Here is a 57671-nt window from a genome sequence, read left to right on the forward strand (position 1 = left end):
ACCCCATCGTGGGTTGCGGTTTGTTTGGGGGTGTTGGCCGATCCAGTCGCAACCCGCGTTGGGGTTGTGAGAAAATAACGACTAACCCAGGGTAGGCGCTCCCGCTTCGCGCCAACCCTGGGCTTTGAGGCGGAATCCCTGCGGGATTCTAACATCTGGTCGAAGAACTTGTGGGTAATACTCAGAGACCTCTACCGCTTTGCCCCCCCAGCGCAGCTGGGGATCCCCCTCCCTCCTTGCCATCCGAGGAGAATGGACTACAAATGCAAGCCATGGGCACCCGTCCAGTGAAGCACTTATGATCTCCTTCCGTTGGAAGCTCCGTCTCGGGGCAGCCGCAGGCGCTCTTATGCTCCTCATCCTCAGCGCCGCCTGGATGGAGCGCCGTAAAGGTGAGCAACGTCTCGAACGAGTACGGCAGGAGCTCACTTCCAAAGGAGAGAAGTTAACCTGGCAGGAACTCGCGCCCGCCGCACCGCCGCCAGATCAAAATGGCTACCACCAGGTGGTGCAGGCGATGGCCGGCTTGAGCGGACTGCCCTGGGCCACCGAGCACATGCCGAGGTTTCCACTTTCCACCAATGGCAACGCTATCCGCTGGAAACACCTCCCCCATTGGAAGTTGTCCACCGGCGCATCCGACAGCGAAACCAACCGGGTGACCTGGGAGCAGTGGCGGGAACACCTTGCCCCGATGGCCGAACCGCTCGCGGCCGCCCGCGCCGCGATTCACAAACCCTACCTCGATGCCGCGTTGAATTATGATGCGGGGATGCGATTACCCCTGCGTCACTTGGCTCCGATGAAGCGGCTTGCCAACTGCCTCAGCGCTCATGCGGCTTCTGAGCTTATGGCCGGACATCCAACGAGCGCGGTAGACGACGCCGAGGCCTTGCTCCGCCTCGCGATGCATCTCCAACGTGAGCCCCTATTCATCTCGCAACTCGTCCAGATCTCCATTCAGGCTGTGGCACTACCGATCTCCTGGCAGCTGGTTCACTCAGGTTTGCTAAGTCCGAATGATCTCGAGCGCTTGCAGGAGGTCTGGACGAAAGTTCAAGCGCAGGCCCCAATGGCCCAAGGTTTGGCTGGAGAACGCGTTTTCGCCCTGAGCGGTTTCGAAGAGGCCAGGCTCTCGACCTCCAACTTTTTGGCGGTTTCGGAGAGCGCCCTATCGGGAGGCACCCCAGGCACTCCAGCCGACTTTTTCGAATTCCTAGCGTCGGCCGTGCCTCAAACCGGACGCGCATCCCGCTCCGTGATGTGGCGTCACCTCTTCTGGCCGACCGATCAAGCCGTGATGCTGGAACACGTCCAATCCATGATTGAATCGCTTCGCCGGGCGGCCTCAGGTGCTTCGGCTCGCGACCTCGCAACACAAATCCACACGACCACCAACGCGATCGCGCAACTCAGCGAGGGGAGCCCGTTTGCTGAGTTGCGCACCGCCCTGTCCCAGCTCCTGCTGCCGTCGCTGGCCAATTCTTTCAAACGGGCTCTACGCGCCGAAGCCCAGCAACGCCTGGTCATCGCGGCCATCGCGCTGCAACGCTACCACCTTCGACATGGGAGCTATCCTCCGACGCTCGACTCTCTGACGCCGGAATATTTGAAAACCCCGTTGCGGGATCCTTACGACGGCTTGCCGCTGCGCTACACTCGTGGAGAACCACGCCACGAGTTCAAATTGTATTCCGTGGGAGAGAATCTGGTGGACGATGGCGGCATGCTTGCCCAACCAACGGCGACGGCCGCCCGTGCATCGCTGTGGCAAGCCTTCACCGGATCGGCCGATGTCATCTGGCCAATGCCCGCCAGTGAAGCCGAAGCCCGATCACTCCTCAGACCGGCCGAGTAAGCTGCTCAGCGACAGGCGGCTTCTAGTGCGATCAGACGTAGGGGAGATGCGCAAAGGGTTTCTCAGGCACCCGAAGTCGGATGGAACCAATCATTTTGACTTCAAGACCCCGCGGGGTCCTAGAGATTAGCCGGGTGATCGAAGATCCCCGGAATCGATAAAAAAAACTGAGCATCGCGCAGCGATGCCACGTCTTCGAGCGGGGGGGTGACACCCTCATGCGGGCTACGGAACTTTTGGACCTTAAACCGGTGGTCTATGCGCGGCGTCGACCACCGGCTAATCCTTGAGAACCCTGCAGGTTCCTCACGGCTCGATCGCGAGCCTGTGTTTCTAGAGAACCCTCTCAAGTTCAAATCACCCGCCGGCTCCGGAACGCCGGCCGCTTTCCGGCTTGCCAGCGACGGCCCCAAGGCTCAGTTTTGCTCCCGAAAATTAACGAAAACCAATTTTAACTGTCACTATGCCTGCAGCGTTTCCCAAGATCCCGAAAATTCAGTTCGAAGGACCGAAGTCCCGAAATCCTTTTGCCTTTAAGCACTACAACGCGACCGAGTTGGTAGAAGGCAAACCGATGAAGGATCATTTCCGCTTTTCCGTCGTCTACTGGCATACGATGTGTGGAAATGGTTCCGACATGTTCGGATGGGGAACCTGGGACCGTCCTTGGGATCGCAACACCAAGGACAATTCCATCGAGCGCGCGAAGCGTCGTGTGCCGGTATTCTTCGAGTTCTGTGAGAAGCTGGGCGCCCCGTTCTATGCGTGGCATGACCGCGACGTCGCTCCTCACGGCAAGACCCTCCGCGAATCCAACAAGTATCTCGACACCATCGCCACCCTGCTGAAGGCACAGCAAAAAGCGACCGGCATCAAGCTGCTCTGGGGCACTGCTCAAAACTTTGTTCATCCGCGCTACATGCACGGCGCCGCCACCAGCTGCAACGCCGACGCATTCGCGTTCGCAGCCGCCCAGGTCAAGACTGCTCTCGACCTGACCCAGGAACTCAAGGGCGAAGGCTACGTGTTCTGGGGTGGTCGGGAAGGTTACAGCACGCTGCTCAACACCGATCTGAAGCGCGAGATGGAACACCTGGCGACCTTCATGCAGATGGCCGTCGATTATAAGAAGAAGATCGGGTTCAAAGGACAGTTCTACATCGAACCCAAGCCCAAGGAACCTACCAAGCATCAGTACGACTCCGACGCCGCGGCCTGCCTGAATTTCCTGCGGGAGTTTGATCTGCTCCCGCACTTCAAGCTGAACCTCGAAACCAATCACGCTACCCTGGCCGGCCACAGCATGCAGCACGAGCTGGAAGTTGCCGGCGCAGCCGGAGCCCTGGGTTCCATGGACGCCAACATGGGCGACCTGTTCCTCGGCTGGGACACCGATCAGTTCCCGACCGACCTCTACCTCACCACCCAGTGCATGCTCAGTATTCTCAAATACGGAGGATACACCACCGGCGGAACTAACTTCGATGCCAAGCTGCGTCGTGAGAGTGTGGATCCCGCCGATCTCTTCCACGCCCACATCGCCGGCATGGACACCTTCGCGCGCGGCCTGAAGATCGCGGCAGCCATCCGCAAAGACGGACGGCTCGCGGAATTCGTCAAACACCGCTACCGCTCCTGGGATTCCGGCATCGGGAAGCAGATCGAGAAACGCAAAGTCGGCTTCAAAGATCTGACCGCCTACGCCCTCAAGATGGGTGAGGTCAAGACCCAGGAAAGTGGCCGACAAGAATATCTCGAGAACCTCTTCAACGAGTTCATCTGAAGCAGACGCGGCCCGGCCCCTACCCCACCATCGCGCATAGCGGCGGCGAGTGGTCAGAGAGCTGGTCCGATTCCAGCGAGTTTAAATGCAAAGGTCACGAGTCCAACCAGGGCTCGTGACCTTTTGTTTGTGGTCTTGATCCAGAAGGCAGGGGTGAGATCACGCATGGGCAACAGAGATCTCAGTCTTCACCGACTGGGCGATAAAACACTGGTCATGGGCGACGTGATGCAACTGATCCTCGTCCTCACGGGTGGGCAGCCGGTCTCCGCTGTAGACGATCTTCGGATGAAGTGTCACCGCGCTAACCCAAGGCACACCTGAAGGCCCCTTTGCCATCACTCCCACCGCGTCATCCTCGTAGCTATCGATCTGGAACCCTTTCTTGGCGGCCAGGTAAAGATAGGTCAGCATATGACAGCTCGAGATGGACGCCACGAAAGCCTCCTCCGGATCCACCCCCGCGGGATTGGAATAAGGTAGCGGGACCACTGAGGGGGATGAAGAAGCGATCACGGTGGCACCCCCATCGAAAGCCCACGTGTGCTCCCGGGAGTATTTCCCCTTCAGGAAATCCGGGCTGGTGCACTTCCAAACAACCTTCGCATGATGATCAGACATAGAATTAGATTCAGAGTTCTTACCAATATTTTGGCCCACGGAACACGCGGATCACACAGACAACAGTAACGTCAGTCGGCCCGGCCCTCGCAGGTCACTTTTTAGATCCGTGTGGTCCGTGTGTTCCGCGGGCAATACGTCCCCGCGCTTATTTCCGACCGCCCGCCTGGCGACATTCTTCAATGAGCTTCAGATAAGTCTGCTCCGCGTGATCGTAGGTCTTCTTGAAATCGTCCTTCTCATCGGCATCCATGAACCGCTCCTTCTGCTGACGGCATTGGCGCAAGCTCGCCAGACACCACTCCGCGCTCTTGAGGGACGCACGGATCGGCTGCCCACCCACCTCGACAAAGATCGGATTGGTATGGGACGACGGGAGAATTCGCAGCGCTACCCAACTGCTCTTCTCAATCGGCACATCGAAGGAGACATCCTCCAGATGTCCGTCGGCTTCGATTTCCTTCCGGGCCACCGGATACCCGTTCACCAAGACTTCCACCGGCACGCGACGGGACTCTCCCAGCCGCGCCCACTCGATGCTCCAGAATGGCCTCACGCCGCTGCCGCCCCAGGGAGGAGACGCCTTAACCTTGTTCGCGAAGTAGGGATTGATGGCCTCAGGCAGCCGGGCAGCGACTTGAGCAGTCACTTTCACCGGACCGGCTTGGGACAGCCGCAAGGTGCTATCGCCTTCTCCCATCACCTGTCCGTTCGCGGAAAAGCCCATCAAGTGGCTCTTTCCGTCACCCACATAGTTGCGCCCCGCCCTGATTCCTTCGCACCAAGCATTGTAGTCCAGCTTGGGGCCGAGATGTACATAGCTCCGACCAAGACCTACCTTCTCCCCGTAAATGCAGGGGAAGTCGGTCTCGCCACTAATACGGGTTCGGTATCCGACATTCAGGGTGTGATACCAAATGTTGAGTTCCCAGACGAACGGCGTGTCGACGGTGGAGATAAAGTCCACAGCGGGCACCAACTTGCCATCCGGCCCTGGCACCACATGCGTGACATCGGCGATGTATTCGTTCGCTCCAATTCCATCGAACGGCGGCACCTCGTAGTTGGGTAGATCCGTCGATTTAGTCGCCAATCCCCATCCAGAGTGCGCCGGCCCGACGAGTGCTCCCTGAGCCTTGGCCCAGCGAAGGGTGTTCAAGCCCAGCTTCGGCCAGTGATGCTTCGAGTCTCCACCCGGGTACATCTGGTCCCGTAACCGAAGCAGGCACAGATGGCCGCTCTCGTGCGACCCGAATCCCGAAACCTCAATGTCATAGCGCAACAGATAAGGATAGCTGGAAACCCGATCGTCCTTGCCGGTGAAAAACTGCTTTTGATAGTCAAAGCAAGGTCCCCAAGTCAGGTTGGCCCCAACCTTGAGATCCTCTCCCACAATGTGGCGCTGCATGTCAGGTGCATGAACGCCTTCGGAGGGCTTAACATAGTGAGCACAGCCTGCGGCATGGATATGATGATCGCCCGACCACCAACCCTTCAGCGAGGGATCAATCCAGCGCCTGGACTGAAACTTCAACTCGCGAGTGTCGGCCGCGACCAGCACCGTTCTTCGCTCAGGGATAGACTCCGGACCGCGGTTGAAATCAATGGTGTAGGTTCCGGTTGGCAGCCGGATCTTCTCACCATCCGCTCGGTAGACCTGGGGATGAAAGCCAAAGTCGGGAGCCAGCCGCTTGGCCTGCGACGGATACACCCGTCCAGCCGCATCGCGGATCTCAAAGGATGCGGTGGTGGCGTGGCCGTTCTCGTCCTTGACCCGCAGAGTGATCGATTGCGCCGGCCGACAGTCAAACAGCAGATCCACCTCGTTGCGGAATCCGATGTCCTGGGTCCCCTGCCCCACATTAAAACTCATCTTGGCTTCGCGCTTTCCGGCATCGCGGCTATAGAGCTGGATGATTCGATACTCCAACTCCAGACCGCTCAACTTCTCGTTGAGCGGCTGGGTGTTGAACATCCGCAAGTCCAGCCACAGATCGTCCTGCGCGCCAAGAGCCCTCCGGTCTCCTTCTCGACGAAACAACTCGCTGCCGTTGGGGCTCTCCGCCTTCAACTCCGCGGTGGTCCCTGATTCATTGTGAACCTTGACCAAGAATTGCATCCACCCCTGCTCATTCAAAATGGGTTTCGCGGGCCCGGCGCTCACCTTCACCCGCATCTCCGGATTAATGTGCACCCCGTAGAGCGCATACCGGTCGAGCACTTGCTGCAGACCATCGCGCGCCGAATTGCCATCCTCATTGGCCAGAGCGGCGTCCAACTGTTGCTGGTCCGACGGGGCCAGCGGAAACCCCAAATGGTTCATCGCTTCAACGACTCGGCGGACCTGAGCTTTGAGAGGCTGCAGCTCCACTTGCGTGACGCGGGGAAACTCGGCGGCAAGAAGAGTCGCAGTGACAATCCAGATTATCCCGAGGGTGGTGAGGGCTGTTTTCATGGCAATGGGCTTCGTAGTGGTCGTGGGAGTGTAAGCAGACTGACCAGGCGGGATCAACTCCCATGGTAACCCACCGTAGGCACGTTAAATCGCAACTCACGGCCTACGCCCCCTCCCCATCGCTTGACAATTCGCCAAGAGGGCGATGTCCTTTCCGCACTCACTTCTTCGTCGTCTCTGTGTGAAGAATCCGGTTTCAATGAATAACCTATGAGCACCATCCGAGTTCTGGTCGGCACCAAGAAAGGGGCCTTTATCCTCACGTCCGACGGTAAACGTCAGCAGTGGAAGGTCAGCGGGCCTCATTTTGCGGGTTGGGAGATGTATCATCTCAAGGGATCTCCGGCCGATCCCAACCGAATCTATGCCTCCCAGACCAGCGGGTGGTTTGGCCAAATGATTCAGCGCTCGAATGACGGGGGGCAAACCTGGGAACCCGTCGGGAACGAGTTCAAATACGACGGCACCCCGGGCACGCATCAGTGGTACGATGGCACTCAACACCCCTGGGAATTCAAACGCATCTGGCACTTGGAACCTTCACCAACCGACCCTGATCTCGTGTACGCCGGGGCCGAAGACGCAGCCCTGTTCCGCACATCGGATGGCGGGAAGAGTTGGCAAGAGCTCCCCGCCCTGCGTGGAGCTAAGGGAAACCTGTGGCAACCCGGGGCGGGAGGAATGGGACTCCACACCATCATCCTGGATCGCACACGACCCGAACGCATCTACATCGCGATCTCAGCCGGGGGCGCCTTCCGGACGGACGACGGTGGACAAAGCTGGAAGCCGATCAATCGCGGGCTTAAGTCGCAATACGAACTGCCCGATCCCACCGCCGAGGTGGGACATTGTGTTCACCGGATCGCCATGCACCCCTCGCGTCCCGAAGTACTCTTCATGCAAAAGCACTGGGATATCATGCGCAGCGACAATGCCGGCGACATGTGGCACGAGGTAAGTGGAAACCTCCCGTCAGATTTTGGTTTTCCCATCGATGTGCATGCTCATGAGCCGGAAACGATCTATGTCGTCCCCATCAAGAGCGACTCCGAGCACTTCCCGCCCGACGGGAAACTCCGCGTTTATCGCAGCCGCACTGGGGGCAACGAATGGGAACCCCTGACCAAGGGCCTGCCCCAAGGCGACTGCTATGTAAATGTGCTTCGCGATGCCATGGCCGTCGACCAGCTAGACCCCTGCGGTGTTTACTTTGGAACGACTGGCGGGCAGGTCTATGTCTCTCCGGACAGCGGCAACACGTGGTCGCCCATCGTTCGCGACCTACCTGGGGTTTTGTCGGTCGAAGTTCAGACCTTGCCATGAGCGAGATCCGAGTTGTGCTGCCGTATCACCTGCGCACCATCGCTCGAGTGCAGGAGGAGGAGGTGCGTCTATCCGTGGAGGAACCGGTGACGCTGGGAGCCGCGCTCGATCAACTCGAGTCGGCCTATCCTTCTCTCCGAGGAACCATCCGAGATCATGGCACTCGCCAACGCCGACCATTCATCCGCTTTTTCGCCTGTCGAGAGGACTTCTCTCACGAATCGCAGGACACGCCCCTGCCGGAATCGGTGACCGCGGGCCGCGAACCGCTTCTCATCGTCGGTGCCATGGCAGGAGGATGAGGAAGCTGAGCCAGCTTCGTCCGCTTCGACATCCTTCTATGGAGTGCGGCAGCCCTCTGCCGCTTTCCCCTCCCCAGCGGAGCTGGGATCCCCCTCCGGGGGGCACCAAAAAGCTGTAGAGGCCTACAGCACTCCAAACGCTTCGCGAGAAAGTGCGGCCTATGGAGTGCGGCAGCCCTCTGCCGCCTTCCCCCCCCCAGCGGAGCTGGGATCCCCCTCCGGGGGCCCGAAAAGCTGTAGAGGCCTACAGCACTCCAAACGCTTCGCGAGAAAGTGTGGCCTATGGAGTGCGGCAGCCCTCTGCCGCTTTCCCCTCCCCAGCGGAGCTGGGATCCCCCTCCGGGGGCACCAAAAAGCTGTAGAGGCCTACAGCACTCCAAACGCCGCCGCCGCACTTCCTCACTCGTGCCGCAGGGCTTCGATCGGATCCAATTTGGCCGCGCTCGCCGCCGGGTATAAACCAAAGATCACTCCAACCGCCCCCGAGATTCCAAAGGCCATGATCACTGACAATGGAGTGACGATCGTCCGAATGTCAGTCAGCTGAGACACCACCAAAGGCGTCAATACTCCCAAGATCACTCCCACGATACCACCGCCGATCGATAGAACGATCGCTTCCGCCAGGAATTGCGTGGTGATATCACGCTGCTTCGCCCCTAACGCCCTCCGAACGCCGATCTCCCGGGTCCGTTCCGTCACCGTGGCGAGCATGATGTTCATGATGCCAATACCGCCGACCAAAAGCGAAATGGCGGCAATCGACCCTAGAACGATGTTGAAGAGACGCTTCGTCTGTTCGGCCTGGCGAAGCAGCTGCAACGGCACAATGAGTTCGTAGTCCTTCTTGGTGTGAAAATGCTTCAGCAGTCCTTCAATTTGAGGCACTGCCGTCTCTACATCGCTCGAACTGGCAAACTGCAGGGTGATTTGATGGAGCTGCACCCGCTCCTGCTCCTGGCTTCCAGCGGAACGGCGGAACAAGGTTTCTCCGAATCGATTGCGGGCGGCGGAAAGCGGGATATACACGTTGTTGTCCAACGCCTGCCCCGTGGTTTCCCCCGATTGCGGACGCTTTTCCTCCGTGCTCGTTTCGCGCACGAGGCCCACCACCTGATAGTAATGGGCTCCGATCTTGATCTCCTGATCAAGAGGATCTTGATAGGGAAAGAGTCGCCGCGCCAATCCGGACGAAATCGCGCACACATTGTTTTGATGCAGGTCATCGGTCTCGCTGATGAACCGCCCCCGCAGGTTGTCCAATCCCGAGATCTCTTTGTAGATGGGATAGGTTCCAATTACCTGACCCGCAACCTCATTCCGGAAAAACCGCACATTCTCTCGGATGATCCGCATGGGAAGCACATGCCGTATGCCCGGAATCGTCGACTTGATGCGGTTTGCGTCCTTATAAGTCAGGCCATACTCGATCACCGAACCTCGGCCCGACGCGGAACTGCTGCCTTTGCTGTCCTCAGGAGGTTTGACCGCGCGGATGATAATATTGGCACTACCAAGCTTCTTGATCGCTTCCTGGGCTTCAAAGGAGGCCCCTTCACCAATTGCCAACATCGCGATGACCGAGCACACGCCGAAGATGATTCCCAACATGGTCAGTGCCGAGCGCAGCTTGTGCAGCAAAAGGCTCTTGGTGCCGACCTGAACCGTTCGCAACGGCCGTATCAGCCGCTGAAAGGCCGACTGTCCTTCGGCCGCCTGGTCGGCCGCCTCGGCGACTGGGGTGGAAAACTCCGCCGGCATCGGCCGGGGCTCATGAACATCAATGTGGTCAATGACCCCGTCGCGCATGTGGACCACCCGACGCGCGCGCGCCGCGGTCTTGGGATCGTGCGTGACCAATACAATCGTCTTACCGGAGTGGTTGAGACGATCCATCAGGTCCAGAATCTCGTTGCCGGTCTTGGAGTCGAGGTTGCCAGTCGGCTCGTCGGCCAAGATCATGAGGGGATCGTTGACCAGCGAGCGAGCCACCGCCACACGCTGCTGTTGTCCGCCGGAAAGCTGATTCGGCCGATGATCTAACCGTTGAGCCAATCCCACCAGATTCGCAAACGTCTCGCATCGCTGGTTGTTCCGCGGGGTATCCAACCCCTGGTAGAACAAGGGCATCTGGATGTTCTCGATGACCGAGAGTTGATGAATCAGATTGTAGGACTGGAAGATGAAACCGATTTTCCTGCCTCGAACCTCAGAGAGTTCGTCGTCATCCATCTGTGAGACATCCTCCCCTCCCAGAAAATACCCGCCTGAAGTGGGGCGATCGAGGCATCCCAGCAGATTCAGCAGCGTGGATTTGCCGGAACCCGAGGGGCCCATGATGGCCACATAGTCGCCCGGCATGACGTCCAGGTTAACACCCCGAAGCGCACGAACCTCGACCTCCCCCATGTGGTAGGTCTTCTCAACTGCGGCAATACGGATAATCGGGTCCTGCTTCATTCAAATGGCTAAGGCTTCGGGTCCGGAGACGGACTGGGAGCCGGATTCTCTGGGTCTTCAGGCTGGGGATTCTGACCGCGAGGACGTCGACCACGTCGGTTCGAACGCTCGCGAGGAGCTTCCTGTGAGTCTACCGCAGCACCGTCTTGCGTCGGGCGGACAGCCTCCTCCCTCGATGACTCGGACCGGGCTGGGGCCTCTGCCGCCCGCGGCGCCCGGTTATCTCGCTGACGCTCACCAATGGCAGGTGCGCCTGGGACGACCGACCGGTCTTTCGGATCAGCCGAAGCCGGGGAGCTATTGGTGCCCGCAGGACCCGATTCGGCCTCGATCTCCATCGATTCGTTCCGCGGCGGAGCGAGCAGGACCAAGTCGCCTTCCCGGAGCCCAGAGGTGATTTCGAGCAGGCGATCATTAAAAAGACCGGTCGTCACCGATACCGGGACAACCGCATTCCCACGTTTCACATAGCACACCGATCCGCCTGGCTGCGCCACCACCGAGTGAATGGGCACACTGAGGGCGCGGGCGATATTGGTAACGATGATCTCAGCGCGCGCCGATACGCCGGGCTTAAGCCCTTCGAGTTCGTCCTCAATGAGAACCTCGGTCCCGTAGAGTTTTGCATTCGGGTTGAGCCAGCTAGACTGTGCGTCGGGCAGCAACGCCACGCGTCGAACGCTGCCGCGGAACCTGCGATCGGGCCGGTTCTCAATCCGGACTACCGCGGGCGCACCTTGTTGAACCTGCCGCACTCGCGACTCCGGAATCTTGATCTCCACAAGCATCCGAGAGACATCTGGAAGTCGGATCAGTTCCTGTCGCTGCCGCACCATGGCCCCTTCCGCGATCACGGATGGACTGGCCGACCAATCGATGAAGGATGAGTTTCCGCCTGAACTGGACGAACTAGACCGAAAACTACCCGAGCCAGTCCCGAACGCGTAACCCTGAGCACCCGCGCTAGAGGATGCGCTGGAAGCCAGGCTGCTGGAGTCCGCCGTTTGGGCGGTCGAAGCGTTGGCGGCCGGTGTCGAGCTTTGTCGGAGCGAAGAGAAGGAGCTGAAGGATGGGCTTCCCGAACGCTGTCCGCCTCCCGAGGAGGACGAGAAATCGCTGCTGCCGGAGCCCCGTCCGCCGCCTCCTGCGGAACCTCCCGTCCCGACTGAGGCGGACGAGGACGCTGTACTTCCGCCACCGAGAGTGCTCTGTCCCGCGAGCACGGAAGAGGAAGAGCCGCCCGCCACGGACGGAGTCCCACTGCGCGCACCGCCGCCAGTGCCACCCCCTCCGGAGTTGCCGCCCCTCGACCGGCCTCGACGCTCTCCCCCGCCTCCTCCCGGACCGCGAAGAATCCCAGAGCCGTCTCGAAATCCAGCCGCCCCCATCTCGCGACCGCGCGATCTTCCCTCATCTCCTCCGCCCAGATTGGACAGTTGCCAGGGGTTAACCTCGGCGTAGACAACGAGACCGGGCTGGGGAGCGAAGATTTTGGCGTTTTGAAGCCGCCCCTTCTGCTGCTGAAGCGTCTCTTCCAAGAGATCCAAGGACCGCTGACTCGTCTTCAGATCGGCCTGCGCCCGCGCCAGTTCATTGCTCGTCCGCTGCTTGAGGCGCGCCAATTCCAGCTGCTCCTTGCCCAGAGTAGACTCCATCTGCCGAAGCATGTTGGGCTGGTCAAATTTCTTGATCAGCCGCAGGTCCTCCTCGTACTGAGCCAAGGCAAGCTGCTCGCGCTTAAGAGTAAGACTATCCGCCTCCACTTCGGATTTGGTGGCGTTCCCCAGTTTGAAGAGCACCTCGGTCCGAGCCGAACGTTCTTGCGCTATGCGCACTTGCTCACGCAAAACCTTCATCCTCGACTCCGCAGTACGGATCTGCAAGGGAGCATCGCCGTGACGGTATTTTTCAAGGTCTGCCTGAGAAAGTTCCACGCGAAGCTCCGCGTCCTTGATCTGGCTCTCGGCCAGGCTCTCCTGAATTTTCAGATTCTGACCAGCCTGCTCCAACATGAAAACTGCATCCTGATACTCGATCTCCTGCTGGTTCAATCGGTCTCGCAGCGCCGAGCTGTCCAACTCCACCAACAAATCGCCTTTCTCCACGTAGGAACCCTCCGGAGCTAGGCTCAGAATGCGAGCCATGCCCTCCAGGTTGCTGCGAATCACCGTCTCGTTGACGGCGCGCAGCGTCCCATCCTCCACCACTGAGACCAGCATTGGCCCCGGCTTCACCTCGTAGAAGGCGTTCGCGGGGTAGACCGCCTCGGTCGCATGATCCCAGCGCTGCCAAAGCACCACCCCGCCAACGCACACTACCGCCATCAGGAGGAACCAGAACCTTCCTCCGCCACGGCGACGACGTTGACGAGGCTGGTTCATTGAGTGCGGCTGCCCGACTTGGGATTCTCAGCGACAGCGCGAGGCTCTCGAGGCTCGAGATCCGTGGCAGTGATGATCGATCCGTTCATCTCGGCATCATCGGTCGCGACCGGCGGGGAGAGCAGCACTCGGTCGCCTTCCTTGAGCCCAGCCCGAATCTCGATGAACTGGTCGTTGAAGAACCCCACCTGAACCGGAGTGGGAACGCTACCCGAGCCCGACTGGATGTAGCAAACCTGCTTACCTTTGACCGTGGTCACGGATTGCAAAGGAACGCTCAGGGCATTCACCAGGTTGGTCACGATAATCTCGGCCCGCGCAGAGGCGCCAGGCTTGAGATCGGGCAGATCGTCCTGGATCAACACCTCGGTCGAGTAGACCTTGAGATTGGGATTGAACCAACGATCCTGAGAGTTGGGCAACACCGCCACTTTGGTCACGCTCGCCTTGAATCGGCGATCCGGCAGGGAGTCAACCGTTACAAACGCCGTCAGCCCGGGATGAATTTGCAACACGTGCGACTCGTGAACTCGAATCTCGACGATCATCTGGGAAACGTCCGGAAGTTTAATGATCTCCTGGCGCTGACGGATCTGAGCGCCTTCCTCGATGAGGGTCTGCCCCCCCCGGTCCATGGAGCTGCTCGAGGCATAGACCACCAGGCCGTCCTGTGGCGCTTTGATTTTGGAGTTCTCCAACTGCTGCCTCAGCTCCTTAAGCTTTTCCATGGTCAGCTCCAGAGCCCGCTGGCTGGTTCGCAGATTGGCCTCTGCTTGCGCGATCTGATTCGACGTTCGATGCCGGAGTCGTTGGAGCTCCATTTTCGCCTGTTCCCAGGCGGACTCCAGCCGACGCTGGCTCTTCGGCATGTCATACTTTCGAAAAAGCCTCAGCTCCTCCTCCGCCTGATCCAGGGAGATGCGGGATGTCATCAGACTCAGCGCATCCGCCTCCGCTTCCGACTTCGACGCGTAACCTTTCTTGAAGAGCTGCTGCGTCCAGTCCAGCTTGTCCTGGGCGCGCTGGAGTTGCTCCTTGCGAATGATGATGTTGTTGGTCTGGGTGTTGATCTGCTGGGGAGCATCGCCCTCGATGTATTTGTCCAGGTCGGACTTGGCAAACTCCACCCGCAGCTCCGCCTCCTTGATCTGGCTCTCGCCCAGACTCTGCTGAATGCTCAGGTTTTCCTTCGCCTGAACGAAGCTGAACTCGTTGTTCTGATAAATCACCTCCTGCTGATTGAGCCGATCTTTGAGATCGGAGGAGTCCAACTCCACCAGCAGGTCTCCCTTCTTGGCTTCCGTGCCTTCGGGAACAATATGAATAATCCGGGAGATTCCCTCGAACTCACTGCGGATGATCGATTCCTTGACCGCCTTGAGCGCGCCACCCTCAACCACGCTGATCAGCAGATCTCCGCGGCGCACCTGATGCCACTCGTTCTGCTGAGCAGGCGGCGCACTCCAGGGCCGCACAATCAACAAGATGACGACCACCACGGCGATGGCGGCTCCCGCAATGCGGGTCACCCTACGGGAAGAGCCCGTGGCAGCGGGCGGATGGGCAGAATTATCCATGATGCAAAAGTTCGGTTGAGCGAGTGGAGATCGATAGCGTCATTTCTCGAAAAGCTGTTCGGGGGTGATCAACGTGTCGGCAGCTGTTGGCAACTTGGGAACAACGCTGCCATCCTGCGGTTTGGGCAAGTCTCCCGCCTGCAACCAGAACTTGGGCAGATCAGATTTCAACACGCCAATGTCCAGCAGGAGCCGCAACCGAGTCAGATGGTAGTCGACCAAGGCCGCGGTCGCCGCGTTGTAAGCCTGAACTCGAGCAGTCTGGGCATCCACGACATCCCGGACCTGCACTCGCCCCGCCTGAAGGGAAAGCTCACTGCTCTCCACCCGCCGATCCGCCAAGGCCTTGGCATTGCTTTGAATCTCAAAGCTCTGCCGCGCCTGATCCAAAGTCCGCAGATCCGCCCGCACATCACCTTTCAGCTCGTCGAGGAATAAAGCAAAGGTTCGCAACTGGCGCTCGAAATTCAGGATCGAAGATCGGTAGGCATTGCGCTCGAGCTTCCGGTTCAAGGGTAGATTCAGCTGCAGCCCTCCCGAGGCGCGATAATCGTTAAGATTGAACTTCGCATAGTCCGTTGGACGTTCCGATCCCAGGGAGACATCGCCAAAGAGCGTCAATTCGGTCTTGAGCCCGCTGGCCGCCACCGGGATCTTGCGTTTGCTGTCTTCGAAACGGTCGATCTCATTGAGCAGGTCCAACCGACGATCGAGCGCCAGCTGATAGGCCTCGGATTCCAGTAACGGCACGGGAAGCAACCCAACGGCTTCCAAGTCCTTCAAGGCGGTCTCATCGAGCTTGATGTCGTGGCCTAACGGAAGCCCCAGCGTCAGCTTGAAAGCATCCAGGCTGCTGCGATATCGCTCGATGGCGAGAATGTAGCTATTGCGCGCGGCGAGTTCTTCCTGGGTTGCCTGATCGGCTTGAAAGGGTGCCAGCCGGTCAAAGGCCAGGGCCACCGTGCGCTGGCGAAGGCTAATGCGGCTCTGGTAATTGGCGTACTGGTTGCGAACTGTGTCCTGCTGCTGCAGCAGCCGGAAATAGGTCGAGACGATATCAAAGCTAAAGGTGTGCTGGTAATAGCTGAAGCTGCGGATCTCGTAGATGACATCGCGCTCGGCTTGAGTCAGGTTTTCGGCCGCGATCTTCGCCCCCGCCCCCCGCAGCAGAGGCTGGGCAAGACTCAGAGAAATCGTGGAAAATGCCGACTTCCTTGGATCGCCGGTGTAAAAGCGCAAGAGATCGTTGGCTACATCCAATCCGATCCGCCCACCGGTCTTCAAAGCCGCATCCATCCCGGCCCGGGTGCCCACCGAGCCAGATCGCTCCCCGTTGGAAGATCGCTCCCCGGCCACTGTGGTCCCTCCAAAGAAATGAGGGGCAAAGGAAAACCGTTCACGGGTGAGGCTCAGGGCGGAAATGTAGAGCGTCTCCTTCCGCAGCTGATACTGCCGGCTGTTCCGAAACGCAGCATCGAGTGCTTCAGGCAAGGTCAAGACCCTTGAGACCTGTTCCAGGCGATCCTCAATAATCTCCCCCGGCTTGATGGCGTCGGCCTTCCGGTTCGAATAGCGTGTATCAATGCTAAACTCATTGGTCTTGCCCAGCGCAGACTGCTGCTTTTGCTGGATAATGCCATAGGCCTCCCGGTCCGCAGCCGCCTGATATCGCTTGGCGCTGCAACCCGCCAAAAACAAAACGATCAGACAAAAAGCCAGGGGTCCCAAGATCGCATGGTCGCGAACCCGTCTCAACAATAGCAAATCGATCATGAATCTCTAACAAGACTGGGCTCAATACGGCCCATTGAACTTTCAGGTGGGGACAGCACCGTCCAGTGACGACAACGAAGTCGCAAATATTCATGATGGAAATCCTAGGGAAGCTCAAGCCTTTCCGCTCGGGAGTCGGGGAAGAAATCTGGCCGGGTTGAGATCGGCAGGTATGGCCGGCACCTTCCGGCGGCTTCAGGAGAGTCTGTGGAGGCGCCGCCACGAACCACTTGGGGGATGGCCTGCGAAGAGCTCCCTCACCCGCATCCTCGCTGAGGAGCGGGTGGGGCCGCAGGCTAATTGCAGCAGGACGTGCCTGTGCATTCCTTGAGGGCTTTCTCCACAGCTTCCTTGGTTTCGCCGGTACGCTTTTGGATACGCCCCAGCAACTCGTCGCGTTTGCCTTCCACGAATTCAAGATCCGAGTCGGTCAGCGTCGCCCACTTCTGCTTCAACTTGCCCTTGGCAATGTTCCAGTCGCCTTTGATTTCAAGTGTGTTCATCGAGGTATCTTTGATTCGAGTTCTAGTGTTTGTGCCGATGCGGTGAGTCGAAAACTCTTCCCACCCCACATCAACTTGACTGCACCCTACGCCGCGGAGGCGATTTGGCTATCAGGTGAAACCCGGCCCTGCCTTTAAGGGACAGCCTGAACGCGTCGCCATGGGTTCATGGCTGCCCGATTGACGGCCACCTGCCGCTCTGCTTAGCTCACGGTCACATGCACTCTGCAGTTTCTCACCATCGATACCTGCCCGCCCCACTCCTGCTCCTCCTCGCTGTCTCTCTGCTTTCAACGACGAGGCTGCGGGCGGACGATTGGCCGCAGTGGCTCGGACCACAACGCGATGGCGTCTGGCGCGAGACCGGCATCATCGATCGCTTCCCAACCAACGGCCTGCGCTACCTGTGGCGCACGCCCATCGGAGGCGGCTACAGCGGACCCGCCGTTTCCGGCGGACGCGTGTACGTGATGGACCGCCAGCTGGCCACCGGCGCCACCAACCCAGCCAGCCCGTTCACGCGCGGAGAGATCCCTGGGCGCGAGCGCATTCTCTGCCTGGATGAAAGGGATGGAAGATTACTCTGGAAGCATGAATACGACAGCGCTTACACGGTGAGCTACGCCGCCGGTCCGCGGGTCACTCCCTCGGTGGCTGATGGAAAAGTCTACACCGTGGGCAGTGAGGGAGATCTGGTTTGTCTCGATGCGACATTGGGGACTCTCGTGTGGTCGCGCGACTTCAAGAAGGAATTCGGAATCAAGACTCCGACGTGGGGATTCGCCGGACACCCGCTGGTCGACGGAAGAAAAGTGATTTGCCTGGCCGGAGGCGAAGGCAGCGTTGCGGTGGCTTACGACAAGGATACCGGAAAGGAGCTGTGGCGCGCGCTCAGCGCCAAGGAGCCTGGCTATGCTCCGCCCATGATCTACGAGTTTGCGGGTAAACGGCAGCTGATCCTCTGGCATCCGGAGGCCGTCAGCGGCCTGGATCCCGAAACCGGCAAGGTTTACTGGAGTCATGCCCTCACCCCCTCCGTGCGCTTCGGCATGACCATCCCCACTCCCCTGAAGATAGGCAACCTGCTCTTTCTCACCTCATTCTATAACGGCTCCCTCCTGCTCAAGGTCGATTCGGATCAACCCTCCCCAGTGTGGGCCAGCCAAAAGGTGAGCGAGAAGGACACCGACGGTCTGCACAGCGTGATGGCCACCCCCATGATTGAGAATGGATTCATCTATAGCCCGTGTAGCTATGGCCAATTCCGCTGCCTCAAGCTCCAGACCGGAGAACGGCTGTGGGAAACCTTCGCTCCCACCAGCGGAAAGTCGGAGCGTTGGGGCCATGCGTTCGTCATCAAGCACCACGAACGTGCATTTCTGTTCAGTGAGAAGGGCGATCTGATCATTGCTCGCCTGACCCCGGAGAAGTATGAGGAGATTAGCCGCGCTCATCTGCTGGATCCCATCAACCGGGATGCCGGGCGATTGGTAGTTTGGTCGCATCCAGCGTTCGCGAACCGGCGCATTTACGCCAGAAATGATCAGGAGATCGTCTGCGTGTCCCTGGCTAAGCCCAGCTCCCCCTAAGAGCCCGCTGGGTTGAGATTGCTCCCGCAGGGCAAAAAGTGATGCGCCCCAGGCGCGTGGGCTCAACTCCCCGCGCCGGCAAAACCTTCGATCGCCCCCTCACGGACCTCCCCCCGCTCGTTGGCCTGCCAGTATTGTCCCGTGGCCGTGTCCAGGCAGGTCAACCAAGCGCCATAGCCCGCACCAGTATCTATGCAGGTGGCATGGCCCACATCCAAGATCTGACCATTGAGTTGAGCGGTGTGCCCACAGATGACGCGGCGTCCGGAGCGATGCGGACGGATCTGACGAAATCCTTCCCAAAACAGCCAGTCGTCCGTCTGGTGGATCATCTCCACTTCGGAGTCCAACGCGGCATGAACGAACAGACTTCGTTCATCCTCCCAGAAACGGACGGTGTGGTTGAAAAAATTCCAATGGGTCGCCGGGATACGCTGGGCCCAGGCCTCGAGTCCTTTCTCCGGACGGATGTCATACGATTCAAGCGTTTCCCATCCGCCGCATGCCCCCCACAGTCTGGCTGAAAGGCCATCCAGACGGGCGTCCATGATCATGACCTCGTGGTTGCCTCGAACAAACACCGTCTCGTGCGAGCCTCGCAGCTCCAGGAGCTGGTCAACCACCTGACATGATGCCGGCCCGCGATCGATGTAATCCCCCAGGAACACGATCCGATCCTCAGACCTCGGCACCACCCGCGCCAACAGCGCCTGCAACGCGCTGCTGCACCCATGAATATCGCCAATGGCCAGAGTACGCATCTGAGCCTAATCGTTGCACTGGCAGGCCAATGCGTCAATTGACGATCGACCTCCCGTGGGATGGGGGGGGTGACTATTTCCGGGTGAGGATCCCCCTCCGAGAGGCCGAAAAGCTGTAGAGAGCTACAGGAAACCAGAACTATAAACCTCATCGGACCGCTTCGCGAGCAACAGGGTCATTTGGAGTGCGGCACTGTTAAAAATCGGGACTAGACAAATCGGAGGACACGGGCGTTTCTCACTTGGGCAGCAGTGGCTCGAACCCACAGGGTTCAAAGAGATTTATACGGGGGTGCTCGCACCCCCGGAACTGTTAAAATTACGGAGCATCGCGCAGCGATGCCACCGGCCTCTGCGACCTGGGTCACCCTACTCAAGGAACCTATTCAGTTCGTCAGTCCATTGGCCGACGGGTGGCACGCCTTTCAGGGTGCTGTTGAATAGGGGGCCGACAAACCGGGGGTGTCGCTGCGCGCCACACCCCGGCTAATCTCTTTGAACCTTTGGGATTCTCGGCTTCGGCATCAGGAACTCATGCAAAGAAGTGAGGATCCCGTACAACTTGTCTGGTCTCGATTTTTAACGGCAAAGATGAGAGCCCTCTGCCGCTTTTTCAGACCCGGCGGAGTCGGGGAATTGTGTTGGCTCAGACCCACCCTCACCCGGAAATAATCACACCCGGCCGAAGGATAGGCTTGCCTAAACAGCCGCAAAACCTTAGTAGATGCCTTAACTCGCAGAAGGCTCCCAACCCTCAACCCCGATCATTCATGAAGACGATTCACGAGTCTACTTGGGTCACACGGATATTCGCCAATGCTAGATCAACCCCACTCCGGGCTCTGCTTTTCCTGGCCCTCAACGCAATCGGCTGGATGGCGATCCCAAGCGCGCACGCCCAGTTAGGATCTTTGCTCCCACTTCCACTCCACGGCAATGCCCAAACCGATCTGGGATCGGACTACAATCCTCAGCTGAGCACGGATGGACAAGGAAACTGGGTAGCGGTGTGGAGCTCCACCGAGAACCTGAACGGCACCGCAGGGACGGATGCTGACATCCTGATCTCCCGCTCGACAGACAACGGTAGCTCCTGGTCGCCGCCAGCGCTGCTCAACCTCAATGGAACAGCCGACAGCGGCCAGGACCAACTTCCCCGCATCACGAATGACCGCCAGGGTAACTGGTTGGTGGTGTGGCAATCCTCCAGCACGCCAGGAGGAACCGCAGGCAACGACTTCGACATCTTCTTCTCCGTTTCCTCCAATGGCGGAGTCAGCTGGTCCGCGCCCGCCGCGCTCAACTCGAACGCAAGCTCGGACACTCACGATGACCGCAACCCCGCTCTCTCCACGGATGGCAAAGGTGTCTGGATCGCCACTTGGGACGCTGCCAACGACGGGCTGAGCGGTGGTGATACCGAAATTTTCTTCGCGCGATCGGTTGATAACGGCCGGACTTGGTCGGCACGCGCCGTGCTCAATCGCAACTCGGATTCCGATGCGGGCCGTGACTTCCACGCCAGCATCGATGTGGATCGGTCGGGGACCTGGATTGCCGTGTGGTCCTCCGATGATGACCTAACTGGGATACCAGACTTTGACACCGACCTTCTGGTCGCCCGATCGGTGGATGAAGGAAAGACTTGGTCGGCCCCCTCCCTGCTCAACGGCAACGCCACCACAGATGAAGGCGAGGACTTTAATCCCGAGATTCGCGCCAGTCCCACCGGCATTTGGCTGGCCATCTGGGAGTCGGGTTCGTCGCTCGGCGGCACGATAGGACGCGACCAAGATATCCTGTTCAGCCGTTCCGCCGACGCGGGCCTCACGTGGAGCGCGGTGGAGCCCCTGAACCGAAGCGCGCGGCTTGATCAAGGCTTAGACAGCTTCCCCTCCTTAGCCACGGATGGAGCCGGCAATTGGGTGGCCCTTTGGAACTCGGAAGCCAACCTGAACAACGGGCTCGGATCCGATTCAGATATCCTGGCCGCCTATTCCACCGATGACGCCCGGTCGTGGTCGGCGCCGATTCCTCTCTCGGCCCACAGCGGACGCGACTCCGCGGCCGACCTCAATCCCCGCCTCGCCACCGACGGCCGGGGAGCTTGGGTCTTCGTCTGGAGCGCAGATGCTCTAGCCCCAGGCGCGCTGTTGAGCGATACCGACATTCTGGTGGCGTCCCTGATCCAGCCGCTTCTTTGGTCTTCACCAACGTTCCTTCACACCAATGCGACTACCGACCTAGGAAACGATTTCGCTCCTCGCCTGGCGACCGATGGTCGGGGCGGTTGGGTTGCGACCTGGCACTCGTCGGAAAAATCCATTTCCAGATCGAACGTCGTTTGGGACGTCGTCGTATCACGTTCGAGCGACAATGGCCGGAGCTGGTCGCCAGCCGAACTTCTTTACAGCCGGGTTGGCACCCATCTCGCCGACGGCCGAGACCCAGCCATCGCCACGGACCGTCAAGGAAACTGGATCATCGTCTGGACTTCCAGTGGCTTACCCGGCGAACCGACGGGCTCCGACTCCGACATCTTCTATGCCCTCTCCACCAATCATGGCCTCAGCTGGTCCCTCCCCAAGGCGGTGGCCCCCGAGGCAGTCACCGATGCCGCATCGGACTTCTCAGCTTCGATCACCTCCGACGGTCAGGATGGCTGGGTAGTTGCCTGGGCCACCCAAGGTGGCGCCTACGGAAACGACTTCGACACCCTCAGATCCATCTCCAAGGACCGCGGGATGACCTGGTCGCCCTCTCTACCCCTGAATACCAACGCGGACACCGACATAGGAGACGACTTTTCCCCGCGCGTCGAAACGGATGGCGCCGGGCAATGGATCGCGGTCTGGATGTCGAATGACTCTTTGAATGATACCATCGGAAGGGATGACGACATCCTGGTGAGCTATTCCACCGATCAGGGTGAACGGTGGACGTCCCCTCGCCCGCTCAACCTGAATGCGGCGACCGATGGCGTCGATGATGATGACTACAACCCTCGGATTGCCACCGATCGAAGGGGCAACTGGCTCGCGATTTGGCACTCGGAGAGCACGCTAGCCAATACCATCGGAACCGACTTCGATATTCTGATGAGTCGGTCGACCAACAACGGTGTCAGCTGGTCCGCCCCATTTCCTGTGAACGCGGACGCCGGATTCGATACCGAGGAGGACACGGACCCGGAGCTCGCCACCGATGGCTCGGGAACCTGGATCGCCGCCTGGACATCCAGCAAGCTGCCCCTCGGCGGGCGGAAAGGAAATCCGATCCAGGCGGAGGTCGTGCACGCCCGCTCGTTCGACGACGGGATGTCTTGGTCGTTTCCGTCAGCCGTGAGCACCGAGGCCACCACCGACGAGACCCTCAATGTCAACCCAGTGATCCAGTCCGGAGGGAACCAATGGATCGTCGCGTGGTCGTCAGCGCCCGACCTCCTGAACACCGACTACGATATCCGCTTCGCCTCCAGCTCCAGCGCCACCTCCGCCTTCACGCCCCCCTCCCCTACTGCCATCGCCCTCACGGTGCAAACGCAGCTGCCGGCCCCGGGCATGGCTGCAAACGTGGTGGTCCAATGGGCAGGAGGCCTCCCTCCGTTCCAACTGCAACAGCGTTCTTCGCTCAGTTCCGGTGGCTGGGTGACAGTCGTCGCATCTACCTGCGATCGATCGGCGACATTCCCTATCGTCGGCAGCCAGCAGTATTTTCGAGTGATAGGTGTACCGTCCGGCATCGATGCCCACCTCGGGTGGCTGGATTCCCACGAGTATGAATCCCCCGGCGGCGCCAACGCGATTGCCGAGACCCTTTTCATCGGTGGCTTTGGCCTGGACGCGGAGGTCGACATTCTGTCCTCCGGCGCGCTGCCCCTGGTCGTTCGACGGACGCTCTTTAACCGGAGTTCCCTGCCGATCGCGGCTGGCTATCGCGTCGCGCTGGAGATCCGCGGCTGGACCTTTTTGGCCGTCGGAGGTGATGTAGGTTACGTCCCGGGCGCGGATGCTCAGGTTCTGTTCAGCTGCGAGACCACCAACACCCCCGCGCTCCTTCCCGGACAATCGGGAGAGATCGAGTTCGAGCTGGGCGGTGCTGGCTGCCCTCCTGCGTTCCCTCTCCTGGCGTTGCCCTGCGGACTGTTTCGGGAAACGATGACGGTGGATTCGCCGGCGACCAGGACCGGAGATTGTGACGCGCTCGTCGAAGTCGAGACCGGAAACTTTATCTTTATCCAGGAGCCAAACCGGATCGAGATCCAGCTGGTGCTGGATCCCAATGCAGATCCAGATGTGCTGGCCGTCGATCGCCGACGCACGTGGGTTTTCGCGAATGGCGGGCGCAACAATGGCGATCCGTTCACCGTCACAACCCATCAATTGACGATCAACACCACCACTCCCGGATTCGCCTTTTTCGTCCGCGCCCGAATGCCTCGGGTGGGCCCAGAGGCTCCGACGGTCGGCACGTTTGTTCCCGGGATTCTCCAAGCACCCGCAGCTCCATCGGTTCAAGTCTCTCCCCTGGTTTACAACTATCAGGTGACCGTGGTGCCAGATCACAACGGCCTTTCGAGTTGCAATGTCATAGGCATCCCTTTCCGCTATGAGGAGAAAGTGGATACTACACTGACGGTCATCTCCACCAACGGATGCGCGATCGCGCAAAGATCCATTCTGGCAACGGGGATTTACGAGTGCATTTTCCAGTAAGCGTGGATTCCCGTGGCGAGCTCTGTACACTAACTGGCACAGCATGAGTTTGCTCAGCCAACTTGCGGGTTGCCATTTCGCGCCGTTGACCGATCTAGGTCCACGCCGCGCCAAACTGCTGTCACTCTGCAAAGAGTGGCGCATCCGCGGACACCTGTCCCTCACGCCGGAAGGGATCGAGTTCTGCCTGGCAGGGGCTCAAGAGCCCCTTCAGTGTCTATTGAAGGAGCTTAAGTCCTGGACCTGCCTTCAGGACCTCGAATTTTCAATTTCAAATACCTCCCATCAACCGTTCGATCGGATACGGGTCACCATTCAACGGGAACTCGGCAGTCCAGACGTTCTCACCACCTCGGTGGTCCAACGCCGCGGCCTCTCCATCCCGCCTCACGCCTTCAAGGGATGGCTCGATCGGCGACGGAACATGGTCCTGCTCGACCTACGAGACGACCACGACGCACTCGCGAACGCCTTCGAGCGGGCCCAATCCATCAGGGTTTCCAGCCATCGGGAGCTGCCGGCCGCGCTCCGACGGCTGCAGCCCGAACTGAAGGAACAGCTGATCGTGCTCGTCTGCCAGAACGGCTCACGATCCGAGCAAGCCGCACACCTGCTCCAACATCAGGGCTTCAGGAGGGTGTTCCGACTGAAAGGAGGGCTACGAGGGTATCGGGAAGCCTGCGAAAATGCACCACTGCTCGATCAAACCAAAGCCCCACAAGCCGCTTCGAACGAAGGGGGTAGGGTTGATCCGCCGGATCCCTGCACCTGCTTTGCCTGCGACACTCTGCTGAGCGAGGAAGCCCTGCGAGATCCGCGCTATGTCCCGGGCAAGTTCTGTCCTCATTGTTTCCTGACGGAGGCTCAGGAGATGGCCGCCAACATCGGGACTCGACTAGCCCGGATCCGGACCGCAAGCAACCCACTGCCAGGAAGCTTCCCTCGCGACTGCTTTAAAGCCATCACGATACGACCATCGTGCGACGGCCGGACGGTGTTGGATGCGCTCCGATTTGCAGTCAGTCACCTGCCCGACTCTCATTGGGAACGTGAATGCCTCGAGGGACGGATTCTGAATAGCCACCACGAACCGGTCTCGGCCCGGCATCCGGTTCGCGCGGGGCAGACGTATCTTCACAGGTTTCCAGATACGATAGAACCGGACGTCAATCCCGACGTGGACATCCTTCACGAGGATGCTGCGCTGATCGTAATCAACAAACCTGCGCCCCTACCCATGCACGCCGGCGGGCGATTTTTTCGCAACACCCTCCAACATCTTTTAAACGCCGCATATCACCCCGAGCAGCCGCGTCCCGCGCACCGGCTGGATGCCAACACCACGGGAGTTCTGTTGATCACCCGCAACCAATTGTATGCTGGCCGGCTCCAACCACAGTTCTCTCAAGGCCGGGTCAGAAAGCAGTATATTGTGCGCGTCCATGGACATCCCCCCGAAGACGTGTTCGATTGCGCGGCGGCCGTCAGCTCTGAGTCGCGGGAGTTGGGTTCGCGAGGGATAGCCCTCACCGGCGGCCTACCAGCCCGAACTGAGTTTCGCGTGCTGCGCCGGGATCCTGACGCCACCACCCTGCTCGAAGCTAGCCCGCTCACCGGTCGAACCAACCAGATCCGGGTCCACCTGTGGCATCTCGGATTTCCCGTCTGTGGCGACCCAGTGTATCTGCCGAAGGGTGGCCTGGGGCACACCCAAACCCTGGACACTCAAGCTCCCCCGCTGAATTTGCATTCCTGGCGAATCCAGTTCGGACATCCGCTTCATGGGCGCCCTGCCGAGTTCACCGCCCCCGTGCCAACATGGGCGGGATTCTTGCCGCTGGCAGGCTAAACCGAGATCTTGCGATAGACCTCCAGGCGGCAGTCAAAGCCTCCCAGGTCGACCACCTGCTGAAACTCGAGCCTCATCGATCTTTGGGGGCTCGCCATTTTGAATGGGTTTACGAATACGAGCCGGCCGCCCACCTGCAGCATCTTCGCGGCAACCGCAAATAAGTCCTCAATGAGGAGACGCAGGTCCGGAATCGGCACCCGCCTACCCAGCGGTGGATTCGTAATGACCAGGGTCAACGTTTGGGGAGTCAGGCCCTCGACACCCGCGAAATCACGAAAATCACAACACGCGAATGTGCTCTGGATAGCCCCCAGCTCGGCGGCTTGAAAATTGCGCTCCGTAATGCCAACCGCGTCCTCACTTAGATCCGTGCCGAAGACGCGCCGCACCCCGCCTAACCGCGCCATTTCGATCAATTCCAAGCCCGATCCGCAAAAGGGATCCCACACATATTCATTAGGCATCTTCCCGGCAATCCGGGCCAAACAGGCGGCCAAAGGCGGATGCGAGGCGGCCGGCACAGCATCGAGCCGATACGAGTGTCGGGGATCGGGCGAGAGCCGGGGACGAAGCTCGACCGAATCGCCCAGTGCATGCGGGTGAACGTCGATCGCCCACGGAGCCTCGCGCGCGTCGTTGAGAATCTGCGGGCATTGTTCAAAGGCCCGAGTGGCGACCTGGCGAATGGCCCCGCGCTGATGCCCCTTCCCGATGTAATCAAGCCGATAGCGCAACGAGCCCTCGGTGAGGTTCTCAATCAGCCGCAAGGTCAAGCTCGAGGCGATGACCGCGGCCAGAGCCTCAACCGACTCAGCCTCCGACGATCGCCTCACCTGTCCCAAAGCAAAGCCCAGAGTGTCGAAACAGCGCAACTGGTAGAGATCGGACAAACAAAAGGATTCCGGCGCCTGAACCACCAGCAGCCCCGGGCTCATGTCCAGAACGCGAAACTGTGGGCGCTCGTCCACCTCCTGCCTCAGGATTCGTTCCAAACCTTTGCGGCACCGGAAGTGAATCCGAAGACCGGGGAACCCAGATATTACCCGCACAAAAAGGAGTACGCTCGGGCTCTGACTGCGGGCGACGCTCGCCGTCACCTTCTGAACCACTTGAGCCGAAAATCCGGTGACGGTCTGCAAAGCCTCGGCCGTCGCGGCCCCGCCGACCTTCGACAACACCTCTCCTAGCGAGCGCTTTTCACGCTCACTCGCGGCCGCTTTCATGACTTCCAAAAGCGCCGCTTCCTCTCGGAGCCCCACCCCAAACTTCGGCAAGGCCGCCATCGCATAGCGGCGGATCTTTTCCTGAGGGTCCTGCAGCAACCCAAGCAGCCACTGCTTAACCTCTGCTTTCTGGGCCTTGGGGCCGGATTCCTCAAACACAACCCCTACCGCACGGATCACGGAGACCCTTTCAAAGCGTTCGCGAGGCGCAGCCGCGTTGAAACGGGGGACCTCCTCGAGCCACAACTTGGGCCAAGGCAAGGCCCTCAACTCGCGATACAGATCCTTGCTGGCTCGGGCTGTTTTCATGCGGGACGAATGTGGGAGTACGGGAAAAAGATCTTCCCTGGAGGGACCACTCCAAACTCGACGGAAGCCACGACCAAGCCTCGAAGCGAGTCAGAAAACGAGAAACAGTTCATGCTGCCACAGTTGTACGTCCTCAGGTCGGCCGGGAGCAAGTGGCGATTAAAGTCGCAGGCAAGTTCCTCCCGATGTGATCCATCCCAAACAGGGTCTAGCAGCCTGTTGGACTTGTCCCCACCGGAGGTGAGTCCGGCTCTGAACCTCGTTTGTGCTGAGCTCTCTCTCCATGAACGCTTTCCTCTCCGCGCTCTCCGCGCCTCCGCGAGAGATTCCGGCAGTCCTTCCGAGTCAGGGGAGCGATCTTTCTCGCGGAGGCGCGGAGAACGCGGAGGAGCACTCAATCAGTGAGAACCAAAGGATGGTGCAGATCAGCCCGATCAAAGCCAGCTCACCTCCATGAACCAAGCCTCGTTACCTCGGCTCCTACAAGGCTCGAACGAAAGGCCGAGACAACCTCCAAGGAAGAATTTTGCCCACGGATTAAGAATCTTGAAGGGATCGGAAGTGAAAGTCCCCTATTCTTTTCCATCCGAGTCATCCGAGAAATCCGTGGTTAAAACCTCCGTCTTAGGTTTCTCTGGAACTCTCCACGAAGCCCATTTCCGAACCCTTTGAATCTCAGGAGCTACCTGCCTTGCCGTGAGACGATCCTGCCCACCGCTTTCATCCGGGCTTTTTCTTGCGTCCTTTCCCACTTGAGGGCACATTTCCAAGGCTCCATGGAAAAGCCTGCGTATCCAATTTTCCCTGCCCTGTTCCCAAGAGCGAATGCTCAACCCATGATTTATGACGTCGATCCAGAACTGAGAAGTCGATCGACGAACCCTGCCTCGGGCCTTACCTCAGAACCCTATGAACCCTAACCGCCCTCTCAATCCCAAACGGGCTCACTCACAGGTGTGGAACCTTCTGCTCGCGCTGTTCACCACCCTTGTCCTGGGAGGAGTAGCCCCAGCGCAGAACTTGCCCCTGACCGCCACCGCGAATCCAGCCCCGGGATCCCTGCTGGTGGAGCTGACTCGTATCAATGTAGTGTTCAGTGAGGCGGTCACCGGTGTCGAAGCCGCTGATCTGCTGGTGAATGACATACCCGCATCGGAGGTCACCACCAACAATCCCAACGACTACACCTTCACCGTTACCCAGCCGAAGGACGGAGCAGTGGATGTGTCCTGGGCTCCGGGCCATGGGATCGCTTCCAGCAGCCCACTGGCCACCCCATTCCTCGATGGTGTCTGGAGCTACATCTTGGACTCCCAGCTCGCTTCGACCGCGAATTTTGCAATCTCTGAGTTCATGGCCAGCAACAGCACTGGCGTGCTCGATGAGGATGGGGCTCGGTCGGACTGGATCGAACTGGTGAATCTGGGAACGGAGCCCGCCTCGCTCGAGGGTTGGTCTTTGACGGATACCGAACTCAATCCCACTCGTTGGCGCTTCCCCAGCGGGCTTCCACCCGTCCCAGCCAATGGTTACTTGCTCATCTGGGCGTCCGGCAAGAACCGGACCAACGCGTTCGCCCCGCTCCATACGGACTTCAGATTGCCCGCCAGCGGCAGCTATATCGCCCTGGTGAATCCCAACACCAACGTCGTCTCCTCCTTCGCGCCCTACCCAGCTCAGGTAGCGGATGTCTCCTATGGACGAGACCTCAGCGACGCTGCGACCGTTGGCTATTTCACGAATGCAACCCCTGGTAAGATCAACGCCACCTCGGGACCAGGATTCCTGCCGGAGCCCACTTTCAATCTGACCTCCGGCGTCTATACCAATGACACCCTGCAGCTCACCATCTCCGCTCCGATCGGGGCGATCCGCTACACCCTCAATGGAAGCATCCCGATCACCACTTCGACCCTCTACACGAACACGCTCACGCTCAGCAACAGCACTCTCATCAAAGTCCGGGTCTTCCCCCCCGCCGGAACCAAGGTCTTTCCTAGCGCCGTGACCGCCCGAAACATCATCTTCCTGGATGGTTCCACCCGGGACTTCAACTCCGAGCTGCCTCTGGTAGTCATCAGCACCCAGGGCCAGTCGGTGGCCCAGGATGTCGCACCGGGAGGTAAGCGCACGGAGGGTATCCTTTGCCTGATCGACACCTTCCAAGGCCGAAGTTCCCTGCAAACCACCCCGGACTTCATCGGAAACGTCGGAGTCGAGGTCTATGGCCAAACCTCCGCCGGCTTCCCGAAGCTGCCCTACCGAATCGAAGTTCACGACGCGCTCGGCAACGATCTCGATATTCCGATCTTCGGACTCCCGGCGGAGAGCGACTGGAAGCTGCGAAACCCCTTCAATGACAAATCGCTGGTCAACGACTTTCTGGGCTACGAACTCTTCGAGCAGATGGGGCACTACTCCTGCCGCCGACGTCTCGTCGAGGTCTTCGTCGATTCCGGTGGTGGACGTCTGCGTTATCCAAACGACTACATCGGAGTCGAAACGCTTTTCGAGAGCATCAAGCAGGGTGAGAATCGAGTGAACATCGCCAAGATCCCGCCGACCGCGACCAATGGACCCGCGATCACGGGTGGATACGTGTTCGCCAAGGATAAAAACAGCCCTGGTGACCTGGATTTCTCCACCCGGGGTGGTGGCGGCTTTGGCGGACAAACCTTGAAGCTGCGCGAGCCGAAGCCCAACGAGATGCGTGTTACTCCCGTCAGTGGCAGGCTCACTCCAGCCGGCAGCAATCAGCTGGCCTATTTGGTGGGCTACCTGAACCGGATGGAACGCGCAATGTACACCAACACCTGGCTTAGCCAGACAGGCACCAATCATTACAGCGCCTACCTGGATGTGGATAGCTTCGTGGATTTCCACTGGTTGGTGGAGTTCACCAAGCAAATCGATGGAATTCGTTTGAGCACCTATTTCACCAAGGATCGGGAGGACAAGCTTCGCGCCGGTCCCGTCTGGGATTGGAACCTCGCCTTCGGTAACGCCAACTACTGGCGAGGTGGTCTGACCAACGGCTGGTACTACGCCCAGGACGATGTAGGAATGAACGCCGATGCGCACATCTGGCTGCGGCGCTTGATCAACGGGACTGCCGCTCTGGGTCCAGTGATTTCCTTTGACCTCGGGAACGGCCCAGGTGCCGGCGGAGATCCTGACTTCAACCAACGGATCTCCGACCGGTGGGGCGTATTGAGGACCAACCTCTTCAACCCGACCAACATCATGGCGCGAATCGACGAGCTGTCGCTCATGCTCGAGGAAGCCACCACCCGCGACCTGTGGGGCAAGTACCGATCGCAGATCGTCGGCATGTACACTTGGCCCAACCCGGAGGGCACGCTCACCCCCGTGAACACCACTGACTTTTCGGGACGCGATGTCGACTATGTCCATCCCTTGAACTACCGGGGCACCACGGAAAATAGCATCATCGGCCAAATGAAGAGGTTCATGCTGGGCCGTTATCTTTGGATCGATAGCCAATTCACCCGCCCTCCAACTCTCAGCGATAGCGGCGGCAATGTGTCGAGCAGTCATACCGTCACCGTGTCTCCGCCCGCCGGTGCAACCCTCTACTACACTCTCGACGGAACCGATCCCCGTGCGCCGGGGGGAAGCGTCGCCCCGGGGGTAAGCAGCAACTCCGGTCCTGTGACCGTAACGATCGCTGCGAACACTCGGATCGTGGCCCGCGCTTACCAAACCAACTCCTGGTATCGCACCTGGAGCGGCCCGAGTGCTGCCAGCTTCATCCTGGAAACTCCAGCCTTGCGCATCACCGAGGTCCTGTATCATCCGACCGATGCTCCCCTCGGCAGCACTAATGCCTCGAGTGATTTTGAATTCATCGAGGTCAAGAATGCTGGCGCTGGCTCGCTCAACCTTCGAGGCTACACGCTGAGCGGCGGAATTAACTTCACCTTCCCCGACCTCCCTCTGGCCGCGGGGGCCCGGGCGGTGGTGGTCGCAAATCTGTCCGCATTCAGCGCGCGCTATCCAGATCCTGGGATCGTCGTGGCCGGGCAGTTCAACGGGTCGTTGAACAATAGCGGTGATCGAGTGACCCTTGTCGGGCCGCTTCACGAGCCAATCCAGGACTTTACCTACAGCCCGCGGTGGTATCCAGCGACCGACGGCGCCGGATTCGCCTTGGTGGCGGTCGACGAGAACGCCGCGGGTTCCGAAATCAACTCCCGTTCGGCTTGGGCACCAGGCTCGGGAGTCAACGGAACCCCGGGCAAACCCGAGAGTGCGACCACAGTCTTTCCTCAGGTCGTGATCAACGAACTCCAAAGCCGTTCCACTTCACCAACGGGGGACCGCGTGGAATTGCTCAACACCGGCGCGACTCCGGTGGATGTGGGAGGGTGGTATCTGACGGACAATCTGAACTCGCCGAAGAAATACCGCCTGCCCCCGGCCACCACCCTCCCCGCCGGAGGCTTCCGGGTTTTCTCGGAGTCGGACTTCAACACCGGGGCGACGAGCTTCGCGTTCAGCTCGCTCGGGGAGGAAGTTTACCTGTTCTCCGCCGACGCTGCCGGCAACCTTACCGGCTACGCTCACGGCTTCTCCTTTGGCCCCCAGTTCGCCGATCGAAGCTTCGGCCGCTATGTTGGCACAGAGGGTGTGGAGCACTTTGTCACTCAGTCAGACGGCAGCTTTGGCGCAGCAAACCCCGGCCCGAAGATTGGGCCGGTCGTCATCAGCGAGATACACTATCATCCCCCTGAGATCTATAAGTACGGGAGCCGTTACGACGATTCGTTCCACGAATTCGTGGAGTTGAAAAACATTTCTTCGTCCAGCGTCGTTCTCTCTCATGCGCTTTACCCGACCAACTCCTGGGTATTGAGGGGCCCTGTCGAGTTTGCGTTCCCGTCAGGCACCGCCATCCCGGCTCTCGGGTCCCTGGTGGTCGTCGGATTCGACCCGGCCAACGCCCCCCGTTTGGCAGCATTCCGCAACCGTTTTGGCATTGCCGCCACAGTTCCCGTTCTGGGTCCCTGGAAAGGTTCACTCCCCAACAGCCAAGGCAAGGTGGAACTTGCCCAACCTGATGAACCCATCGCAGCTCCGTCTTCGAATGCCGGATTGGTGCCCTACCTAACGGTCGACTCGGTATCCTACTCCGACGATACCCCCTGGCCTCCGTCCGCCGATGGCCGCGGGGCCTCGCTCCATCGCATCTCGCTCGCCGCTTTTGGCGATGACCCAGCCAACTGGGCAGCCGCCGCCCCCGCGCCCGGGACGGAATTCACTCCCGCCTCCGCACCAACCATTGTCCAACAACCCTCGGACGTCACCGTTGTCCTCACCAACGGTGCCGTGGCCACGTTCAGCGTCGCGGCTCAGGGCAGCGGATCACTGACCTACCAATGGCTCTTTAATGGGGCAGTGCTGCCCGAAGAATCCGGGACGAGCCTCTCCATCGCGAACCTGAACACCGCCAAAGCCGGACGTTACTCCGTCGTCGTCCTCGGTTCGGGTGGGGGAACCGTCAGCGCCGAGGCTAAACTCGACATGCTCCAACCCGTGACCATTCTGGCCCAACCCAAAGCGGTCGGCGGACGTCCCGGCACCAACGCCGTGCTCTCCGTGGGTGCAGCCAGTTCTCTGCCCATTCAATACCAATGGTACAAGGACGGACTTGCCCTGCCGGGCGCGACCTCCGCTCAGCTAGGCCTTCCCAACCTTGGATTTGCCGATGATGGGCAGTATCAGGTACAGGTCAGCGATGCGATCAGCTCCGTCGTCAGCGATCGGGTAAGGGTGGCTGTCTTGGTGAACCCAAGGTTCCTCGTCCAGCCCCAAGGTCAATCGGTCATCCGCGGCGGATCCGTCATCCTGAGCGCCGTGGTCTCTAACACCACAACCACGCCCATCGGCTATCGATGGCGGCGGAATGGCGTCACCTTCAGCACCCAAGTCACCAACATCCTCTACAGCTACCAGGTGGTAACCAACATCCAAGCAAGCGCCAACTACAGCGTCCAGGTCACCAATCTCGCCCTACGATTGGGCACGAACAGCGCGAATGCCTTTATCACCGTCGTGGACGACACCGATAAGGACGGTTTGCCCGATGAATACGAGGCACTTTACCCCGGCTTCCTAGTCGCTAGTGACGCGGCCGATGCAGCGCGCGACCAGGATGGGGACGGCATGAGCAACCTGGCGGAATACATCGCCGGAACCGATCCAACCGATGCCCTTAGCTTCCTCCGCGTGGAGTCCATTCAGGTGGCAGACGGAGGGACGCAGCTCGAGCTCTATGCACGATCCAACCGATCCTACACCGTCGAGTTTCGCGAATCCGTCGGGCTAGGAACGTGGCAGTCTCTCACCAATCTCCCCGCTCAACCGACGGATCGATTGGAGGTGATTCAGGATCCTTACCCTGCTACCGGAAGTCGGATTTATCGCATTGCCACCCCGGTCCGAGCTGACCGCGCCATCCGCACGCCCATCATTCTGCAGTCGCCCGGCTCGCTCAACGCGAATCAGGGCTCCGCTGTAACCTTGGAGGTGTCAGCTTTCGGCATCGGAGGCCTCCAATATCAGTGGCGAATGAATGAACTCGATATCCCAGGGGCAACTGGCGCCACCCTCGTCTTCAACTCCGTCCAACCAGCGGATCAGGGCCGCTACTCAGTGAAGATCACCGATGCTACCGGATCGGTCACTACCGAGTCCGCGACCTTGGCCGTGCTGGAACCTCCCCAGATTGTCAGCGCCCCCCTGCCGCAAACCGTCCGGGTGGGCGAATCAGCTCGGTTTCAAGTGGGAGCGACCGGAAGCGCGACGTTGACCTATCGTTGGCTGTTTAACGACCAACCCGTAGCGGGAGCGAATGGGCCCATCCTGCAACTCGATGCTGTCACCGCGGCCAACGTGGGCACATACCAGGTCGTGATCAGCCAAGTGACCGCGAACGGTCCCGTAAGCACACGAACTGAACCCGTCGAGCTGATCGTGTTGGAATAGCCCAATTGGGCGGGTGTCTGGTGTCGCCACTCGCCACTCGCCACTCATCACTCTTCGGTCTACGAGTTAGTCCTCCTCTTCCTCGTCGCCCTTCTCGGCCAGAACAAAGCCGGCACGGACCGGAGCCGGCATGGGCGAGTCGGCTCCGCGAATGGACCGCCACACGACCTGGTTCAGGAGCAGATCATCCGCTGCGTCCTCCTTGGTAAAGTCCATCCTATCCGACAGTTTGCTACCCCACGCCAGCTTGGTGTTCTTCTCGTTCAGATTCGCCTCCGGACGCAGATGGCGATAAGGCGTGAGGTCAGGGGTTGCACCGAAGCAGGCCGCCATCGGCTGAGCCAAGGCATCGAATTGAGACATGGGCCTGAGCCCGAGAATCAACTCCATGGTGCGCAGCATGCTGGCGGTCGAATACATCGTGCTGTCCACCGTGCGGCGCTTCACATAGGGGCTTATGACATAGGCGATGGTACGATGCGCATCCACATGATCCGGTCCGTTCTGGGCGTCGTCCTCCACCACAAAGACCGCCGTTTTGGGCCAGAACTTGGATTGTGAAATGCCTTCGATGACTCGTCCGAAGGCCAAATCATTGTCAGCGACACACGCGGTGGGCGTGGCTTTGCCCACCGATGTCCCTGAAGTGTGATCGTTTGGCAACCGCACGATCTGCAATCGGGGCATCTCGCCTTCGGATTCAAATCGCTTCAGCTCCGACAGGAATCGATCCGCCCGCTTCTGATCCGGATAGTCCATGTCAAAACTGCGGAACAAAGGGTCAAAATGCCCCTCCAAAGCTTTGACTCGGGTCTTGCCAGGCTGATCCGGCACCTTGGCATTCGTGACAAACTCACCGTAGGAACGGTAGGTGACTCCCGCCTCCCGGGCCCGGTCCCACAGGTATCCGCCAGCGGGCGCCGCAATGGAAAAATTGCCTTCCGAGGGATAGCTATATTTCTTGAGCTGATTGTGTCCATAGCTCAGCGGCCAGGTCTTCTCCACGAAGTCAGTGGCATAAGCCCCCATGCTCCACTCGTGTCCGTCCGCACTCACTTCGCTTTCCACGTAAAAGTTGTCGAGCAGCACGAATTCACGGGCCAGTTGATGATGATTCGGGGTGATCTTCTCCGGAAACAGACAGAGGGTTGGATCCCCATTCCCCATCGGAAGATCTCCCAGGATCTGATCGTATGTGCGGTTCTCCTTGATGATGTAGATCACATACCGAATCGGGCTAGGATCGCCAACTTTGGACGGGATCGGATGTCCAGGCTCAAGCGGCGCTGACTGAGATCGGCTGGTGGCTGGCATTCCAGCGTAGGCCTTAGCGCTCCACTTCTTCAGAGTCGCCTCGCGATCCTTAGTCGATGGCAGGCCGATGACACTGACGGTCCCCTGAAAAAGTCCGGCGATGTACTCCGAGACTGTGGCCGGGAAACTGACCCCTGGTTGGGGCCCGTTGCGGTTGGACTTGGAAGCCAGCCCCTTCCCATTCGCCACCAGCAATTGCTTTCCATCCGAGGTGACTCGCACCGAAGTCGGGTACCAGCCGACCGGGATGAATCCGAGAGACCGGCTCTTCCCCCAAGTCTCCACGTCGAAAACTGCGACGGCGTTGATGTTCGCATTTGCCACATAGAGCTGCTTCTCGTCCGGGCTCAATGCCAGACTGTTCGGCGTCGACCCGGGAGGAGCATCCGGCATCAAGGCGGCTACCAACTGTTCGACTGCCTTGCCTGTCGCGGTATCGATGACGGACACGGTGTTGTGATTGGCGTTGGCCACCAGGAGGTGCTTGCCTGATTTGGTCAGGATCATCTCGTTGGGGTGATCCCCGGTCTGCCACCGCTCCAACTTGGAGCCGGTGGTCAAGTCCAGCACCTGAACTGCGGACTGAGCCCACAGGCTCACGTACAGACGGCCACGCGCCTCATCGACTACCACCGCATAGGGATAAGGAGCATCGGCGTTCGCCAACTGCAAGAGGGCCTCCGCCCGCTTGGTGATCGAGTCTTCGTCGTCACTCTTGGGTGCGTCCTCCTCCCGGAGCGCCTTAGCCAGTTCCCCCTCCGCCAACTGAATCTCTTGGGAGACCTTGCCGGCGACCAGGTCAACCACGCTGATCCGCTGACCCAACACACTAGCAACCCAGGCCGTGCGGCCATCCTTGGAGATCGCTACGCCCGAGGGAATGCCTTTGAGCTTGGGATCTCGCAGCGCCACTTCCCGCAGCTCCGTGACGAAGCCATGCTTGAAGTCCATCACCTGCAGAGTCTCCTTGGAGGCACCGCTAGCCACCAGTCGCGCCCCATCCCGACTGAAAGCCAGTCCATAGAAGGATTCGGCGAGGGCGATCCGCGATTTTACGGACTGCGCCACCAGATCCAGAATGACCACTTCATGCTGACCATAGCCGCAATGCAAAACCGCGGCATACTTCCCCTCCGGATGTAGCGCGATGTTCGAGGGAAAGTCACCGACTTGGATCTGCTTTCCCTCGGGACGCAGAGACCACTGATTGGGCAGGAGCACAGAGCCGTCGGTTTTCGGACCAGGGATGGTAGCCCCCACTCGGGAGGCCGAAGTCGATGTCACGGAAACCGTGGCCGGGCCAGCCGAAGGCACGGCTGTCTCCGTCGAGTGGCAGCCGGTCAGGAACCAAACTCCCGCGGCAAAGGGCAGAGATCGGAATCGCATGCGGTGGATATGGCATAGATCCCCCGTCGCTGCCAATCGCGGATTCGTGGGAACAATCCTAATCAAGCGTTTCCCTGCGGCAGCTCGATGCTCCCAGCCCGGATTTAACTCCCGGCCGGATCGACATTTGGAGCGCTGCAGCCCTCGGCAGCCTTTCAGCACTAACGAAGTCGGGAATCTCTGCCGCCCTCAGCCCGAAACAATCACACCCAAGGGATGCCACAACGCCAGTTTGCAATTGTTTCCCGAGATGCCAACCGGTATATTCCATAACGAGATGAAGAATCCAAGGAGACAAGGGATCCAGGTAGCACTCGCCACCAGCCTGATGATAAAGTATCTGGCTCTAGGTGGACTCGACTTCGAGGATGTCACGCCTATTTCGTTCTTAAATCCCAGTATTTTTGGCGCGGTGGATTTCGGAGATATCGACAATGACGGCGACCTCGACCTGGTAGTGAGCGGAGCCAACCCTGCGAATGGCAACTCGACCTACATCTACCGCAACCTTGGAAACGGGAACTTCGAACAGTTAGACATGGCGATCGAGCCAGCCCGCAGCGGCAGTGTTCAGTGGGGTGACTACAATAACGATGGATATCTAGACCTAATCCTTACCGGGCTTAACTCCAAGAATGCTTCCCACGTTTACCGCAATGCGGCAGGCAGCGGCTTCACCAAAGTTTTCGAACTGCCAGTTTTGTATGACGGCCAAGCCATCTGGGGAGACTTTGACAATGACGGCGACCAGGACATCGCTATGGTAGGCACCACCTCTAGCGCGACAGGACGCTTAACCGCCCTGTACGAAAATGTGAAGCGACAAAGCTTCCGGAAGCTCGACATCCCCTTGATCCAACAGTACTCCGGCAACATCAAGATGGTCGATTACGACGGGGACGGTTACCTGGATCTATTCACGGCAGGGACCTCGCAGCTGTCAGGAAGCGATGGAGCCTTTCTCTACCATAACGACGGCCGCGGAGTTTTTGACGCGCCTACTCACATCTCCATGATGCCTAACCTACGCGGAGCGTGGTTTGACTCCAACAACGATAATTCCATAGACCTTCTACTCGTTGATTATGTGAACGCCAGGACCGAACTTCGGACAAATAGTGCGCCGGGCGGATTTACTGCTCAGGGCATCCAGCTGACAAGGAATCTTGGCAGCGCGAGCGTAGGAGACTTTGACAACAATGGCTTCACCGATGTGCTCATGATGGGATTGTCATTTCCGCCAGGAGGCAGCAGCTTGGTAGAATCGACCGAGCTGTGGCTGAACTCAGGTAGTGGTAATTGGATACTCCAACCGACGGGGCTGCCCGTTCTCACCTCGACTCAGGTCGCCGTAGGTGATTACGACCGTGACGGCGATCTAGACCTCGTCATCTCAGGTTCGCCGATGGAAGTACTGCCAACGTTACGGCTCCTGAAGAATACTGCCACCGTTTCGAATACTCCACCGACGATTCCATCCCATCCAGATGGCTTGAAGAGCGAGGATACCATCAAACTTTCTTGGGCCGCTTCTTTCGACTCCGAACAACAGGGCGGCTTGACCTACAATGTGAGAATGGGAACACGCCCCGGAGCGCAAGACATCCTGAATCCGATGTCACTCCCCTCAGGCACACGGAAGGTAGCTCGCCCTGGGAATGCTGGCTCTCGCACCGACTACACGATTAGAAACCTCACACCGGGCCAGACCTACTACTGGTCGGTGCAAGCGATCGACAATGGCTTCGCCAGCTCCGCCTTTTCCGAGGAGAAATCCTTCAAGGTGACCCATCCGTGCTCCATCCAGGGCGTGAAGAACCTCTCCTTGCTCGAAGACTTTTCATCCGCGGAGATGGCGTTCAACGTTTTCGATCAAGAAACGGATCCGACAAACATTCAGGTGAGAGCTGTTTCAAGCAACCCACAACTCATCTCAGACGATGAACTGCTGATCTCCGGGACCGGGGTTAAAAGAAGCCTGCGTCTTAAGAGCCGACAGGATCAAATCGGTCACGCCGTGATTGACTTGATCGCGACGGATTTAGATTTCGGCCGAACTGTTGCATCCATCCAAGTCGAAGTTCTCCCAACGAACGATGCACCGGTAACCGAAGCGAAGTCGTATCTGACAAGAGAGGACCGACCGATCGCAGTGGATCTGTCCGGAACGGACATTGACGGCGATTCTTTGAATTTCCAGATAGCAAAGTATCCGCTGCATGGGCTTCTCAGCGGACAACCCCCGGCGATGGTCTACACGCCTGCTCACAATTTTTTTGGGCATGACGAATTCTCATTTATCGCGCTGGACGGCTCAACCCAATCGACTCCGGGAACTGTTCGAATTGAGGTAACGCCAGTTCAGGACGTTAAGGAAACTCATCTCACCTCAACCCGGTGGGCTCCCCACCTGATGCGGCTAGCCTTCACTGGCGAACCCTATGCAGCTTATGAGCTTCAATGGTCGGAAAACTTGGTCGTGTGGCAAACAGAAAAGGTCGACTCAAGTCCGCTGGGCTTGATCATTTGGCAGATCGATCTGCGCCCACAGGAGCGGCGGTTCTTCAGGGTTGTTCCAAATCCGTAAAGCGAGAGTCCAAGTCCGCCGGACTGCTAGGGCCAGAGCTTGGCCCGGTAGAATTGCCAAGGTTCGACGGAGGAGTCGATACCCTCCAAAATCAGGGGCAATTCGGCCACGATGTTCGTCGTCAAAGGAGTCCAATGCTCCAAGTCAAGACGGCGTGCGGACTCGACGACCACGACTTGGCCCTTAACGCCTTTGAAGACTAGTCGAATAGTTCCACCGGCCAGAGCGCCTTCGAGCGTGGGCGGATCGCTAGCCGCCAAGCGACAATAGGCTTCCACAAACCAAGCATCGCTGCCTGGATTCCCGCTAGAAACCCAACCTCGCGCCCTCACCACTCCCGTCAGGCTGGGAGAACTGGCCAGCTTCCAGGCGTTCGAACCTCGCAACGCCGACCCTAGCGAAAGCCACGAAACCCCGTTGGTGGTTACGTCCATCTCCACCCTCTCGATTTCGGGAAGTCGACCACTGCGCTCCCAACTCAACAACCCGTTCGCACAACTCAAAGCGTCCTGGATGACTTCGCTCGACCGCAGTCGTACCAAAGTGGATACCGCCGACGCTGTGGTACGAGGGGTCTGGCACGCCAGCAAATAGCCTCCACGATTGTCGAGAGCTATAGCATTCACTCTGCCCAACGATTCAGGCCTAAACAATGGATCGACTCGACCGTCACCAAAAAGCCGGGCCAGGTTAGTTCGCGACACCCCGTTCACCGTTTCGAAGCGGCCGCCAAACACGATTTTTCCATCGGTCTGCAGCGCAATCGATGAGACGATCAGATTGTTGATCAGCCGAATCTCCGGGGCGAAGCTATCGTCCGCTGCCCCGTTGGGAAACAAACGCGCCAATCGGTTCCGTCCTCGGGAGCTCACTGAACGAAAGAGTCCTCCGATCAAGATCTGGCCGTCTGGCTGCACCACGATCGATCGAACCTCCCCGTCCGGATTGCTCGAAAAGGAAGTATCGAGAACACCATCGGACCGAAGTCTGGCCAGGTTGCTGCGGAACAATTCTCCCACCAGGCCGAAGCTTCCCCCTACCAAGACTTGACCATCCTCCTGGACCGCTAGACAACCGACGCGCGCTCCGAGGGCTCCCACAAAGGGAGTGTTGAACTCAGCCTGCAATTGCCCCGCCGAGCTCACGAGAGCGAGATTTGTCCGCGCCACACCACCAACGGTCCGGAACTGCCCTCCCAGTAAAATCCCCCCATCCGGTCGAGCCAGAATGGCCAGAACTTGGTCCGTAGCATCCTCCCCGACGGGAACGACGAAATGAGGATCCAAACTTCCATCAGCCAGGAGCCGCGCCACTCGCTGACGAGGCTCACCATTGACAACGGTGAAGGAACCACCGATGAGCATCGATCCGTCAGCGCGCACAACGACTGTTTGGACCAACCCGTTAGCCGAGAATCGAAAATCTGGATCCAGGGTTCCATCGGTTCTAAATCTCTCCAGCGGAGGACGGCTGACCCCGTTCGTGCCCACACCGCTACCACCGACCAGAATCTTCCCATCCGGCTGGAGGACGACAGCTGCCAGAGATCGGGAGCGATCTGTCCCAAACGCGTCGTCCGCCATGGCGGTATTGACAGAGAGGATGGCCGCCTGGCTAGTCGCTAGGCCAAATCGGTTGCTCACAGTCACAAGATAGGATCCCTCATCAACCAAGGAAAACGCAGGAAGCAGAAGAGAAGAGCCCGTAGCTCCGGGGATCGGTTGCGCATCCTTCCACCACTGGAAACTCAGATCCGTCCCCTTCGCTACCACCTCTACAGAGACTCGATCGCCAAAGTCCGCCGAACGACTGATGGGTGAATGGATTATGACAGGTTCGAACACCTGAACCTGAGCAATCTCCTGGGTTATCATGCCAAACACATTGCTTACCCGCACACTATAGACGCCGGCATCGCCTGCGAGCAGATCCTTCAAAGTGAGAGTAGAGGTTCTCAGGCCATCGATCCGACCGAAATCCGGAAGCGCAATACCATCCTTTAGCCACATGAATCCAAATGGCTCCGTTCCACTCACCTCAACTCCAAGTCGACGTGTGCCTCCCGCGTCGTTGGTGACCGCGAGACCGGGAAAATAGCTGAGCATTGCCGGAGCTCCGTAGTAGTCAATTATCGGCGAGCTGGATGAATTTTGGCTTCCGGCCCGTTGGAAGGAGACTGCGCCGAGAGTGCCACGAGTGATGTCGCTGGTTAATGGTTGCTCCCACTCGGCATAACCGAGGTCCTCGGAGAAAGGGTGATATAACGTCCCAGAAAGCAAATTCCCCACCGACGACCCCGGCTCCAACTGAAGAAAGTGAGCTTGGCTAACCAATGGTGCTGGTCCAAGCCAGCGCCAGCTACTACGCAACCCGCTCACTGTGAACTGCGGCTCCACGGTTCGATCCCAAACCAAACGAACCATCGTCAGCCGGGAGGCTTCTCCCGGCAGAACAAACGATCCACTCGCCAGGATCGAACCGTCGCGGTGTAGCATGAAACACGGCACGCCAAATTGGCTGCCGGTTCTAAAGCTTTGGTCCAGAGTTCCATCAGCATTCAGTTGAGCGAGCCCCGCCACCCCGATCCGGTTGACAGTCTGAAAGTCGCCACCCACGACAATGCGTCCATTCACCCGCAGCGCGAGAGCTGTGACCCGCTGGCTAAACCGCGGGTCAAAGCGGGTATCGGCACTTCCATCAGATCTAATCCGTCCCAGGTTCTGCACGGACATTCCCGCAAGTTGACTGAAGGATCCTCCGACACAAATGCTCCCGTCCGGCTGTATGGCCAGGCAGAATACGGAGCCGTTCGCCCCAGGATTAAAATCCTCATCGAGAGCGCCTCCCGGAGTGATGCGTGCCAGCCGAGGTCTATCCACTTCGTTCACTTTCGTGAAATTGCCGCTCATGACTATTCTACCATCGGCCTGTTGCGCCATTGCGAAAATAGACCCGGAAACGACTGGAGTAAAACTCTCATCCAGCCGGTTTTCGCTCAGAATGCGGGCCATGCCTCCCCGAGGCAGCGTGTTCACGTGGGCGAAGCCTCCCGCCATAATGAAATCACCCGAAACCTCAGACAGAAACGCATTCACAGGTCCATCGGTCGAGACCTGAAAAGAATCGTCAATTTGGCCATTGGGCCAGAGGCCAACAAGAAACGAGCGCGCTTTTCCCCCCACTTGCCTAAAAGCCCCCCCGGCAAGAAATCGACCATCTCTCCGAACCAGCAACGACGTGACTTTTTGATCGGCTCTAACCCCAAAATCAGCATCGATTGAACCATCCGGATTCAGTCGCTGTATCGCCACTCCGTCTGCACCGGGCGCACCACCCAGCAGCATTTTACCGTCGGGTTGAATGGCCATAGCCAGAATTTCCCGATTGATCGCTGGGCGAAAAGAGGCGGAGGTGGTGAGGATATTGACCGTAAGCGAGGCAACTCGGCTGGTGACGCTCCGCGTATCATTGTAGACCACAACGGAGTAATCGCCCGAGTCGCTGACGGAAACACCGCTAAAGCTCAGGGTAGGTTCGACAGCCGCCGGGATGGCCTCGTTTTTCTTGTACCACTGATAGCGCAGCTGCGAGCCCACTGCTTGCACCACGAAAGAGTTAGAGCTTCCTCGATCAACCCAGATGGAGGCAGGCTCCTGGACGATTCGCGGGTCGATCACAGTCAACTCAGCCGCGAGGGTGCTGATAGCCCCAAGCCCGTTATATGCCCACAAAAAGTATCCCCCCTCGTCCGCTATTGTCACCTGATCGATGGTAAGGGTAGGAGTTCCAGTCCCGCTGAAGTGTTCGTCGTCCGACAAGGGTGCTCCGTCTTTATACCACCGATAGCTCACGGGAGCTATGCCATCGATAACTGCCGTGAAGGTAGCTTGACTGCGAAATACATTCGTTGCATGCGTGGGTTGTTCCCTGGTGATGGGAGGTCCAGCTGTAACGCCGATCAGGCTGCCAGATCCATTGTACGTCCCCCCCAGACTCACCCCCAATGCACGGATGGAGGCATTGGTGGGCACCACAGCACCATCAAGACTCCAGACTTGTTCGGGAGGGGATGGTGGCGTCCGGACCTGCCGCATTCCCTTGCCAACATCGATCCAGTTGTTCCCATTCGTCGTGTATTGGAACAGGGTTCGTTCCAGTATCGGCGTGGCTCCAGACAACGACCAGCTTATCTTGGCTCCATCATACTCAACCAGGTGGCCTGGCTTGGGAGTCTGAGCAATCCCCCCCAGCAGAGTGGCGCTGAAACGATTAAGGGCTTGGGGAATGGGTTTGGGATCCGGCTCGCCCACGGGGAACGCCCCAGCCACTGGCAATGGGTTCGGAAGAATTTCCAGGCCTCGAGGCCCCACAAACGGGATCCGACCATCAGAGTACTCCCCAATGGAAATGACCGGGCCACCAATATCTGGACGAAAGGTCTCATCCACCTCACCCGAAGGAGTGAACCTACCAAAGAATGACTGCGGATGACCGTTCAGCGACCTGAAAGCCCCGCCAAGCAGGAGGGCTCCATCCCACTGTAGCCTCATGCTGATCACCGGGTTGTCCACCCGAGCACGGAACGTGACGTCCCGACGGCCGCTCGCATCGAAACGCATGAGGTAGTCCCAGTCCTCAGACAAAGGACCACGAAAATCTCCCGCAACGATCACCGAACTATCGGCCAGGACGACCACACTATTTGCATAATTGCCATGCAATGCCCCGGTCCACTCCCCCGGATCAAATGTGGAATCTAGTTTGCCATCTCGCAGAATCCGCGCGACCAAATGGCGTCGCGTGCTATTCAGGATGGTAAACTGCCCGACAACCATAATGCGCCCATCCTCCATCGGCAGGAGGCCCATCACGATATTATCCGTGGTCGCATTGAAGCTGGAATCGACCTCGCCATTCGGCATCAGTTTCCCAAGGTTCGCCCGAGCAACTCCCCCAAGGCTGTTAAACAATCCTCCAACCAGGGTCTTCCCATCAGGCATCGCGTGGAGCGCTACAACCCGGCCGCCTCGAGTGACCCGGAAGGTGGTGTCAATCTCCCCGTTGCGATGAAATCTCGCGATAGAGCTCGAGACGGAATCCCCATGTAGACTGAAGCTACCACCCACCAACACTTTACCGTCAGCCTGCTCGATAACGGTGAGTACGTCTCCGGTGACTGGCGGAACAAAATCCTCTACACCCTGCGCCCAAAGCACTGATGAAAAAGCGACCAATCCATACGAAAATATAACAAGTCGGAGGTTCAGGCTCAAGAACCAGCGGAGAAAGGTCAGTCCCAGGTCGGGCACCCACGCTGAACTCGCTACAAGAGAGGGCAGTTCCGGGTTCAAATGGACTAAGTCGAGCGATTTTACCGCGAGATCGTTCGATGCGCCTGACGGCTCCCCCTCTAGGAAATACATGTCACAAAATTATCTCCAAAGCGCAGCACTGGAAAGTAGAATCTGTCTGCAAAAGGACTCAGGGCACGACGAGAAGTAGCCCTCTCGTGCGACCGCTAAAAGCCGAAACCCACATTTACTGCACGATCCCATTCAAACCCGATGGACGGGCCTTTTAGATAACTCCCGTGCCACGGCGTCCAGTCTCGCTAAGCAACTCAGGATCGGTATCAAAGTCGTCTCAGAACTCTCGTTCCCATCCGCAGCCGCTCGAGTCCACCGACGCGGCGTTTCTTCTCAAGCCACCATACCGCGCACGGCCCGGCGAGGCCAGATGCTGGGGTATTTTAAGCTGGCCATTCTTGAGGTAAACCCCGCACGCTCCCGCCTATAAGGTCTCCCCGAACGGCCTCCACTAAACGCGACGACACTGGTATGAGCAAGATGAACCGAATCCTCCACCTCTCACTCCTTCTCGCTGCCCTCCTGTCCCCGGGAAGCCGCTCGAGCGGTGCCGATCCCGATTTCGAATCCGTGCGCAACGAGACCGTATCGACGCTCGTCGGCCTGATTCGAATCGACACCACCAATCCGCCCGGCAACGAAACCAAAGCGGCCGCTTATCTCAAATCCCTCCTCGATCAGGACGGTATACCCTCCGAGATTCTGGAGAAAGCCCCAGGGCGAGGCAATCTGGTGGCACGGATCCGGGGCAACGGCAAAAAGCGTCCGCTCCTGCTCATGGGACATACGGATGTCGTGGGCGTGGAATCGAAGAAGTGGACGGTGGATCCCTTCGCGGGAGTGATACAGGACGGCTACATCTACGGGCGCGGAGCGCTGGATGACAAAGGCATGACCGCCGTTTGTTTCCAGGTGTTTCGGATGTTGAAACGGTTGGGAGTCACCTTGGAGCGCGATGTCATCTTTCTGGCCGAAGCGGCGGAGGAAGGAAGTCCCACGGAAGGCATCGATTTCATGGTGGCCAAGCACTGGGATAAGATCGACTGCGAGTTCGCCTTGAACGAAGGCGGCTCGATGGTCACCACCAACGGGGTGGTTCAATATGTGGGGGTCGCCACCACCGAGAAGGTGCCACGACTGGTCTTTCTATCCGCCAAAGGCGTGAGCGGACATGGCTCCCGACCGCGAGTGGACAACGCCATCGTGCATCTGTGCAGCGCCGTCGCCAAAGTCGGGGAGTGGCAGCCACCCATGCGACTCAACGAGACGACCCGGACATTCTTCGATCGGCTGGCCCGAATCAGCCCTCCCAACGAGGCGTTCCTGTATCGGAATTTGGAAGATCCGGCGATCGGGAGCTTGGTTCAGGATAAGCTGAGAGCCAGTCATCCCGGCTACAATTCAATGCTGCGGACCTCGATTTCCCCCAACATCATCCGCTCCGGTTTCCGTTATAACGTGATTCCAGCGGATGCCACGGCCACGTTGGATGTTCGCTGGCTTCCCGATGAGAATGTGGAAGAGTTCATCGCGACCCTGAAACGGATCATCAACGATCCGGCCATCGAGATCACCCTCGCCGAACCAGGAAGCCGCAAGCCGGCTCAGCCCTCGAGCATCCAGACCGAAATGTTCAAAACCTTGGAGAAGGTGCAGCAGCAGATGTTCCCAGGTGCCGTGACACTACCAACGATGCTTACCGGAGCCACTGACTCCGCTCAACTCCGGGAGAAAGGTGTTCACGCCTACGGTCTAGGATCCCTCATCGCCGAGGAAGACTCATCCAGGGTACACGGAAACGACGAGCGCATCCACATCGAGGGTATGGGCAAATTTGTTGAATTCGTTTACCGCAGCGTGATCGCCATCGCCGCCACGCCCTGACCAGGTTGCCGGCGGATCACGCGGATCAGGCGGATGGCCAACAAGTTTGTGAAGATCCTGAAGACCGAAATGGGTCCCTTTTTTGGGGGGTACTTTGTTTTCTCCACCCCCCCTCGGCTCCGTGTGTTCTGCGTGTTCCGTGGGCCATTCAATTCCCTTTTTAGACTTAAAGCCGTTTCCGAGCACAAACGCCCATGAGGAGAAGTGAGATCGCTCCTAACGAACCAATGGTCAAGGAGGAGGGCTCGGGCACAAACCAGTAAAACCTGTGGAGCCCAGCGGCAATGTTTCCTGAACCCACCACCGAGTTTCCGGAGCGATCAAGCCCGGAAAGTTGCCAATCGAAAAGGTTGGATCTTCCGTGGTCGGCAGGGCTCATCTCCGCCTCCGTCCATGTCGCGACTCTTTGTCCTCGATTGTCCCAAACCCGAAGCTGGAGGGTCACGGAGTCCCCTCCATATTGGTCCGGGATCTCCAACTTGGATTTGCCTTGGATCAAACCGGCCGTCGCACCGGTTCGGAAAGTAACAAGAGATCCGGGGACAGGTTGCAGAGAGGATTCCGTTTGTCCCTGTCCCGGGGCCCACCATAGCTCGGCGTAAAACCCGGAACCTTCGATTTTTGGAAAACCGGCAAGGTCCGCTGGGGTCATGAAGTCCCAATTGATCAGCAGCGTTAACGACGCGCCCGGGACGACAAGATACTTTTCCTTCCCGACACCTCCCGTCGTTTGATAGGTCAACGAACCTTGGCCCAGTGCGACCAGCAACTGGGACCGAAACAAGGCGGAGGCTAATAGCAGCGCTTTCACAACTCGGATCGACGGATTGCTCCTCAGGACCACATAGGATGCAACACACTCGCAGATCCAGGGTGGGGTTTCAATGCACAATGCTTGGGAGCGCTTGAGAGCGAGGACGTGATTGAGGGACGTGGCTGAGCGGAAGGATGGCGCCATACGCCGCGAGTTAGGGTGAGATTTAACCGCGTAGCGGTCCGACGAGGTTTATGGTGCTGATCTCCACTCGAGCCCTGATAGGCTAAGAGTGATCAGGTTTGCAACTAAGCCGCGTCGCCGAGAGCCCAAGCGCTATCGTCCGGTAGCCCAAAGCCCCAGCGCGTATGCTGTAACCTGGATCCTGACTCTGGCCAACGAGACCACTCGCTCGTCCTGGTGAAGACCGAGTCGGTAGTGCTCAGTATTCCGTCTCCCCACAACAGGCCGAGCTTTGTTTAGACCTTTGTTAAATGGCTACTTCCAACAGAAATTAAACAAAAAATCCTTTATAATCAACGACTTGCACGCACCGATCTAGATTTTAACATGGTTCGATCACGGGTTAGCTTTGTTAAACAGTCGACTTGCCCACTGTATGCCACGCCGCCTGTCCCCGGCTACCCCGGTTCTCTATTCTTCCATTGCGAGCTAACTCCGCCATCAGGTTAAGTACCTTGGCTCTTTTCTGCTTCTCGTTCAACACCTCCGGCAGTTTGTCGAGGAGCTTGGCGACGCCCGCAGCGATGAGGAGATTCGGGTAGCGTCCCTCCCCCAATCCCGCTTTTTTATGCAGCTCGTCCAGGTAGGCACTTCGTGTCGGATTTGCTGGTGCGCGCCGGAACGGGTGCCGGGTTCGTCTACGAAACATACCTCCTCGGGCCTCGCATTCTTGCTTACGGCGAAAAGCCGCAGCTCGGGGACGCAATCGACGTTGCTTCGTTGCAGTTGGACAAGGTTCGTCCGAAGAACAACGAGGTGATTTACGACCGGACCCGCTTCGTTCTCCACTTGAACGGAATGCGATGGACCGGCACCCCCGCCGGCCAGTCTGCAACCAACGCGGAGCTTTCTGCATTCGCAAGCTGGTCCTTGGTCTACACCACGGCGAACCGGGTTGGGGCCACTTGCATCCTTACCAACGGGTAAGGCTGGATTTCTCCCTCCACATTGCAGGCATAGCGTGTGGGGGGAGGTTTCGAGAACCGAGAGAACGGCTGTGGTGGCCGTTCCTTGGAGCGCGGTCGGTGTCCTGGGTCTTTTACCCAACTGGTTTCGGACCCAGTTGGTTTCTTCCAGGGCACTGTCTTAGGCCGGGGTGGTCATGACTGGCATCATGGGTGCCCCGGCCTTACTTTCGTGAATCCTTGTCCTGCGATGGGAACTCAATAGCTGGCACCGCTCCCAGCGGTATCGACACTACCCTTGGCTTCCCGGTCATGACCGTTATAAGGCGCAACGGATGGGGTCTGTAACTGAAACCTGAGCATTCAAAGGCTCCTCAAGCCTCCGCAATGAAAGCACGACCAGTCTACTTGATCTGAACAATTCGGAAATACAGTCCCGTTTCGGAGGTATCGAAGCCCTTCGTCAATTGTTCTGTTTCAGCGATGAAGGTCCCACCAACAGGAACCCAATTTCTTAAATCGCTAGATGTTAGCAACTGATATTCACTGCCAAGAGTCAGTTCAAGATCCACTTCGACCTGCTTCACGCGAATGGCAAGGGCAGGCGGCTTCGCAGGTGTTGGGATCCGGATGGTGGGCGCGTTTGTATATCCGATCCCCGCGTTTGTCACCCTAATGGCTGTCACGACGCCGTTCTCTACTGTGGCGCTTGCACTAGCTCCGGTTCCACCGCCGCCGATGATATCGATCCTCGGGGCATTCGTGTAGCCGTATCCCCTATCTATGAGCTCGATACCAACGACGAAGCCATTCACGATGTCCGCCTCAGCTGTGGCGCGATGAATTCTGGTACTGAAGAGTGCCATTGTTCCCGAGCCCTTAGCTGTGATCGCCTGGACGCCGAACAGGCCACCTGGGGGCTTCACCAGTTCGCTTCCGTTCGCGCCCCAAACCCTGACCGTGCCATCCACCAACAGGGCGACGGTGTGATTCTCGCCCGCGGCGATAGCTATAACCTCCCCCAAATCTTGGGGAACTCTTGTTTGTCCCTGATCGTCCCAGCCCCAGCACACCACCTTGCCATTGGTTTTGAGGGCGACTGAATGATTGCCGCCAGCGGCGATCGCTTTGACATCCCTCAGCCCAACCGGCACCGAAATCGCACCAAAAGTGCTAGCCCCCCAAGCCACTACGGTGCCTTCCTTTTTGAGTGCCAAACTATGCGAACCGCCCGCGGCGATGCCAGCAACTCCATGGAGTCCTTCAGGAGGGTTTGCTTCTCCTGAATCATTTCTACCCCAACAAACCACGCTCCCATCCTGTCGGAGAGCTATCGTATGGAACCCCCCAGCGGAAATGGCTGTAATGCCCGAAGCTGACTGCGACGTTAGGCCGTATCCGCTAAAACCCCAAGATACCACCACACCGGATCGCCTCAATGCGACGCTATGGGCGCTGCCTGCGGAGATTGCAACAACGTCGGTGAGGCTCCCTGGCACGCTGGTCTGCCCATTTCCGGAGACTCCCCAGGCTCTCACTGTGCCGTCGCGGGAGAGAGCTAAGGTGTGACTTCCCCCGAGCGCGACCGCAATCGGGTCGACCAGGTCGGCCGGTATCGAAAGCTGCCCCTGTGAGTTATTTCCCCAGGCAGCTATACTGAGTGGAGCAGAAACGCACTTGGTCTCAACCATCGCGTGAACAATCAGGCTGATCAGGAGTGTGGCGAAGGATCGTTTTGTTGAAATGAAGATGTGGGCGGTCATACGTCTTGGCGTTACCATTTGGAGAAGCTTAATCGATATATTCTCTGCTCCACTCGGGCAACAAAAAACCGCCACAGGCTTCCTTGGTTCGATTTGAGTGTTACAACGCTGGCGCCAGGTTCTCAAAGTCCCTCAACATTTGCCTGCTGCCTCCAACCGCTCCCGGCGAGCGGTGATGACTGTTGTCAGGAGGAACTCTTGAACCGAGTCTACCGCGTTTTTGCTCTAAGCTTCCTCATTGGGAACATTGGTTTGCTCTTCTGACTCTCCTCCATATGGGAAAGCGCTTTCCGCTTCCTGAAGAATTTGATTAACGAACCTCGCGCCCGTCTCGCTCAGAGCATATCCTTCGCGCTTATCAATCATTAGGCCCATAGCGACCAGCTCGTGTCCTGGTTCAATTTGACTGTCGGACTCCATTTGCAGATCAGCGTTTAGGATGTTATCGAACCGAGCGTATAAAAGGAGATGAAGCAGGGTCAGAGGGCTTTCTGGACCGACAATAGGCCTAAGATCCCTGCAAGCTCTTTTCAAGATTGGGTCAGTGTCCGAGTGGTTTTCACCGTCCACTCTCGAAACTTTCATCCCTAGAAGCTTCTGTTTCAGGTGCTCGTAGTCCCAACCTACAAATTCGGCTTTTGTTAGTCTCAACTTCGCGACCTCTTCCCTGAGCTCTCGATTTTCTTTGCCGAGCGCCGATAATTCGGTGGCCAATTTGGGAAGGTCTACCGAGCTATCAGCCCTGATCCACCCTTTTAAAGTCGGATCCGAATCCAGGGTGGAAAGGGTCTGTATCACCCGTAGCTGTATGTCCTTAACATCCGACCACTCACGCACGATTCTGCCTTGCTTGGCCTTGACGATAAACTCCCGCAACTTGGTAGGATTGTTCTCTTCTCTGTTTGCCTTCTTCGATTTGCGCTTATCTGCGGCAGTATCTGAAACGACAAGTACGAAATGTCTCTTGGATTGCGCCACCGCATAGTCGTACTCAAGCTCTGTGTAGGATTTATTCGATCCTTGATCAATCGAACCATATCGCGTTCCGATGATTAACAGGTAGACGTCTGATTCATCAATCCAACGCCTGATAAGCTTCATCTGCTCTTCATCGCCCGCCGCGAACAGCTCCATTCCGGCTGGGATGTGACCCGCCGTGAGGATCGCCTCGACGGCGGCTTGACGCTCTTCAATCAAGTCAAGGTAAGTCGAGGAAACAAAAACCTGTAGTTTACGTTTTTGCATGAGTCTTAGCTGTGTCCTTTTCGATACAGCTACACTTCGAACAACTTTGGACCATTGCAACAAAAAAACCGCTCCAGGTTTCCCCAGGGCGGTTTGATTGGTTCCAGGTTCTACTAGGCTGCTTTCATCAAAGCCGCGCTCTTCCTCCCCTGCCCGATCAGGAAAGCTTCGACACCGTCGTTGCGCGATTGGAAGTCCCCCGCCTCAAGAATGCGTTGCCAGGTGGAGAAGGCTTCCCGCGGATCCAGGCGAGTTGATAGCGCGCCGCCGTCGGTAGTCGAGGCGACTAGGTAAGCCTGCCCGTCCTGGTCGACCGCCAAAGCCTCGTAGTAAGCGCCGGCGTCCGTCCCTAGAACGATTCGGACGCCCTGCCGGCGGCATGAGGCCTCGACGGCCGCTTGATGGTCCTGGGTGCCCGCCGGCTCCCATTCCTGGGCTTCCTGGGGCTCCTCTGATGAGCGCCGGCCGATATCCATCAGGAAGCGTTCAGTAGTCTCCCAGCAAGATTCAAATCCGTGCCAGGGGTCGTCGACGATCTTTCGCCAGGTGGCAAGCGCCGAGGTCGCAGTCTTCACGATTTCTGATTTCAAATTGTCGCCCGCGCCGGCGAACCGGTGGACCCGTCCTTGATCGTCTAACGCCATCGCCAGGTAATCGCCGTCGGATCCCCCGAAACGGTTGGTGGGATAAGTGCCAGCCAGGAAGGCGAGGTCCTGGCCGTGGATCTGGTTTTTGATGATGGTTTCGATGTCGGTTTTCATTCGTCTGCCTTGTAAGTGGTCGGAAGGTTGTGGAGTTATTTTTCCGCTGTTGGCGACTGTTTCCGACCTTTGCCAGTCCAAGCGGTTACATACAGTCCGCTGACAGTCAGCGAGCTTAGACGAAGTCGAAAAGTGAGGATTTCCGAGGAAAAGAGGGGTTTTTGAAGGGTTGGCGGAAGGGGTGGGATTTGAACCCACGGTAGCCTTGCGACTACGTCTGATTTCGAGTCAGGTGCCTTCAACCACTCAGCCACCCTTCCAACCGTTGATACTGAATCTTTTACACGATGATTCATCGCTCGTCCACCTCGGAAACGCAGCGATCACCGTCGGGAGGCTTATATTTCTCGCGAATCCGCATCCGAGGCAAGCGGATTCGCTGGGGATGGATTCCCTAGCCGTGAGAAGCTACCCGGGTCTCGTCACCTCGCCTCCTACAATTCAGCGGTGTAGGAGCCGTCATGAGAAGAGTCGGCGCTCCGTCCTCCATCCCCAAGATGGGGGAAAGACCCCATGGGCGAACACAGACGCCAAGGCATAATGAGCCCCGATGAACACTTCACTGATCCGTCCAACGCAAGGCAGCTCATGTCCCTAATCTCTCTGATTCTCACCCTGATCGTCGTAGGCGTACTGCTGTGGTTGGTCAATAACTACATCCCCATGGACGGAAAGATTAAGCAAATCCTCAACGTCGTCGTTGTGATTTGTGTCGTGGTCTGGCTGCTTTACGCCTTTGGCGCCATCAACCGCGCCGGAGACATCAAGTTACCACGCGTGTCGCTGTAGACAGGGAAAGCCAACCCGAGTTGGCCGTTCCCCTGTCCTCGGACAGCCCCCCTTCAGAACTCCGGTTCATTTCCCTAGATTCCTCAGGGGGATGAATTCTAGAGTTGCATCATGTTGCTGGATCCATCGCCTCGCAGATTGCTGTCGCTCGGCCTACTCCTCCTCGCCACGTGGTGGGCAGTGCCATGCGTCAAACCGCAGGCGGCGGCCGCAACCTGGGACTTCGCTCTGATCGGAGACTTGCCCTACACTCCCGAAGCAGAAACCAATGACTTCCCGCACCTGATCGAAGATCTCAACCGAGCCCGCCTCGAATTCGTCGTTCATGACGGCGATATCAAAAGCGGCTCGAGCCCCTGCACCGACGCCGTTTTCCGAAATCGTTTCGAGCAGTTCCAAACCATCCAGCATCCGCTCTTCTATGTGTTCGGCGACAACGAATGGTGCGATTGCAAGCGAGAGGGCGCGGGATCCATGGATCCGCTGGAGCGGCTGACCCAGTTGAGGTCGGTCTTCTGCCTGGGATCCTCGAGTCTCGGAGCCAGAACCTTGCCCGTCGTCCGCCAATCCCATTCCGGCAACCACCGGTTCCGCGAGTTCTCTGAAAACATCCGGTGGACTCACAAGCGAGTGCTTTTCGCCGGCTTCAACCTTCCGGGAGGCGGAAACAACTTCGGGGAACCTGACTACCCGCTCCGAAATGCCGCCAATCTTGCCTGGCTGACCGACACGTTCGCCGGCGCCACCGCCAACACCAACCTCGGAGTAGTCCTCGTCATCCAAGCCAATCCGCAATTTGAAGTCGCGCGAACCAATGCCATCCGACGAGGTTTCAATGCATTCCTGGACGAGCTGCAGCTGGAGACCGCCGCGTTCGCAGGTCCCGTTCTGCTGGTGCACGGTGACAGTCACTATTTCCGCATCGACAAGCCGCTCCTGCACCCGCAGAAGCGGCGACGCATGGAACATTTCACCCGCGTGGAAACCTTCGGACACCCCGACGCGCACTGGGTGCGCGTGACGGTGGATCCGGTCGACCCTCAACTCTTCCAGTTCCGCCCGCAGATCGTCGAAAAGAATCGCGAAGGACGATGAGAGCTGGCTCGAAGGATCACGGCTTCCGAGCGGGCTTGAGGTGCTCATCAAACCAGGCGGCGAAGAGCCCAACATCCGACTCCCACCGATTCCAGCCGTGCTGCTGACCAGCACGAGTGTCGAGCTTGCCCACTCCGCCGACGGATTTCACTTTCTCCAGAAACACCTGAGCCTGCTGGATCGGCACCAGCTTATCAGCATCGCCGTGGATGATAAAAATCGGTGGAATCCCCGCCCTCACCGAATAGACGGGAGAGATACTTTCGGCGAACTTTCGTTTCGCCTCAACCTCGACGGGCACGTTTCCGAAGGCGCTTTTGTAGTCCTTAAGAATTCCCTCTCCCACTGCACTCTCACCCGGCTTTCCGTAATTGAGGAAGTCGGTCGGAGGAAAAAAGCAAGCGGCAGCCTGCACAGCGCTGCTGAGGCGATCGACGGGATCCTTGGCATCCGGCTTACCCGGTCCGCCACGCGTGGCGAGCATGAGAGAGAGATGACCTCCCGCGCTGCCACCCGCGATCCCGAGACGGTCGGGATCCACTCCATACTTGGCCGCGTTGGCACGGACAAAGCGAACCGACCGCTCCATCTGCTCCACGATCTCAGGAATCTGAAAACGCGGATTGGAGCCATGCACAACCGCGAAAACGGTATACCCGTGGTTGAGCAAGGGCTGGAGGACCTTGCTCGAGATAAACTCATGAGCGGAATACCAACCGCCGCTCACCACATAAATCACGCCTAGTCCATTGGGTTGCTCCGGCCGAAAGAGGTCAAGGGTCAAGGCGGTGCCAAAGGCGCGCCCGTAGAGAATATCTTCCGTGCGAGTGAATGCCCGGTCCTGCGCGTCGGCCGATGAAAGAAGAACAAGCAGGCTCAAGACGAACGACGAGACGATCGACTTTTTTGAGTAGGACATAGGCGTGTAGGGAGAACGTTGAGCTCAAGACCAGGAGAGGTCCATTAAAATGTCTCAGGAAGACCCGAAGAGCGAACGATGTGAGACTACGACATCCTTGTCCTCACTAGTAAGGTTCTCTAAGGTGCGGGTCAGCCATGCTCACCGATCAACGCCGCCGACAGGATTTCCCAGCGCTGGAATCCATGACCTATCTCAACACTGCCGCGGAAAGCATTCCGCCTCAGTGCGTCGGCGAAGCCATTCAACAATACTGGCAGGACAAGCAGCTCGGCATGAAAGGACGCGACTTCCATTTCGCCCAGGTGGAAGCCTGCCGTGAGATCAGCGCGCGCTCGATCGGGCTGGGGCTCAACGAGGTATCGTTCTGTTCCTGTAGCTCGGAAGCATACAATCTACTCGCCAGCGCCCTCCGCCTGCAACCAGGTGACGAGGTAGTCGTGACCGATATCGATTTTCCAGCGGGGACCACTCCATGGCTGAGGTCCAGCCACCACCCAGCGCTGCAACTTTGGAAGTCAGAAGCCGGCGCTCTGAAACTCGCCGGTCTGCTTCCTTTACTCAACGAGCGCACCCGTCTCGTCCAGGTGTCCCTAATCAGTTTCTACAACGGATTTCGGATCGACTGGGCACCCGTCCGCGACGCCGTCCGACGTCTGGCACCCAATGCGGTCTTGGCCGTTGACGTGACTCAGGCGCTAGGCCGTGTCACCCTGGACTGCGCCGACGCCGACATCCTCATCTCCAGCACCCACAAGTGGACCCTCGGCATTCACGGCGGATGCATCGTCGGAATCCCTCAGAAACAAGCTGCCCGGCTGACCACCACCGCCGGAGGGTGGTATCATTTGACGAACGCCTTTGAGGCCGATCGCTTCGAGCGAGCCGACTCGAAATCCGGTGCCGCCAGTTTCTCCGTGGGCATGCCAAATTTCGTATCGCTCTATGCCCTCAACGCCGCCTTGCGCTACCTTGACCGAGTGGGGATACCCGCCATCTCTGCCCATGCCGATCCCTTGGTAGCGCAAACCCATGCGGGACTGGTTGAACTCGGCCTGTCCCCCATGGCTCCGCATCAAGCCCATCTCCCCACCGGGATCGTGGCATTCAGGCACCCAGAAACACCGGCTCTGCATGCCGCGCTGACGGCGGAACAGATCCACGTCATGCACCATGCGGGGCGAATCCGAATCGCGTTGCACGGCTACAATACCGAGGACGACGTGACCCGGCTGCTTTCAGTCCTCAAAAAGGCACTAACTTAGGATGTTCGTGGAATTCCGACCATCGGACCCGAGCGGCAACGGCGCGTCCTCTACCAGCCTGGGGCCCACAGTCCCAGGTGAACACGCGCAATACCAACAAGGGCTGAAAGCCCGATCCAAGGCTCCAGCTGCTCTCGTCCTTTCACCACTCCCTCTCAGCTGAAGAAAACCTTCTCCGCGGTTCCCCGCAGCATCCAATCGCGATCCTCCAAGGTCAGAAAATCCAACCGATCCCGTATGAGCGCGATGGAATCGGTGTAATTGTGCCCAGGATCCACCTGATACGGGCAATCGCTCCCCCACATCAAACGCCGGGCACCGAAAGCATCCCGCACCTGGCGGATCATCGGCGCCAAATCCAGATAGGGGGAACTCTTTTTGCCCAGAGCATAGAACGCGGAGGTCTTGATGGAGACATTACGGTGTCGAGCCAAGCGACACAGGACGTCGAGTGACTCCTGACGAATCTGTCCATCCACACCTATGCGTGCAAAGTGATCGATCACCACGCGCGTGCGCGGAAACCGAACGCACATCTGGTCAATGAATGGCAGAGCGTCGGGACCGATCAAGGGGCAAACCGCCAACCCCAGATCCGCACACATCCGCCAAAGCGTCGCCATCCCCTCCGTGCCCAACCACGACCCCACCTCACGCCGATCAGGGTGAATCCGAAACCCTCGCACCCCCTGCCCCGACAGGTCGCGCACCACTCCGGCGAGGCCAACGGCCGCCTCATCGACAACGCCCACCCCGGAGAATACACCGGGATAGCGTCGCATGGAGTCCAACAGATAACGGTTGTCGAATCGGTAGAAACTCATCTGGATGAGCACCACCCGGCCTACCCCGTTCGGCCTCGTAAACGCCAGCAGTTGTTCAGGCGTAAAGCTCGGTGG

The 57671-nt window shown here is 58.6% G+C and carries 31 protein-coding genes and 1 tRNA gene (1 of these 32 running past the window's edge); 14 read left to right on the plus strand and 18 right to left on the minus strand.

Annotated elements, in window-relative coordinates; all coding sequences use genetic code 11:
- The first annotated feature begins 298 nt into the window (after nucleotides 1-298).
- Complete coding sequence (locus JNN07_27295; protein ID MBL9171469.1) at nucleotides 299-1858, plus strand: hypothetical protein; 1560 nt, start codon at nucleotides 299-301, stop codon at nucleotides 1856-1858.
- A gap of 463 nt (nucleotides 1859-2321) precedes the next feature.
- Nucleotides 2322-3641 (plus strand): xylose isomerase, encoded by a 1320-nt coding sequence (gene xylA, locus JNN07_27300; GenBank protein ID MBL9171470.1) that lies wholly within the window; start codon nucleotides 2322-2324, stop codon nucleotides 3639-3641.
- Between the two features lie 159 nt (nucleotides 3642-3800).
- Here the strand turns inward: xylA and JNN07_27305 are convergent, their stop codons facing one another.
- The gene (locus tag JNN07_27305) at nucleotides 3801-4262 is read right to left on the minus strand and encodes an OsmC family protein (GenBank protein ID MBL9171471.1); all 462 of its coding nucleotides are present in this window, start codon (nucleotides 4260-4262) and stop codon (nucleotides 3801-3803) included.
- Nucleotides 4263-4410: 148 nt separating this feature from the next.
- A complete protein-coding gene (locus JNN07_27310) occupies nucleotides 4411-6717 on the minus strand; it encodes a CehA/McbA family metallohydrolase (GenBank protein ID MBL9171472.1) in 2307 nt (768 codons plus the stop codon).
- 210 nt (nucleotides 6718-6927) lie between these two features.
- Between JNN07_27310 and JNN07_27315 the strand changes: the two genes are divergently transcribed.
- Both JNN07_27315 and JNN07_27320 read left to right on the plus strand, forming a co-directional pair.
- Nucleotides 6928-8043, plus strand: a complete 1116-nt coding sequence (locus tag JNN07_27315) for an exo-alpha-sialidase (protein MBL9171473.1) — start codon at nucleotides 6928-6930, stop codon at nucleotides 8041-8043.
- Nucleotides 8040-8345 (plus strand): MoaD/ThiS family protein, encoded by a 306-nt coding sequence (locus tag JNN07_27320; GenBank protein MBL9171474.1) that lies wholly within the window; start codon nucleotides 8040-8042, stop codon nucleotides 8343-8345. The genes JNN07_27315 and JNN07_27320 overlap by 4 nt, the downstream gene beginning before the upstream one ends.
- A gap of 399 nt (nucleotides 8346-8744) precedes the next feature.
- Here the strand turns inward: JNN07_27320 and JNN07_27325 are convergent, their stop codons facing one another.
- The 5 genes from JNN07_27325 to JNN07_27345 form a co-directional block, all read right to left on the minus strand.
- Entirely contained in the window at nucleotides 8745-10805 is a 2061-nt protein-coding gene (locus JNN07_27325) for an ABC transporter permease (protein ID MBL9171475.1), read from the minus strand.
- Between the two features lie 8 nt (nucleotides 10806-10813).
- Nucleotides 10814-13186 (minus strand): efflux RND transporter periplasmic adaptor subunit, encoded by a 2373-nt coding sequence (locus JNN07_27330; GenBank protein MBL9171476.1) that lies wholly within the window; start codon nucleotides 13184-13186, stop codon nucleotides 10814-10816.
- Nucleotides 13183-14763: an HlyD family efflux transporter periplasmic adaptor subunit gene (locus JNN07_27335; protein ID MBL9171477.1), complete on the minus strand. Its 1581-nt coding sequence runs from the start codon at nucleotides 14761-14763 to the stop codon at nucleotides 13183-13185. Before JNN07_27335 ends, JNN07_27330 begins: the two co-directional genes overlap by 4 nt.
- A gap of 39 nt (nucleotides 14764-14802) precedes the next feature.
- The gene (locus tag JNN07_27340; GenBank protein MBL9171478.1) at nucleotides 14803-16536 is read right to left on the minus strand and encodes a TolC family protein; all 1734 of its coding nucleotides are present in this window, start codon (nucleotides 16534-16536) and stop codon (nucleotides 14803-14805) included.
- 296 nt (nucleotides 16537-16832) lie between these two features.
- Entirely contained in the window at nucleotides 16833-17039 is a 207-nt protein-coding gene (locus JNN07_27345; GenBank protein ID MBL9171479.1) for a CsbD family protein, read from the minus strand.
- Between the two features lie 218 nt (nucleotides 17040-17257).
- Here JNN07_27345 and JNN07_27350 point away from each other — a divergent pair, with 218 nt between their 5' ends.
- The gene (locus JNN07_27350) at nucleotides 17258-18628 is read left to right on the plus strand and encodes a PQQ-like beta-propeller repeat protein (protein ID MBL9171480.1); all 1371 of its coding nucleotides are present in this window, start codon (nucleotides 17258-17260) and stop codon (nucleotides 18626-18628) included.
- Nucleotides 18629-18690: 62 nt separating this feature from the next.
- Here JNN07_27350 and JNN07_27355 read toward each other — a convergent pair whose 3' ends face one another.
- Nucleotides 18691-19389: a serine/threonine protein phosphatase gene (locus JNN07_27355; GenBank protein ID MBL9171481.1), complete on the minus strand. Its 699-nt coding sequence runs from the start codon at nucleotides 19387-19389 to the stop codon at nucleotides 18691-18693.
- Between the two features lie 770 nt (nucleotides 19390-20159).
- On the opposite strand from JNN07_27355, the gene JNN07_27360 reads away from it, so the two are divergent.
- Nucleotides 20160-24104: an exo-alpha-sialidase gene (locus tag JNN07_27360; protein ID MBL9171482.1), complete on the plus strand. Its 3945-nt coding sequence runs from the start codon at nucleotides 20160-20162 to the stop codon at nucleotides 24102-24104.
- Nucleotides 24105-24147: 43 nt separating this feature from the next.
- Nucleotides 24148-25953: a pseudouridine synthase gene (locus JNN07_27365; protein ID MBL9171483.1), complete on the plus strand. Its 1806-nt coding sequence runs from the start codon at nucleotides 24148-24150 to the stop codon at nucleotides 25951-25953.
- Here the strand turns inward: JNN07_27365 and JNN07_27370 are convergent.
- Nucleotides 25950-27488, minus strand: a complete 1539-nt coding sequence (locus tag JNN07_27370) for a methyltransferase (protein MBL9171484.1) — start codon at nucleotides 27486-27488, stop codon at nucleotides 25950-25952. The genes JNN07_27365 and JNN07_27370 overlap by 4 nt on opposite strands.
- 909 nt (nucleotides 27489-28397) lie before the next feature.
- Between JNN07_27370 and JNN07_27375 the strand changes: the two genes are divergently transcribed.
- Nucleotides 28398-34496 carry a lamin tail domain-containing protein gene (locus JNN07_27375; GenBank protein MBL9171485.1) on the plus strand — a complete coding sequence of 2033 codons (6099 nt, stop codon included), beginning with the start codon at nucleotides 28398-28400 and terminating at the stop codon, nucleotides 34494-34496.
- Between the two features lie 66 nt (nucleotides 34497-34562).
- Here the strand turns inward: JNN07_27375 and JNN07_27380 are convergent, their stop codons facing one another.
- Entirely contained in the window at nucleotides 34563-37196 is a 2634-nt protein-coding gene (locus JNN07_27380) for a beta-propeller fold lactonase family protein (GenBank protein MBL9171486.1), read from the minus strand.
- Between the two features lie 277 nt (nucleotides 37197-37473).
- Here JNN07_27380 and JNN07_27385 point away from each other — a divergent pair, with 277 nt between their 5' ends.
- Nucleotides 37474-39783, plus strand: coding sequence for a VCBS repeat-containing protein (locus JNN07_27385; GenBank protein MBL9171487.1), 2310 nt, complete (start codon nucleotides 37474-37476; stop codon nucleotides 39781-39783).
- A gap of 26 nt (nucleotides 39784-39809) precedes the next feature.
- Here JNN07_27385 and JNN07_27390 read toward each other — a convergent pair whose 3' ends face one another.
- Complete coding sequence (locus JNN07_27390) at nucleotides 39810-45206, minus strand: hypothetical protein (protein ID MBL9171488.1); 5397 nt, start codon at nucleotides 45204-45206, stop codon at nucleotides 39810-39812.
- Nucleotides 45207-45620: 414 nt separating this feature from the next.
- On the opposite strand from JNN07_27390, the gene JNN07_27395 reads away from it, so the two are divergent.
- Nucleotides 45621-47033, plus strand: coding sequence for a M20/M25/M40 family metallo-hydrolase (locus tag JNN07_27395; protein ID MBL9171489.1), 1413 nt, complete (start codon nucleotides 45621-45623; stop codon nucleotides 47031-47033).
- A gap of 166 nt (nucleotides 47034-47199) precedes the next feature.
- Here the strand turns inward: JNN07_27395 and JNN07_27400 are convergent, their stop codons facing one another.
- On the minus strand, nucleotides 47200-47991 hold the full coding sequence (locus JNN07_27400) for a hypothetical protein (GenBank protein ID MBL9171490.1): 792 nt from the start codon (nucleotides 47989-47991) through the stop codon (nucleotides 47200-47202).
- Nucleotides 47992-48624: 633 nt separating this feature from the next.
- On the opposite strand from JNN07_27400, the gene JNN07_27405 reads away from it, so the two are divergent.
- Nucleotides 48625-48957, plus strand: coding sequence for a hypothetical protein (locus JNN07_27405; protein MBL9171491.1), 333 nt, complete (start codon nucleotides 48625-48627; stop codon nucleotides 48955-48957).
- 382 nt (nucleotides 48958-49339) lie between these two features.
- Here the strand turns inward: JNN07_27405 and JNN07_27410 are convergent, their stop codons facing one another.
- From JNN07_27410 to JNN07_27425, 4 genes are all read right to left on the minus strand, one after another.
- Nucleotides 49340-50824, minus strand: a complete 1485-nt coding sequence (locus JNN07_27410) for a hypothetical protein (GenBank protein MBL9171492.1) — start codon at nucleotides 50822-50824, stop codon at nucleotides 49340-49342.
- Between the two features lie 99 nt (nucleotides 50825-50923).
- Nucleotides 50924-51943 (minus strand): DUF4062 domain-containing protein, encoded by a 1020-nt coding sequence (locus JNN07_27415; protein MBL9171493.1) that lies wholly within the window; start codon nucleotides 51941-51943, stop codon nucleotides 50924-50926.
- 113 nt (nucleotides 51944-52056) lie between these two features.
- Nucleotides 52057-52704, minus strand: coding sequence for a hypothetical protein (locus JNN07_27420; protein MBL9171494.1), 648 nt, complete (start codon nucleotides 52702-52704; stop codon nucleotides 52057-52059).
- A gap of 170 nt (nucleotides 52705-52874) precedes the next feature.
- A tRNA-Ser gene (locus JNN07_27425) sits at nucleotides 52875-52964 on the minus strand.
- A gap of 328 nt (nucleotides 52965-53292) precedes the next feature.
- On the opposite strand from JNN07_27425, the gene JNN07_27430 reads away from it, so the two are divergent.
- Both JNN07_27430 and JNN07_27435 read left to right on the plus strand, forming a co-directional pair.
- Complete coding sequence (locus JNN07_27430; GenBank protein MBL9171495.1) at nucleotides 53293-53493, plus strand: hypothetical protein; 201 nt, start codon at nucleotides 53293-53295, stop codon at nucleotides 53491-53493.
- Between the two features lie 111 nt (nucleotides 53494-53604).
- Nucleotides 53605-54588 (plus strand): hypothetical protein, encoded by a 984-nt coding sequence (locus tag JNN07_27435; protein MBL9171496.1) that lies wholly within the window; start codon nucleotides 53605-53607, stop codon nucleotides 54586-54588.
- 16 nt (nucleotides 54589-54604) lie between these two features.
- Here JNN07_27435 and JNN07_27440 read toward each other — a convergent pair whose 3' ends face one another.
- Nucleotides 54605-55507 carry an alpha/beta hydrolase gene (locus JNN07_27440; protein ID MBL9171497.1) on the minus strand — a complete coding sequence of 301 codons (903 nt, stop codon included), beginning with the start codon at nucleotides 55505-55507 and terminating at the stop codon, nucleotides 54605-54607.
- A gap of 137 nt (nucleotides 55508-55644) precedes the next feature.
- Here JNN07_27440 and JNN07_27445 point away from each other — a divergent pair, with 137 nt between their 5' ends.
- Entirely contained in the window at nucleotides 55645-56772 is a 1128-nt protein-coding gene (locus JNN07_27445; GenBank protein MBL9171498.1) for an aminotransferase class V-fold PLP-dependent enzyme, read from the plus strand.
- Nucleotides 56773-56927: 155 nt separating this feature from the next.
- Here JNN07_27445 and JNN07_27450 read toward each other — a convergent pair whose 3' ends face one another.
- Nucleotides 56928-57671 carry the 3' portion of an amidohydrolase gene (locus JNN07_27450; protein ID MBL9171499.1) on the minus strand. 219 nt of this gene lie beyond the right edge of the window, so only the last 744 of its 963 coding nucleotides appear in the window; the start codon falls outside the window, past its right edge; its stop codon occupies nucleotides 56928-56930.

This window comes from Verrucomicrobiales bacterium, assembly GCA_016793885.1.
Taxonomy (GTDB): Bacteria; Verrucomicrobiota; Verrucomicrobiia; order Limisphaerales; family UBA11320; genus UBA11320.

Excerpts from the sequence above, each read along its gene's own strand:
- JNN07_27295 (MBL9171469.1), top strand. The coding sequence starts at position 299 with ATGATCTCCTTCCGTTGGAAGCTCCGTCTCGGGGCAGCCGCAGGCGCT.
- xylA (MBL9171470.1), top strand. The coding sequence starts at position 2,322 with ATGCCTGCAGCGTTTCCCAAGATCCCGAAAATTCAGTTCGAAGGACCG.
- JNN07_27305 (MBL9171471.1), bottom strand. The coding sequence starts at position 4,262 with ATGTCTGATCATCATGCGAAGGTTGTTTGGAAGTGCACCAGCCCGGAT.
- JNN07_27310 (MBL9171472.1), bottom strand. The coding sequence starts at position 6,717 with ATGAAAACAGCCCTCACCACCCTCGGGATAATCTGGATTGTCACTGCG.
- JNN07_27315 (MBL9171473.1), top strand. The coding sequence starts at position 6,928 with ATGAGCACCATCCGAGTTCTGGTCGGCACCAAGAAAGGGGCCTTTATC.
- JNN07_27320 (MBL9171474.1), top strand. The coding sequence starts at position 8,040 with ATGAGCGAGATCCGAGTTGTGCTGCCGTATCACCTGCGCACCATCGCT.
- JNN07_27325 (MBL9171475.1), bottom strand. The coding sequence starts at position 10,805 with ATGAAGCAGGACCCGATTATCCGTATTGCCGCAGTTGAGAAGACCTAC.
- JNN07_27330 (MBL9171476.1), bottom strand. The coding sequence starts at position 13,186 with ATGAACCAGCCTCGTCAACGTCGTCGCCGTGGCGGAGGAAGGTTCTGG.
- JNN07_27335 (MBL9171477.1), bottom strand. The coding sequence starts at position 14,763 with ATGGATAATTCTGCCCATCCGCCCGCTGCCACGGGCTCTTCCCGTAGG.
- JNN07_27340 (MBL9171478.1), bottom strand. The coding sequence starts at position 16,536 with ATGATCGATTTGCTATTGTTGAGACGGGTTCGCGACCATGCGATCTTG.
- JNN07_27345 (MBL9171479.1), bottom strand. The coding sequence starts at position 17,039 with ATGAACACACTTGAAATCAAAGGCGACTGGAACATTGCCAAGGGCAAG.
- JNN07_27350 (MBL9171480.1), top strand. The coding sequence starts at position 17,258 with ATGCACTCTGCAGTTTCTCACCATCGATACCTGCCCGCCCCACTCCTG.
- JNN07_27355 (MBL9171481.1), bottom strand. The coding sequence starts at position 19,389 with ATGCGTACTCTGGCCATTGGCGATATTCATGGGTGCAGCAGCGCGTTG.
- JNN07_27360 (MBL9171482.1), top strand. The coding sequence starts at position 20,160 with ATGAAGACGATTCACGAGTCTACTTGGGTCACACGGATATTCGCCAAT.
- JNN07_27365 (MBL9171483.1), top strand. The coding sequence starts at position 24,148 with ATGAGTTTGCTCAGCCAACTTGCGGGTTGCCATTTCGCGCCGTTGACC.
- JNN07_27370 (MBL9171484.1), bottom strand. The coding sequence starts at position 27,488 with ATGAAAACAGCCCGAGCCAGCAAGGATCTGTATCGCGAGTTGAGGGCC.
- JNN07_27375 (MBL9171485.1), top strand. The coding sequence starts at position 28,398 with ATGAACCCTAACCGCCCTCTCAATCCCAAACGGGCTCACTCACAGGTG.
- JNN07_27380 (MBL9171486.1), bottom strand. The coding sequence starts at position 37,196 with ATGCGATTCCGATCTCTGCCCTTTGCCGCGGGAGTTTGGTTCCTGACC.
- JNN07_27385 (MBL9171487.1), top strand. The coding sequence starts at position 37,474 with ATGAAGAATCCAAGGAGACAAGGGATCCAGGTAGCACTCGCCACCAGC.
- JNN07_27390 (MBL9171488.1), bottom strand. The coding sequence starts at position 45,206 with ATGTATTTCCTAGAGGGGGAGCCGTCAGGCGCATCGAACGATCTCGCG.
- JNN07_27395 (MBL9171489.1), top strand. The coding sequence starts at position 45,621 with ATGAGCAAGATGAACCGAATCCTCCACCTCTCACTCCTTCTCGCTGCC.
- JNN07_27400 (MBL9171490.1), bottom strand. The coding sequence starts at position 47,991 with ATGGCGCCATCCTTCCGCTCAGCCACGTCCCTCAATCACGTCCTCGCT.
- JNN07_27415 (MBL9171493.1), bottom strand. The coding sequence starts at position 51,943 with ATGCAAAAACGTAAACTACAGGTTTTTGTTTCCTCGACTTACCTTGAC.
- JNN07_27420 (MBL9171494.1), bottom strand. The coding sequence starts at position 52,704 with ATGAAAACCGACATCGAAACCATCATCAAAAACCAGATCCACGGCCAG.
- JNN07_27430 (MBL9171495.1), top strand. The coding sequence starts at position 53,293 with ATGTCCCTAATCTCTCTGATTCTCACCCTGATCGTCGTAGGCGTACTG.
- JNN07_27435 (MBL9171496.1), top strand. The coding sequence starts at position 53,605 with ATGTTGCTGGATCCATCGCCTCGCAGATTGCTGTCGCTCGGCCTACTC.
- JNN07_27440 (MBL9171497.1), bottom strand. The coding sequence starts at position 55,507 with ATGTCCTACTCAAAAAAGTCGATCGTCTCGTCGTTCGTCTTGAGCCTG.
- JNN07_27445 (MBL9171498.1), top strand. The coding sequence starts at position 55,645 with ATGCTCACCGATCAACGCCGCCGACAGGATTTCCCAGCGCTGGAATCC.